The organism is Nonomuraea sp. NPDC048826 (genome assembly GCF_043198225.1).
Classification (GTDB): Bacteria; Actinomycetota; Actinomycetes; order Streptosporangiales; family Streptosporangiaceae; genus Nonomuraea.
Genome location: NZ_JBICUQ010000006.1, coordinates 225,379 through 280,356 on the forward strand (window position 1 = coordinate 225,379; position 54,978 = coordinate 280,356).

The 54,978-nt window shown below is 72.6% G+C and carries 53 protein-coding genes (1 of these 53 only partly in view); 27 read left to right on the top strand and 26 right to left on the bottom strand.

All coding sequences use genetic code 11. The features are described 5' to 3' along the window. A protein-coding gene (locus ACGFI7_RS22815; RefSeq protein WP_393407623.1) for a BTAD domain-containing putative transcriptional regulator crosses the window boundary here: on the top strand, positions 1–857 show its final stretch. Its footprint begins 2,149 nt before the window's first position; 857 of the gene's 3,006 nt are visible here — the last part of the coding sequence; its start codon lies off the left edge, out of view; its stop codon occupies positions 855–857. Here the strand turns inward: ACGFI7_RS22815 and ACGFI7_RS22820 are convergent. The 3 genes from ACGFI7_RS22820 to ACGFI7_RS22830 form a co-directional block, all read right to left on the bottom strand. Further along, positions 817–2,061 (bottom strand): hypothetical protein, encoded by a 1,245-nt coding sequence (locus tag ACGFI7_RS22820; RefSeq protein ID WP_393407626.1) that lies wholly within the window; start codon positions 2,059–2,061, stop codon positions 817–819. The two genes, ACGFI7_RS22815 and ACGFI7_RS22820, sit on opposite strands and share 41 nt — an antisense overlap. Continuing rightward, complete coding sequence (locus ACGFI7_RS22825) at positions 2,058–3,146, bottom strand: TOMM precursor leader peptide-binding protein (RefSeq protein ID WP_393407629.1); 1,089 nt, start codon at positions 3,144–3,146, stop codon at positions 2,058–2,060. The genes ACGFI7_RS22820 and ACGFI7_RS22825 overlap by 4 nt, the downstream gene beginning before the upstream one ends. 292 nt (positions 3,147–3,438) lie before the next feature. Further along, positions 3,439–4,653 (bottom strand): FAD-dependent oxidoreductase, encoded by a 1,215-nt coding sequence (locus tag ACGFI7_RS22830; protein WP_393407632.1) that lies wholly within the window; start codon positions 4,651–4,653, stop codon positions 3,439–3,441. 88 nt (positions 4,654–4,741) lie between these two features. Between ACGFI7_RS22830 and ACGFI7_RS22835 the strand changes: the two genes are divergently transcribed. Then, entirely contained in the window at positions 4,742–7,306 is a 2,565-nt protein-coding gene (locus ACGFI7_RS22835) for a LuxR C-terminal-related transcriptional regulator (RefSeq protein WP_393407635.1), read from the top strand. Here ACGFI7_RS22835 and vanY-N read toward each other — a convergent pair. After that, positions 7,284–7,853 carry a D,D-peptidase/D,D-carboxypeptidase VanY-N gene (vanY-N, locus tag ACGFI7_RS22840; protein ID WP_393407637.1) on the bottom strand — a complete coding sequence of 190 codons (570 nt, stop codon included), beginning with the start codon at positions 7,851–7,853 and terminating at the stop codon, positions 7,284–7,286. The genes ACGFI7_RS22835 and vanY-N overlap by 23 nt on opposite strands. A gap of 186 nt (positions 7,854–8,039) precedes the next feature. Here vanY-N and ACGFI7_RS22845 point away from each other — a divergent pair, with 186 nt between their 5' ends. The 3 genes from ACGFI7_RS22845 to ACGFI7_RS22855 are packed head-to-tail and all read left to right on the top strand — an operon-like array spanning position 8,040 to position 10,637. After that, positions 8,040–8,714 (top strand): response regulator, encoded by a 675-nt coding sequence (locus tag ACGFI7_RS22845; RefSeq protein ID WP_393407640.1) that lies wholly within the window; start codon positions 8,040–8,042, stop codon positions 8,712–8,714. 7 nt (positions 8,715–8,721) lie between these two features. After that, positions 8,722–10,152: an ATP-binding protein gene (locus ACGFI7_RS22850; protein WP_393407642.1), complete on the top strand. Its 1,431-nt coding sequence runs from the start codon at positions 8,722–8,724 to the stop codon at positions 10,150–10,152. Next, the gene (locus ACGFI7_RS22855) at positions 10,149–10,637 is read left to right on the top strand and encodes a GerMN domain-containing protein (protein WP_393407645.1); all 489 of its coding nucleotides are present in this window, start codon (positions 10,149–10,151) and stop codon (positions 10,635–10,637) included. Before ACGFI7_RS22850 ends, ACGFI7_RS22855 begins: the two co-directional genes overlap by 4 nt. 7 nt (positions 10,638–10,644) lie before the next feature. Here the strand turns inward: ACGFI7_RS22855 and ACGFI7_RS22860 are convergent, their stop codons facing one another. Together ACGFI7_RS22860 and ACGFI7_RS22865 are read right to left on the bottom strand one after the other, a co-directional pair. Further along, on the bottom strand, positions 10,645–10,983 hold the full coding sequence (locus tag ACGFI7_RS22860) for a hypothetical protein (protein WP_393407647.1): 339 nt from the start codon (positions 10,981–10,983) through the stop codon (positions 10,645–10,647). Between the two features lie 74 nt (positions 10,984–11,057). Beyond that, positions 11,058–11,513 carry a flavodoxin family protein gene (locus tag ACGFI7_RS22865; RefSeq protein ID WP_393407650.1) on the bottom strand — a complete coding sequence of 152 codons (456 nt, stop codon included), beginning with the start codon at positions 11,511–11,513 and terminating at the stop codon, positions 11,058–11,060. 112 nt (positions 11,514–11,625) lie between these two features. Here ACGFI7_RS22865 and ACGFI7_RS22870 point away from each other — a divergent pair, with 112 nt between their 5' ends. Beyond that, positions 11,626–12,276, top strand: coding sequence for an HNH endonuclease family protein (locus ACGFI7_RS22870; RefSeq protein ID WP_393407652.1), 651 nt, complete (start codon positions 11,626–11,628; stop codon positions 12,274–12,276). A gap of 59 nt (positions 12,277–12,335) precedes the next feature. On the opposite strand, the gene ACGFI7_RS22875 is transcribed toward ACGFI7_RS22870, so the two are convergent. Both ACGFI7_RS22875 and ACGFI7_RS22880 read right to left on the bottom strand, forming a co-directional pair. Then, positions 12,336–12,470 carry a hypothetical protein gene (locus ACGFI7_RS22875; RefSeq protein WP_393407654.1) on the bottom strand — a complete coding sequence of 45 codons (135 nt, stop codon included), beginning with the start codon at positions 12,468–12,470 and terminating at the stop codon, positions 12,336–12,338. 139 nt (positions 12,471–12,609) lie between these two features. Continuing rightward, entirely contained in the window at positions 12,610–14,646 is a 2,037-nt protein-coding gene (locus tag ACGFI7_RS22880; protein ID WP_393407656.1) for a cellulose binding domain-containing protein, read from the bottom strand. Between the two features lie 235 nt (positions 14,647–14,881). Between ACGFI7_RS22880 and ACGFI7_RS22885 the strand changes: the two genes are divergently transcribed. Genes ACGFI7_RS22885 through ACGFI7_RS22900 form a run of 4 tightly spaced genes read left to right on the top strand, consistent with a single transcriptional unit; the run spans position 14,882 to position 18,290 of the window. After that, on the top strand, positions 14,882–15,787 hold the full coding sequence (locus tag ACGFI7_RS22885) for an ABC transporter ATP-binding protein (protein WP_393407659.1): 906 nt from the start codon (positions 14,882–14,884) through the stop codon (positions 15,785–15,787). 12 nt (positions 15,788–15,799) lie between these two features. Then, the gene (locus tag ACGFI7_RS22890) at positions 15,800–16,495 is read left to right on the top strand and encodes an ABC transporter permease (protein WP_393407661.1); all 696 of its coding nucleotides are present in this window, start codon (positions 15,800–15,802) and stop codon (positions 16,493–16,495) included. Between the two features lie 3 nt (positions 16,496–16,498). Continuing rightward, entirely contained in the window at positions 16,499–17,668 is a 1,170-nt protein-coding gene (locus ACGFI7_RS22895; RefSeq protein ID WP_393407664.1) for a sensor histidine kinase, read from the top strand. Then, complete coding sequence (locus ACGFI7_RS22900) at positions 17,661–18,290, top strand: response regulator (RefSeq protein ID WP_393407667.1); 630 nt, start codon at positions 17,661–17,663, stop codon at positions 18,288–18,290. Before ACGFI7_RS22895 ends, ACGFI7_RS22900 begins: the two co-directional genes overlap by 8 nt. 7 nt (positions 18,291–18,297) lie before the next feature. On the opposite strand, the gene ACGFI7_RS22905 is transcribed toward ACGFI7_RS22900, so the two are convergent. From ACGFI7_RS22905 to ACGFI7_RS22920, 4 genes are read right to left on the bottom strand one after another with little or no spacing between them, the layout of a single operon-like run. Beyond that, positions 18,298–18,435 (bottom strand): LuxR C-terminal-related transcriptional regulator, encoded by a 138-nt coding sequence (locus tag ACGFI7_RS22905; RefSeq protein WP_393408596.1) that lies wholly within the window; start codon positions 18,433–18,435, stop codon positions 18,298–18,300. 19 nt (positions 18,436–18,454) lie between these two features. Continuing rightward, on the bottom strand, positions 18,455–19,432 hold the full coding sequence (locus ACGFI7_RS22910; protein ID WP_393407669.1) for an acyltransferase domain-containing protein: 978 nt from the start codon (positions 19,430–19,432) through the stop codon (positions 18,455–18,457). Between the two features lie 12 nt (positions 19,433–19,444). Continuing rightward, entirely contained in the window at positions 19,445–21,154 is a 1,710-nt protein-coding gene (locus tag ACGFI7_RS22915) for a glycoside hydrolase family 2 protein (RefSeq protein WP_393407671.1), read from the bottom strand. After that, positions 21,151–22,440, bottom strand: coding sequence for an MFS transporter (locus tag ACGFI7_RS22920; RefSeq protein WP_393407674.1), 1,290 nt, complete (start codon positions 22,438–22,440; stop codon positions 21,151–21,153). The genes ACGFI7_RS22915 and ACGFI7_RS22920 overlap by 4 nt, the downstream gene beginning before the upstream one ends. Positions 22,441–22,531: 91 nt before the next feature. Here ACGFI7_RS22920 and ACGFI7_RS22925 point away from each other — a divergent pair, with 91 nt between their 5' ends. Continuing rightward, entirely contained in the window at positions 22,532–23,989 is a 1,458-nt protein-coding gene (locus ACGFI7_RS22925) for a GMC family oxidoreductase (RefSeq protein ID WP_393407676.1), read from the top strand. Between the two features lie 24 nt (positions 23,990–24,013). On the opposite strand, the gene ACGFI7_RS22930 is transcribed toward ACGFI7_RS22925, so the two are convergent. Then, entirely contained in the window at positions 24,014–24,913 is a 900-nt protein-coding gene (locus ACGFI7_RS22930; RefSeq protein WP_393407679.1) for a sugar phosphate isomerase/epimerase family protein, read from the bottom strand. 10 nt (positions 24,914–24,923) lie between these two features. Continuing rightward, on the bottom strand, positions 24,924–27,020 hold the full coding sequence (locus tag ACGFI7_RS22935) for a PQQ-dependent sugar dehydrogenase (RefSeq protein ID WP_393407682.1): 2,097 nt from the start codon (positions 27,018–27,020) through the stop codon (positions 24,924–24,926). A gap of 235 nt (positions 27,021–27,255) precedes the next feature. Here ACGFI7_RS22935 and ACGFI7_RS22940 point away from each other — a divergent pair, with 235 nt between their 5' ends. Further along, the gene (locus ACGFI7_RS22940) at positions 27,256–28,299 is read left to right on the top strand and encodes a trypsin-like serine peptidase (protein ID WP_393407685.1); all 1,044 of its coding nucleotides are present in this window, start codon (positions 27,256–27,258) and stop codon (positions 28,297–28,299) included. 93 nt (positions 28,300–28,392) lie between these two features. Then, the gene (locus tag ACGFI7_RS22945; protein WP_393407687.1) at positions 28,393–29,202 is read left to right on the top strand and encodes an SAM-dependent methyltransferase; all 810 of its coding nucleotides are present in this window, start codon (positions 28,393–28,395) and stop codon (positions 29,200–29,202) included. A 2-nt stretch (positions 29,203–29,204) separates the two neighbouring features. Here the strand turns inward: ACGFI7_RS22945 and ACGFI7_RS22950 are convergent, their stop codons facing one another. Next, positions 29,205–30,032 carry a helix-turn-helix domain-containing protein gene (locus ACGFI7_RS22950; protein WP_393407690.1) on the bottom strand — a complete coding sequence of 276 codons (828 nt, stop codon included), beginning with the start codon at positions 30,030–30,032 and terminating at the stop codon, positions 29,205–29,207. A gap of 330 nt (positions 30,033–30,362) precedes the next feature. Between ACGFI7_RS22950 and ACGFI7_RS22955 the strand changes: the two genes are divergently transcribed. Further along, positions 30,363–30,578 carry a hypothetical protein gene (locus tag ACGFI7_RS22955; protein ID WP_393407693.1) on the top strand — a complete coding sequence of 72 codons (216 nt, stop codon included), beginning with the start codon at positions 30,363–30,365 and terminating at the stop codon, positions 30,576–30,578. Between the two features lie 34 nt (positions 30,579–30,612). Here the strand turns inward: ACGFI7_RS22955 and ACGFI7_RS22960 are convergent, their stop codons facing one another. From ACGFI7_RS22960 to ACGFI7_RS22970, 3 genes are all read right to left on the bottom strand, one after another. Further along, positions 30,613–31,242 (bottom strand): response regulator, encoded by a 630-nt coding sequence (locus ACGFI7_RS22960; RefSeq protein ID WP_393407695.1) that lies wholly within the window; start codon positions 31,240–31,242, stop codon positions 30,613–30,615. Between the two features lie 622 nt (positions 31,243–31,864). Beyond that, on the bottom strand, positions 31,865–33,928 hold the full coding sequence (locus tag ACGFI7_RS22965) for an ATP-binding protein (RefSeq protein WP_393407698.1): 2,064 nt from the start codon (positions 33,926–33,928) through the stop codon (positions 31,865–31,867). Further along, positions 33,916–34,152 (bottom strand): hypothetical protein, encoded by a 237-nt coding sequence (locus tag ACGFI7_RS22970; RefSeq protein WP_393407700.1) that lies wholly within the window; start codon positions 34,150–34,152, stop codon positions 33,916–33,918. The genes ACGFI7_RS22965 and ACGFI7_RS22970 overlap by 13 nt, the downstream gene beginning before the upstream one ends. 106 nt (positions 34,153–34,258) lie before the next feature. On the opposite strand from ACGFI7_RS22970, the gene ACGFI7_RS22975 reads away from it, so the two are divergent. The 4 genes from ACGFI7_RS22975 to ACGFI7_RS22990 all read left to right on the top strand — a co-directional run bounded on the left by ACGFI7_RS22975 (position 34,259) and on the right by ACGFI7_RS22990 (position 37,145). Further along, complete coding sequence (locus ACGFI7_RS22975; RefSeq protein ID WP_393408599.1) at positions 34,259–35,236, top strand: endonuclease/exonuclease/phosphatase family protein; 978 nt, start codon at positions 34,259–34,261, stop codon at positions 35,234–35,236. Positions 35,237–35,366: 130 nt separating this feature from the next. Further along, the gene (locus tag ACGFI7_RS22980; RefSeq protein ID WP_393407702.1) at positions 35,367–35,594 is read left to right on the top strand and encodes a hypothetical protein; all 228 of its coding nucleotides are present in this window, start codon (positions 35,367–35,369) and stop codon (positions 35,592–35,594) included. 26 nt (positions 35,595–35,620) lie between these two features. Continuing rightward, on the top strand, positions 35,621–36,688 hold the full coding sequence (locus tag ACGFI7_RS22985; protein ID WP_393407704.1) for a hypothetical protein: 1,068 nt from the start codon (positions 35,621–35,623) through the stop codon (positions 36,686–36,688). A gap of 28 nt (positions 36,689–36,716) precedes the next feature. Next, positions 36,717–37,145: a hypothetical protein gene (locus ACGFI7_RS22990; RefSeq protein ID WP_393407706.1), complete on the top strand. Its 429-nt coding sequence runs from the start codon at positions 36,717–36,719 to the stop codon at positions 37,143–37,145. 124 nt (positions 37,146–37,269) lie between these two features. Here ACGFI7_RS22990 and ACGFI7_RS22995 read toward each other — a convergent pair whose 3' ends face one another. Continuing rightward, the gene (locus tag ACGFI7_RS22995) at positions 37,270–38,454 is read right to left on the bottom strand and encodes an NAD(P)/FAD-dependent oxidoreductase (RefSeq protein WP_393407708.1); all 1,185 of its coding nucleotides are present in this window, start codon (positions 38,452–38,454) and stop codon (positions 37,270–37,272) included. Between the two features lie 3 nt (positions 38,455–38,457). Further along, a complete protein-coding gene (locus ACGFI7_RS23000; protein ID WP_393408602.1) occupies positions 38,458–39,144 on the bottom strand; it encodes a helix-turn-helix transcriptional regulator in 687 nt (228 codons plus the stop codon). A gap of 109 nt (positions 39,145–39,253) precedes the next feature. On the opposite strand from ACGFI7_RS23000, the gene folE reads away from it, so the two are divergent. Together folE and ACGFI7_RS23010 are read left to right on the top strand one after the other, a co-directional pair. Continuing rightward, a complete protein-coding gene (gene folE / locus ACGFI7_RS23005) occupies positions 39,254–39,805 on the top strand; it encodes a GTP cyclohydrolase I FolE (protein ID WP_393408604.1) in 552 nt (183 codons plus the stop codon). Continuing rightward, a complete protein-coding gene (locus tag ACGFI7_RS23010) occupies positions 39,802–40,158 on the top strand; it encodes an ArsC/Spx/MgsR family protein (RefSeq protein WP_393407711.1) in 357 nt (118 codons plus the stop codon). Before folE ends, ACGFI7_RS23010 begins: the two co-directional genes overlap by 4 nt. Here the strand turns inward: ACGFI7_RS23010 and ACGFI7_RS23015 are convergent. Next, a complete protein-coding gene (locus ACGFI7_RS23015) occupies positions 40,147–41,046 on the bottom strand; it encodes a lytic murein transglycosylase (RefSeq protein WP_393407713.1) in 900 nt (299 codons plus the stop codon). The two genes, ACGFI7_RS23010 and ACGFI7_RS23015, sit on opposite strands and share 12 nt — an antisense overlap. A gap of 82 nt (positions 41,047–41,128) precedes the next feature. On the opposite strand from ACGFI7_RS23015, the gene ACGFI7_RS23020 reads away from it, so the two are divergent. The 3 genes from ACGFI7_RS23020 (at position 41,129) to ACGFI7_RS23030 (ending at position 44,068) form a co-directional block, all read left to right on the top strand. Continuing rightward, positions 41,129–41,431: a 4a-hydroxytetrahydrobiopterin dehydratase gene (locus ACGFI7_RS23020; RefSeq protein ID WP_393407715.1), complete on the top strand. Its 303-nt coding sequence runs from the start codon at positions 41,129–41,131 to the stop codon at positions 41,429–41,431. An 82-nt stretch (positions 41,432–41,513) separates the two neighbouring features. Further along, positions 41,514–42,875 (top strand): AAA family ATPase, encoded by a 1,362-nt coding sequence (locus ACGFI7_RS23025; RefSeq protein ID WP_393407717.1) that lies wholly within the window; start codon positions 41,514–41,516, stop codon positions 42,873–42,875. Continuing rightward, positions 42,869–44,068 (top strand): tetratricopeptide repeat protein, encoded by a 1,200-nt coding sequence (locus ACGFI7_RS23030; protein WP_393407720.1) that lies wholly within the window; start codon positions 42,869–42,871, stop codon positions 44,066–44,068. Before ACGFI7_RS23025 ends, ACGFI7_RS23030 begins: the two co-directional genes overlap by 7 nt. Positions 44,069–44,072: 4 nt before the next feature. Here ACGFI7_RS23030 and ACGFI7_RS23035 read toward each other — a convergent pair whose 3' ends face one another. Further along, positions 44,073–46,208, bottom strand: a complete 2,136-nt coding sequence (locus tag ACGFI7_RS23035; RefSeq protein WP_393407723.1) for an MMPL family transporter — start codon at positions 46,206–46,208, stop codon at positions 44,073–44,075. A gap of 144 nt (positions 46,209–46,352) precedes the next feature. On the opposite strand from ACGFI7_RS23035, the gene ACGFI7_RS23040 reads away from it, so the two are divergent. Further along, complete coding sequence (locus ACGFI7_RS23040; RefSeq protein ID WP_393407725.1) at positions 46,353–46,820, top strand: MarR family winged helix-turn-helix transcriptional regulator; 468 nt, start codon at positions 46,353–46,355, stop codon at positions 46,818–46,820. A 19-nt stretch (positions 46,821–46,839) separates the two neighbouring features. Here ACGFI7_RS23040 and ACGFI7_RS23045 read toward each other — a convergent pair whose 3' ends face one another. After that, on the bottom strand, positions 46,840–47,313 hold the full coding sequence (locus tag ACGFI7_RS23045; RefSeq protein ID WP_393407728.1) for a hypothetical protein: 474 nt from the start codon (positions 47,311–47,313) through the stop codon (positions 46,840–46,842). A gap of 335 nt (positions 47,314–47,648) precedes the next feature. On the opposite strand from ACGFI7_RS23045, the gene ACGFI7_RS23050 reads away from it, so the two are divergent. Then, positions 47,649–47,903 (top strand): hypothetical protein, encoded by a 255-nt coding sequence (locus ACGFI7_RS23050; RefSeq protein WP_393407730.1) that lies wholly within the window; start codon positions 47,649–47,651, stop codon positions 47,901–47,903. 86 nt (positions 47,904–47,989) lie between these two features. Here ACGFI7_RS23050 and ACGFI7_RS23055 read toward each other — a convergent pair whose 3' ends face one another. Then, positions 47,990–48,604: a hypothetical protein gene (locus ACGFI7_RS23055; RefSeq protein ID WP_393407733.1), complete on the bottom strand. Its 615-nt coding sequence runs from the start codon at positions 48,602–48,604 to the stop codon at positions 47,990–47,992. Between the two features lie 263 nt (positions 48,605–48,867). Here ACGFI7_RS23055 and ACGFI7_RS23060 point away from each other — a divergent pair, with 263 nt between their 5' ends. Next, complete coding sequence (locus ACGFI7_RS23060) at positions 48,868–49,743, top strand: phosphotransferase enzyme family protein (RefSeq protein ID WP_393407736.1); 876 nt, start codon at positions 48,868–48,870, stop codon at positions 49,741–49,743. 137 nt (positions 49,744–49,880) lie between these two features. Then, the gene (locus ACGFI7_RS23065) at positions 49,881–50,321 is read left to right on the top strand and encodes a DUF2690 domain-containing protein (protein WP_393407738.1); all 441 of its coding nucleotides are present in this window, start codon (positions 49,881–49,883) and stop codon (positions 50,319–50,321) included. Between the two features lie 63 nt (positions 50,322–50,384). Here the strand turns inward: ACGFI7_RS23065 and ACGFI7_RS23070 are convergent, their stop codons facing one another. Further along, positions 50,385–51,524 (bottom strand): acyl-CoA dehydrogenase family protein, encoded by a 1,140-nt coding sequence (locus ACGFI7_RS23070; protein ID WP_393407741.1) that lies wholly within the window; start codon positions 51,522–51,524, stop codon positions 50,385–50,387. Positions 51,525–51,554: 30 nt separating this feature from the next. Next, complete coding sequence (locus ACGFI7_RS23075) at positions 51,555–54,944, bottom strand: indolepyruvate ferredoxin oxidoreductase family protein (RefSeq protein ID WP_393407744.1); 3,390 nt, start codon at positions 54,942–54,944, stop codon at positions 51,555–51,557. Positions 54,945–54,978: the final 34 nt, after the last annotated feature.

The window sequence follows — 54,978 nt, forward strand, 5'->3', positions numbered from 1 at the left end:
CGGACATCGACCACGCCCGGTACCGCGAGGCCTTCCTGGAGTTCGAGACCCTGCTGCGCTTCTTCGAGGAGGCGGGCGACCGGCACGCGGCGACCTACGCGATGACCGGCCGGGGCGTCTGCAAGCACGTGTTCGGTGACCATCAGGCGGCGGTCGACGATCTGCGGCGGGCGGTCTCGCTCTTCCACGACCTCGGCGACGCCGGCGGGGCGTTGTACGCGCTGGTCGCCCTCTCGGCCTCCCATCTGGAGGTCGGTCGTCACGACGACGCGATAGCCGTCTGCCGGGCCGGGCTGGAGCTGACGGACGACGGGTGGAACGACGTCGACCGCTCGCGTCTGCTGCGCGGCCTGGGCATCGCCCACTACGAGAAGGGGCTGGTGGACGCGGCGATCGGATACTACGAGGAGAGCCTCAGGCTCACCCGTGACCTCGACTGCGACGGCGGTGAGCGGCAGACGCTCCGCCGCCTGGGAGAGGCCTACGGCGCGATCGGGCGGTTCGACGAGGCGGTCCGGGTGCTCGACCAGGGGCTGGAGAAGTTCGTCAGCGCCGGCGACCGGCTCGGTGAGGCGCTGACGGCCTACGCGCTCGGCGAGATCTACCATCGGCAGGGCCGGGTCCGCGACGCGCTGCGGCACTACACCCGCAGCGGCGAGCTGATCGGGGAGCACGGGGCGCCGATCTGGCGTGCTCGTGCGCTGCGGGGGATCGGGCGCGCGTACGCCGAACTCGGTGATCGTACGGCCGCCACGGCGGTCTGGACGGAGGCCCTCGGCATCTTCACCGAGCTGCACGCCGCGGAAGCCGAGCAGGTCAGGGAGCTGATCGACGGAGCCACCGGCGCCCCCGGATGAACGTCACGACGAACAGCACCTGGATGCCGCCCTCGACGAGGATGAGCAGGGCGGCGTCCACGGCCATGAGCGGTGACCCGCCGTCCAGGCCGGCTCCGATCGCGGCGAGGGCGCGCGCGAGTGCCCCGATCAGGATGGGCGCGCCGTACAGGGCGAAGGAGGTGAGGGTGACGGTGCCGCCGAGTACGAGGAACACGGTGTAGATCCGGGTGGCCCGCCGCTCGTGGGGGGCGAGTCCGGCCGTGGGGTCCTCGGCAGGGCCGCGGCGGCGGCGGAGCGCGGCGGTGGACCTGGCGAGCAGGTAGCGGGCGTAGGCGAGCCCGTCGTGGAAGAGGTTCCGGCATCGGAGCAGGTCGCGCAGCACGTAGTAGAGATCGGTGCGCATGTGGACCTGGATCTGGAAGGGCATGCTCAGCACCACGGTCAGCGCGAGCGCCTGGAGCAGCGCCGTGGCCGGGCCGGGCAGCGGGACGTGGGCGACGAGCAGCACGAGCACGGCGACGAACAGGACGTCCCAGGCCATCCCGGCGAGGTAGACGCGGTAGCGGGACCGCCGCGGCACCCCCCAGACGGCCGTGACGTCGGTCTGCACCACCAGGTTGTGCAGCCGAGTGCCGAAGCCGATCCTGGCCGGCGCGCCGAGCGACCGTGCGGCGGCCAGGTGCATCAGCTCGTGCACGCTGATGGAGACCGAGAACATCGCCGTGTTGACCAGCACCACCAGCCCGACGTAGTCACCCCAGAAGAAGTGCTCGGCGCGGGGGAACAGGCCGGGCCGGACGACGAGGGTGATCAGCGCCGCGGCGACGATCGCCAACCAGACGATCTTCATCGTACGACCGAAGATCCACCCCACGTGCCGCCGGGTGAGCCGGGAGAAGTGAGCACGCGGCGCGTCGTCGGCCGGGTCGTCCAGTTCCCGCCCGTCGACCGAGGCCACGAAGCCGAGCTCGGCGAGGGCGTCCACCAACTCGGCGACGTCGAGCTCGACCAGGTGCTCGGCGGCGATCCTGGCCTGGACGGCCGCGACCGGCAACCCCTCGTCGAGCAGCCGGATCGTCTCGCCGTACACCGACGGCAGCTCCACGAACTCGCCGAGCTCGGGCCGGCCGACGACGACGGTGTCCGGGGCGTCGTCGTCCGGGCGGACGGCCAGCCGGTGGAACCGGACCAGGCCGTCCGCGGTGACCGGGGCGGAACTCATGCCTGTCCGCAGGCGGGGCAGTCGGGGTCGCGCGGGACGTCGATGGAGTACGAGTGGTCCCACATGGCGTAGTTCCAGTGGAAGATCCGCCCGCGGGTCTGGGCGGGCAGACCGGCCACGTGGTACAGCACTTCGAGTGCGCACAGGTGACCGCTGACGTTGGCGCTGGCGGCGATCACCGCGTTCGGGCGCTCCTCGGTCAGGGAGCGGCCGTGGGCGTTGTGCTCACGCTGGTCCTCCCGCCGCTTCAGACAGCACCAGCAGCCGGTCTCGCCGGGGATGAACGACCCGACCACCGCCATCGGCCCGGTGTAGAAGCTGATGAACCACGGGGTGCCGGTCCGCTGGGCCGCCTCGTTGGTCCACAGCATGATGTCCGGCTGGGGTTCGTCCGCGCACAGGACGAAGACGTCGCGGCCTTCCATCAGCGCGACGACGTCGTCCGGCCCGGTCGCCTTGATGTCGCTGCCGGTCACGTCGACCAGGCTGTTCATGGCCCGGAGCCGGGCGACCGCGCTGTCCACCTTGAGCGCGCCGATCTCCCGCTCGCTGTAGAGGAGCTGGCGGGTGAGGTTCGACTCCTCGACGCGGTCGAAGTCGGCGATGTGGAGTGCGCCGACGCCGCTGGAGACCAGCCCGGCCGCGACCGCCGAGCCGGTGCCCCCGATGCCGAGCAGGCCGACGCGGGCCTCCTTGAACCGGGATTGGATCTCGTACGGTGAACTGCGTGGGACGGAGTCGATCCAGGCGAAGAAGTTGCGGGCCGGCTCGTACCTGATCGCCTCTCGCGGGCTCACGTTGTCCGGCAGCGGGGCGCCGGCGTCCTCGACGAAACCGCCGTCGACGAGGGTGCCGATGACCTCGCGGACGCTCTGCCCGTCCACGCCGGGGTGGGTCTCCGCGAACTCGGCGCAGATCCGGTCGACGGTCCGGGTGCCGTCCATGAGCACGAGCAGCCGCTCGATGCCGGCTTCCTCGTCGTCCTGGAGCTCCGCGGCGACGCCGTACTGCATGAGCCCGATCATGATTCGGTTGTCCGGCAGGAGCATCGGCCGGTGGACACGCTTGACACGCGGCATCCGCATGGATGGGGCCTTCCTGGTCGGCATCGGCGAGACGGGGGGGCCGGCCGGGAGACACCCGGCCGGCCCCGCTGGAGGATCCGTCGATCAGCCGCCGGTCTCGCGCCAGGTGGTGGTCTCGATCTTCTCGAGCTTCCGGATCGTCAGGTTGAGCTTCCGAGGCTGGGCCTCGGGCTTCTGAGTCTCGTTGTCAGGCTGGTTCACTTCGCCTCCCTTACAGGGTCCAGAGGACGCGTCTCTCCGGAACACTAGGGATCAGGCCCTACAGAAACGCCATATAGGCCGTGTTGCCGGGCTATCGGCCGGTCGTCGCCTTCCGGCCCCGGCCCGCCGCCCAGAGGGCCCGGAACAGGACCCGTGGGTTGATCAGCTCGGTGGTCGGGAGGGCGCGCATCGAGAACAGGTAGAGGCGGCGGCCGAGGTCGGGGTCGCGGTGCGCGGCCCTGGTGACCAGGCGCTGCACCGGGTTCGCGGGCCTGGCCATGGCGTCCTGCCGGCCGAGCCGGTCGTGGGCGACGATGAAGTCGAGCGCCTCGCGGTAGGCCGCGGCCGCGGCCGCGAGGTCGGCGCCGTCGAGCAGGGCCGGAGCCGTCGACTCCACCAGCCATTCGGCGGCCCGGAACGCCCAGCCGCAGCCGACGGCCGGGGTGGGGTCGCCGGTGATCGCCGCGTCGCCCACCAGCACCAGGCCGGGCCTCGGCGTCGGATCGCGTCGTACGCACGGATAGTCGTTCGTGCCGATCACCTTGGAGACCCGCTCCGCCGAGGACAGGTCCGGCCCGTCGGGCAGGGACGCGATGAAGCGCTCCAGGGCGGCGCCCCGGTCAGGCTGGAAGTCGGCGAGCCGGGCCTTGGCCGGGAACGCCACCAGCATGTGCAGGTCGTGGTCGGTCCGGATGAGGATGCCCACGTCCGGGTCGAGGGCCCAGATCTGGTTGGAGTCGGGGCCGCGCGGGACGACCCCGCGATAGTACGCCCACAGGCCGAACCGTTCGTTGGGCGCGGTGTCCTCGGCGACCCCGGCGAGCTGGGCCACCGGCGACCGGTGCCCGTCGGCGGCGACGACGAGCCGCGCCGGGATCTCCTCGTCGCCCACGCGCACCCCGGTGACCCGCTCGCCCGACTCCATCAGGCCGGTCACCTTGCGGCCGAGCGCGAGCTCGACGCCGGGCGTGCCGGCCGCGAGCGTACGGAGCAGCGGGTCGAGTTTCTCCCTCCGCAGGCTGATGCACTCGGGCAGGCCGGGGCCCGGCACGAACCAGCCGTCGGTCTCGGTCCAGCGGGCGATGTCGCCCACGGCCGCGCCCGCGTCGACCATGGCCTCCCACAGGCCGGTGCGCCGCAGCATCGGCTGTGTCCCGCCCAGCACGAAGTGCCCGCACAGGGCCTTGTGCGTCGCGATGTCGCGATGCTTGTCGATCAGCAGGACCCGCAGGCCGGCTCTGCCGTACAGGATCGCCGCGGTGCAACCCGCGACGCCGGCTCCCACGATGGCCACGTCGTATGTCATGGGTTCACTGTGCGGCGGGGCGACGGCCGGCACATCAGTAGTGGATTACTGCATTCTCGGCCGATCGCCCGCGCAGTACCCTGCGGGCATGAGCTCCTGGCCGCTGGTGGGGCGCGAGCGCGAACTCGACCGCCTGGTGGCGGCGCTGGCCGGGCGCGCGGGCCCCGGTCTGGTGGTCACCGGCCCGGCCGGCATCGGCAAGAGCAGGCTGCTCGCCGAGGCCCGGTCGCGGGCCGAGGCCGGCGGGGCCGGGGTGAACTGGGCGTTCGCCACGCCGGGCGGGATCCCGCTGCTGCCCTTCGCGCATCTGCTGCCGCCGCGGGTGGCCGGCGGGGAGCTCACGCGGACGCTCGCGGCGGCGGCCGCGCACCTCGCCGGCTCGGGCGCGCTGGTGATCGACGACGCCCACCTGCTCGACCCCGCGTCGGCCGCCCTGGCCAGGCATCTCGTCGAGGGCACCGCCGTACCCGTGGTGCTGGCCGTGCGCGGCGAGGGGACCGGCGGATGGTGGCGCGACCTCGATCACCTGGTCCTGACGGGGCTGACCGAGGGCGACACGGCCGAGCTGCTCACGACCGCGCTCGGCGGCCAGGTGGAGTCGACGCTGCCCGCCCGGCTGCTGCGGCTGAGCGGCGGGAACCCGCTGCTGCTCCGCGAGCTCGTGGCCGCCGCCGCCTTCACCGAGACGGACGGGGTCTGGCGGCTCACCCGGCCCGTCTTCGAGACCGCCGACCTGCCCGAGACCATCGCCGCCCGCCTGGACCGGCTCGCGCCCGCCGTCCGGGCCGCGGCCGAGCTCGTGGCCCTGGCCGAACCGGTCGGCGCCGAGACCCTGGAACGGCTCATCACCCCCGAGGTGATCGCCGCACTGGAGGCCGAGCGGCTGCTGGCCGCCCTGCCCGACCGGCGCCGGCACCTCGTCGCGCTCGTCCATCCTCTCTACGGTGAGGTGCTGCGGGCGACGCTTCCGCCGTTACGGGGCCGCGACCACCGCAGGAAGCTGGCCGACGCGGTCGAGGCCACGGGAGCGCGCCGCAGACGCGACCGGGTCAGGATCGCGGTGTGGCGGGTCGAGGCGGGCGTGGCGGCCGATCCCGCGCTGCTGCGCGAGGCGGCGGGGGAAGCCTCGGAGGCGCTGGACCACCAGCTCGCCGGGCGCCTGCTCCAGGCCGCGGTCGAGGCCGACGGCTCCTTCGAGTCGCGGCTGGCGCTGGTGGCCGAGCTGCCCTATCTCGGCGACTCCGCCCGCGCACTCGACCTGGCCAGGACGCTGGAGTCGGACGCGCCGGACGACGCCGCGCGGGCCCGGGCGCTGCAGGCGCGGGCACGCGTCCATCTGATCCGCGGCCAGGTCGCCGAGGCGCGTGACACGCTGGCGTCCGCCGCGCGGACCACCGCCGACCCGCGGGTCCGGCTGCGGCTGGACATCAGCCGGGCCTCCCAGGCGCTCGCGGTCGGGCACGTCGCCGAGTCGCTGCGGCTCGGCGCGGGGATCCTCGCGCGGCACCCCGGCGACCGCGAGGTGCTCGGCGCGCTCGCGGTCTCCCAGGTACGCGCGCTCGCCTGCGCGGGCCGGACCGGGGACGCCGTCGAGCTCGCCCACGCGGCGCTGGACGGCATGGCCGGCCCGCGCGCCGAGCTCACCCGGATGGCCCTGCTGCAGGCCCTGGCGCTGGACGGCCGGATCGCGCAGGCGATCGAACTCGGCCGGTCCGCCCTGGAGGCCGAGGCGACGGGGACCGCGGCGACCTGGCGGGCCTACTGGGCGCACGATCTCGGGCAGGTGCTCCTGCTCTCCGGACGGCCGGAGAGCGCCCGGCGCTGGCTGCGCGAGGCGCTCGCCCTGATGCCGATCCACGGCATCCCGGCCAATCCGCAGATGTGGGGCCTGGACGCGCTGAGCGAGGCCGAGACGCTCCTCGGCGACGCGGAGCGGGCGGGCCAGGCGATGGCGCGGCTGCGGGCGGCGCTCCCCGGCGGGTTCGCGGCCCCGCGCCGCAGCGGCTCGGTCTGGATCAGGTACGCCGAGCGGGGCGTCACGGCCGCGGCATACTTGGCCGTCAGGCAGGGCCGGGAACTGGAGGAGGTGGGGGCGCCGCTGATGGCCTCCTGGGTGCTGCACGAGGCCGCGCGGCTGGGCGCGGCCGCCGTGGTCACCGACGATCTTCAGCGGCTCGCCTCGGCGGGCCAGAGCGCTCTGCAGGCGCTCATGGCCAGGAACGCCGCCGCGCTGTCCCGGCGGGACGCGGTCGCGCTGGACGCGGTGTGCCGCGAGGCGGCGGAGACCGGGTGCGTGCTGTGGGCCGCGGAGGCGGCGGCGACCGCGAGCGTGATCCACCGGGCCGAGGGCCGCCCCGGGTCCGCGCTGGCGTCGTCGACCCGGCTCAAGGACCTGGCCGCGATGTGTGAGGGCGCCTCCACCCCCGGACTGGCCCCGCCGCCCGCGGCCCTCACCCGCAGGGAGCACGAGGTGGCCGGCCTCGCCGCGCGCGGGCTCTCCGACCGGGAGATCGCCGAGCGGCTGCAGCTCTCGGTGCGGACCGTCCAGAGCCATCTGTACAGGATCTATCGCAAGCTGAACATCGAGGACCGCGGCCGGCTGCCCGACCTGCTCGCGCTGCGGCCGGGCTTCACCGGTCACCGTTCCCGATGACGTGGCCCACGCCGGGGTGCGGCCGGCGGCGGGGCGGGATGCCGCCGCGGTCCGGCCAGTACTCGAAGTGCCACCATTCGTTGTCGTACATGCGGTACAGGCCGTGACGGGCGCCGTGCTCCTCGAGCCAGCGGGCGCCCTCGTGCGGACGGACGTCCAGCGCGCGGCCCTGGACATGGCTGGACTCGGCCGGCGGCAGCACGAGCATCCGGGCCGAGGCCACCGAGCCGGACCGGCGGACCTCCTCGTCGAACATCCGTTGCTGGACCTGGGGCTCGCGGTATCCCGAGGTGAGGCCGATGAGCTGGCCGTGCTGCCAGAGCGCCTCGGTGCGGGCCGCGGTGAACGCCGCCAGGGTGCCCCCGGTGAGACCGGTCAGGTCCTCGGCGGGGAAGCGCAGGCTCAGCGCCCACGTACCGGCCAGTTCGCGGGCGTGGCCGGGACGGCGGAGGAACGCCACGGGCAGCAGGAGCACGGCGAGCACCAGCGTGAGCACGGCGAACAGCCGGTCGCGGGGCCGGAGCGGGATGGTGCGTGATTCGTCCATGACGGTTTACGATTGGCGCCGAATGCGCGCGCGTCGTCCGCCGTATGTCACCGTTCATCGACGGCGGCCGTCGCCGCCGCGACCGTGACACGACCATGACACGGCGGCGACGAGGCGGCGACACCGCCGACCGACAGTGGGAGCGTTGACCGGCGAGCTACGGAGCATGCGGTGAAACTCGGCGGCGTGTCGCGAGTGTTGTTGATCGAGGACGACCCGGCCGTACGGGAGGGCCTGGAGCTGGCCCTGTCCCGCTACGGGCACCGGGTGCGCGCGGTGGAGTCCGGCGAGCAGGGGCTCGACCGGGTGCGCGCCGACCTGCCCGATGTCGTCGTGCTCGACCTGATGCTGCCCGGCATGGACGGGTTCGAGGTCTGCCGCCGCATCCGGGCCATCGGCGAGGTGCCGATCATCATGCTGACCGCGCGCGGCGACGACATCGACGTGGTGGCCGGGCTGGAGGCGGGCGCCGACGACTACGTGGTCAAGCCGGCGCAGCCCCGGGTGCTGGAGGCGCGGATCCGCGCGGTGCTGCGGCGGATCGGCCGTGACCAGGCGGAGCTGGAGCGGCACGGTGACCTGACCATCGACCGGGCCGGGCTGGTGGTCTCCCGGCGCGGCGAGCCGGTCAGCCTCGCCCCGACCGAGCTGCGCCTGCTGCTCGAACTCTCCGGCACGCCGGGCCGGGTGCACAGCCGCCAGCAGTTGCTGGAGTCGGTGTGGGAGCACGGCTATTTCGGCGACTCGCGTCTCGTGGACGCGTGCGTGCAGCGGTTGCGCGCGAAGATCGAGGACGACTCGGCGGCGCCCGTCTACGTGCAGACGGTGCGTGGGTTCGGGTACCGGTTCGGGCCGGTGTGAGCGGCCGGTGGCATCCCGGCCGGCTCTGGGGCTGCGTGCCCGGCTGTTGTCCGCGTTCGCGCTGCTGTGCGTGGTGACCGCGTCGGCGGTGGCCGGCGGGATGTACGTCCAGGCTCGCAACGACATCCTGCAGCGGGCCCAGGACGCCGCGGTCCAGGCGCTGAAGAGGCGGATGGAGGAGCTCTTCCCGTTGCGGGACCCGGCTCCCGGCCCGCCTCAGCTCGCCGAGATCGTCCGTACCGTGACCGACAGGAACAGCGCCGGGGTCGCGCTCTACGGTGACGCGCGCTCGCGGGGCGGCCTGAATCTCGACGCGGTCTCCCCGCAACTGCGGGAGACGGTGTCCGGCGGCGTCGTCGCGTGGCAGCGGGTGCTGTGGCAGGGCAGGCCCGTCCTGATCATCGGTGCGCCGGTGCTGATCGCCGAGCGGGGCCGGACGCCGCGGCCGTCCGGCATCGAGGTCTACGTCGCGCGCAGCCTGCAGCCCGAGGGGCGCAGCATCGACGAGCTCGCCATGCGCGCCTGGCTCACCGGCGGCCTGGCCCTGGTGTTCGCGGTCGTCCTGGCGCTGCTGGCGACCCGGGGCGTGCTGCGCCCGGTGCGCGAGCTCGGCCGGGCGGCCCGCCTGCTCGGCGAGGGCGAGCTGCGCACCAGGATCGCGGTGCGCGGCTCCGACGAGCTGGCGGACGTGGCGCGCACGTTCAACGACACCGCCGCGGAACTGGAGCGGCACGTCAAGCAGTTGCGCGCGATGGAAGCCGACGCCCGCCGGTTCGTGGCCGACGTGTCCCACGAGCTGCGCACCCCGCTGGCCGCGCTCGCCGCGGTCGCCGACGTGCTCGACGAGGAGGCGGTGGAGCTGCCCCCGCACGCCGCCAGGGCCGCCAGGCTGGTCAGCCAGGAGACGCTCAACCTCACCGGGCTGGTGAACGACCTCATCGAGATCAGCAGGTTCGACTCCGGCGTCGCGGCTCTCGCGCTGAACCAGGTCGACATGGCCGAGCTGGTACGCGCGACCCTGCGTACCCGGGGCTGGTCGGAGTCGGTGGACACCGGCCTGCCGGCCGGGGTGACGGCGCGGCTGGACCCGCGGCGGGTGGACGTCGTCCTCGCGAACCTGGTCGGCAACGCGCTGCGGCACGGCGCGCCGCCGGTGTCGGTGCGGCTCTCCGCCGACCCCCGGTGGATCACTGTCGAGGTGCGCGACCACGGGCCGGGGCTGGACGAGGCGGTGCTGCCGCACGTGTTCGACCGGTTCTACAAGGCCAGCGCGGCCCGGGCCAGGTCCGAGGGCAGCGGCCTCGGCCTGGCCATCGCGCGGGAGAACGCGCGCCTGCACCGGGGCGACCTGACCGTCGCCAACGCCCCGGACGGCGGCGCGGTGTTCACGCTGCGCCTGCCGTGCCGGGCACCCGACCCGGAAGGAGAAGGCGCATGAGGGCCGGACGCGCCCGGCACGCGCTCGCCGCCATCCTGGTGGCGCTGGCCGCCGTGGCGGGCTGCGGGGTGCGGCCCAGCGGCGTCATCCCCGCGGGCAGCCCACCGAGCGGAGCCGTCGCGCCGGCCGTGGGAAGCGTCCTCTACCTGGTGAAGGACGGCCGGGTCGGCATGGTGCGGCGGACCGGGAGCGGTCGTCCCCTGTTCGAGGCGGACCTGCTGGCGCTGCTGGCGGCCGGGCCCACCCAGAGGGAACGGGCACGCGGGTTCACCACCGAGGTCCCGGCCGAGGCCGTCCCGTTCTCGTTGACCACCGAGCCGGAGGGCCGGCTGGTGGTGGCCCTGTCGGCCCCGGTCGACGAGCTGTCGGCCCTGGCCGTCGACCAGATCGTGTGCACGGCCGCGGCCATGGCCCCGGGAGGCGAGGTGCAGGTCGCCGTCGTCGGTGGCGGACAGCAGATCGGCCCCCGGAGCTGTCCGGTGTGACGGCGGCTCAGTCGTACTCGAGGAAGCCGTCGCCGCAGGCGTCGAAGTCCAGCAGGCACTTGGGCGTGCGCGGGGGCGAGGTGAAGATCGTGTCCGTGGTCTGCAGCGGCGCCGGCTCGTCCTTGACCGGGTTCATGTCACGGTCGATCGCCGCGGGCAGGAGGACCAGGAACACGAGCGCGCTGCAGAAGATCCCCGCGATCCGGGTGAAGACCAGCACCCAGGCGGCGGGCTCGTGAGCTTCGGGGTTCCGGTAGCCGGAGGCCTGGATCCGATGGACGACCTGGGGGGCCAGCGCCATCACCAGGCACCAGCCGCCCAGCAGGACGACGAGAAGGGTGAACATGTGAGAAGTGCCCCCGGGTGTGGATACCTGCGGGCCAGCAGCGTAGGGACGAACGGTATGCCGGGGGTATGCCGTCAGGCGGGGCTGACGGTGGCGGCGACGGTGGCGCCGAGCTCCCAGCAGGACTCCAGGTCGGCCTTGCCGGGCGCGCCCGTCACCGTGACCGGCTGCCGGACCCGCTCCCAGCCGAGGCCGGTGGCGATGGACTCCACCGCGCGGACGGCTCCGGTGGTGTCGTTGTTGCCGTGCACGTAGAGGGCGTACGGCAGGCGCCGCGTCTCCTCCAGGCAGGGATAGTAGACCGTGTCGAAGAAGTGCTTGAGCGCGCCGCTCATGTAGCCGATGTTGGCCGGGGTGCCCAGAATGATCGCGTCGGCCGCGAACACGTCGACGGCGGTGGCGGCCAGGGCCGGGCGGGTGACCACCTCCACGCCCTCGATCTCGTCGGTGGCCGCGCCCCGCCGGACCTCTTCGAAGAGCTCGTGCAGCGTGGGCGAGGTGGTGTGGTGCACGATCAGCAGGCGTGACACGCCTTCGATCATCTCACGAACCCGCGACGTATCCGTCAGGTCACCTATCGCGACGGACAGAGGCTGTTGCCCGGCCGGTTATCGCCGGGTGTGGCCGGGGATGCCGCTGTGCATGGGCGAAACCATGATCTTCCTCCGGCGGGCGGCGGACGTCGCCGTGGCCACCCTCGTGGCCATCCCGATCACCGTTGCCTTCACCACCCCGCCGGCGGCGGCCGAACCCCACAAGCAAGCAGCGGCGGCCAGGCGCATGCTGGCCCAGCTCAAGGTCGCCAGACCCCTGTCCATCCGCGGATACAGCCGCCAGAAGTTCCAGCCGCGCTGGGCCGTCCGCAAAGGCCGGTGCAGCACGCGGCAGCTGGCGCTGGCGCGTGACGGGCGGGGGGTGCGCAGGAACTCCGCCTGCCAGCCGGTCAAGGGCCGCTGGTACAGCCCGTACGACGGGAAATGGCTCAAGAGTGAGAAACAGGTGGACGTCGATCATGTGGTACCGCTCGCGTACGCCTGGCGTTCGGGGGCCAAGCGGTGGAGCACGGCCAAGCGGCGGGCGTTCGCCAACGACCTGCGCCGGCCCGAGCTGCTGACCGTCAGCCACTCCGCCAACATCGCCAAGGGGGGCCAGGGCCCGCAGAGCTGGCGGCCGAGGCGCCGCGCCTACTGGTGCGAGTACGCGACGTCGTGGATCACCGTGAAGCGCCACTACCGGCTCTTCGTGACCCACAACGAGAAGAAGGCGCTGCTCAACATGCTGCGCACCTGCTGAATCGCCAGACAGCGGATCGCGGCGACCCTTGGTCGTCGCGATCCGTCATTGCGGAGGTCTTACCACCAGTAGCCGGAGTAGCTCCAGTGGTCCCAGTCGTAGTAGTCGTCGTGGTAGAAGCCCCACCACCTACGACGGCAGTGACGACGGCGGTACCCGCGACGACGGCATCCTCCTCCGTGTCCGCCTGCCATGGCGTCCCTCCTCATCTGATTGATTCCTCAATTAGGACGCTAGCACCCAAATAGGGATCAATCACGGCATCTCGCCCGGCTTAGGGAAAGCTTGACGGGCGGATGACAGGCGCCCCGGGAGTCCCGGGGCGCCTCTCTGTCACCCGGTGCCACAGACCCTTCCGTTGAGGGTGAAGACCGACGGCAGCACGTTCGGGCCGGAGTAGTTGCCGACGAAGCCGATCGTGGTCGTCGCCCCGGTGGCCAGCGCCCCGTTGCCCGGCTCGCTGACGGCCTTGACGTCCCGCCCGTCCTCGGTCCAGACCGCGCTCCACCCGCTGCCGAGGCTCTGCCAGGCCCTCGGCCAGGAGAAGGCCAGGGTCCAGCCGTCGACGGGCGCGCCGGTGTTGGTGAGCTCGATGCTGCCGACGTAGCCGCTGGCCCAGTCCGACTGGACGGTCAGCTTCGCCGTGCAGGAGCTCGTCGCGGGAGCCGTGGTGGTGAACGTGACCGGCGGCGAGGACCAGGAGAGGCCGCCGCCGGTGTCGCGGGCGATCACGTTGAGCGTGTAGCGGGTGCCGGGCCGCAGGTTGCGGACCGTGAACGAGGTGCCGGCGGTCTCGCCGAGCTGCTCGGTGACGGCGCCGTGCTGGCGGTGGATCTCGTACTTGGCGACAGGGCGGGCGCCGGGCGCGGCCCGCGGCCAGGTGATGGTGGCGGCGGTGTCCGTCACCCCGCCGGCGACCGGCTGGCCTGGCGCACCGGGGCCGGGCCTGGGGGCGTCCGGGCGCAGGATGACCGTGGTGAGCGAGAGCGGCGGCAGCAGGCGGCTGCCGGCGGTGCCGCCGGTCTCCGTGCTGATGGCGGTGGCGCCGTTGGTGTGGGTGAGCACGGTGGGGGCGCCGGAGGCGGGGGTGAAGCCGGCGTAGTCGAGCGTGGCGGCGTACGAGGTGTCGCGCGAGCTGTTGATCAGCATGACCGCCAGGTTGCCGTCGGGACGGCGGGCGGCGTGCGCGGAGACCGCGGGCTGGTCGGTCGCCGCCCGGACGAACTGGTCACCGGGCCGGGCGAACCTGCCGACCATCTGCAGCGCGTAGTAGGGCGCGAACGGGGTGTTGAGCGCGGGCTCGCACACCGAGCCGTCGGACGTGCAGACCCCGCTCGACAGCAGGCCGAAGTCGCCGTAGTCGGTGTGCCCCTCCACCTCGGTCACGGCGCCGATGCCGTTGTGCACGTTCCACCAGTCGACCGAGAACACGCCGTTGGCCAGCAACGTCGCGTAGGCGTCGGCGGCGGCCAGGGCGCCCGGCTGGGTGTTGGTGCCGTTGCTGCTCGATCCGGTGTTGAACTCGGTCATCGCGATGCCGATCCGCTCGGAGCCGGCGCCGACGTGCCGGGCGATCTGCTCGCGGGTGAGCTGGACCATGTCGGGGACGTGGCCCGTACGGTCGAGGGCGCCCGGATACCAGTGCAGGATGACAAAGTCGATCTTGTGGCCGGCGGCCGACAGGACGACCTCGTTCCAGCTTCCCTCGTCGCCCTCGGCCACGATCGCGTCGGGCCAGTTGGCGGGCGTCGTCAGCACCGCGCCGATCTTGATCGACGGGTCGGCCGCCTTCATCGCGTCGGCGTAGGCGACGACGTGGCGGGCGTACTCGGCCGGGCTCTTGTCGGGGTGGTCGTCGGCCTCCCAGGCCGCGCCGTAATGGCCGTTGCCGTAGTTCTCGTTGCCGATCTCCCAGTACTTGACGCCGTAGCCCTTGGTGACGTTGGCGTACCTGACCCAGGCGGCGGCCTCCTCGGCCGTGCCGGTGCCGTAGTTGGCGGTCACCATCGCGCGGGCCCCGGTGCGGCGCACGCCGGCCATGAAGGTGTCGAAGTCGGTGTTCGGGGCGACGTAACCGCCGGGGGCGGTGTGGTCGGCCCAGTGGTAGATGTCGGAGTACGAGCCGCCGGGGTAGCGCAGCAGCCGCACGCCCGCCGCCTTGAGCAGGTCCGCGGTCGCGTTCGTCCCCAGGTTGGTGTCCCAGATGGCGTGGTTGGTGCCGATACCGGTCTCGGGTACGGCAGCGAGCGCGGCTCGGGTGTTGACGGTCACGTCGACCGGGGAGGCCTCCTGGGCATGGGCGGCAGGGATGTTCAGCGCGGCCAGCGTCAGCACGATCGCGGACGCGGCGCGGAGCAGGGTTCTCGGCATCGGTGCACCTCGCCGTGGGCAGTGGTCCTCACTCGACGCCTCCTCCTGACCAGGAGACAGGCATGATCATGTGTGCCGGACGGCCCGTTCGTCAAACACCGGTGAAACTTTCACCCCGGGGTTCGGACGGCCGGGCGCATCAACCGATCGGTGGATTTCCGGGTCATCCGGATCCGCGGCGGATCATGGCCGGCGGGTCGATTCGCCGGAGGCGCCGGACGACGAGGCTTGAGCCATGGCAGTCATCGAAGTCACCGGCCTCCGCAAGTCGTACGGAGAGCTGCAGGTTCTGGACGGGGTGTCGTTCTCCGTGGAGGAGGGCGAGATCTTCGGCATCCTCGGCCCCAACGGCGCCGGCAAGACCACGGCCGTGGAGTGCGTGGAGGGCCTGCGGCGGCCCGACGGCGGGACGATCAGCGTGCTGGGCCTCGACCCCGTGAAGGACGAGCGGCGGCTGCGCGAGGTCGTCGGCGTGCAGCTCCAGCACACGCAGCTGCCGGAGAACATCAAGGTGTGGGAGGCCCTGGACCTCTACGCCTCCTTCTACGCCCGGCCGCGCGACTGGCGCGAGCTGATGACCGAGTGGGGGCTCGACGACAAGCGCGACGCCCGGTTCGGGAAGCTGTCGGGCGGCCAGAAGCAGCGCCTGTTCATCGCCCTGGCCCTGGTCGGCAACCCGCGGGTGGCCTTCCTCGACGAGCTGACCACCGGCCTGGACCCGCAGGCCCGCCGCGCCACCTGGGAGCTGATCAAGAAGGTCCGCGCGGGCGGCGTGACGGTGGTGCTGGTCAGCCACTTCATGGACGAGGTCGAGGAGCTGTGCGACCGGGTGGCCGTCTTCGACCGCGGCCGCGTGGTCGCCATCGACACCCCTGCGGGGTTGATCAACGGGGTCGACGCCGAGCACCGGATGAGCTTCACGCTGATGGGCGGCGAGGCGGCCGGGCTGGAGACCCTGCCCGGCGTGACCGGGGTGAGCAGGACCGGCGACCGGGTGGTCGTCACCGGCCGGGCCGACTTCGCCACCGCGGTCACCGCCCACCTCGCCCGTCACCACGTCCTCGTCAGCGACCTGCGCATCGACAAGCGCACCCTCGACGACGCGTTCATCGCCCTGACCGGCCGTTCCATCGGCATCTGAGGAGTACCTTCCATGACCAAGCTCGCCTTCGTCGAACTGAAGCTGCTGGCCCGGGAGCCCGGGGCGGTGTTCTCGCTGCTCATCCCGCTGTTCATCCTGGTGGTCTTCGGCAGCTCGATCGAGCCGGGTGACACCGTCCTGGTGCCGATGGCGCTGGCCATCGCGGTGGGGCTGGTCGGCCTGTACATGCTGCCGACCACCATGGCCACCTACCGCGAGCGGGGCATCCTGCGGCGGCTGTCGGCCACGCCGGTGCGCCCGGTGAGCATGCTGGTGGTGCAGCTGATCCTGCAGCTCGTGCTCGCGGTGGCCGCCTGCGGCCTGTTGCTGGCCGTGGCCGGTGGCCTGCTGGGCGCCCAGCTGCCGTCCCGGTGGCCGGCGGTCGCGCTGACCTTCCTGCTCGGCACCGGGTCGATGTTCGCCGTCGGGCTGCTCATCGCGGCCCTGGCCAAGAACGGGCGGACCGCCAACGGCATCGGTGTGCTGCTGTACTTCCCGATGGCCTTCCTCGCCGGGCTGATGCAGCCCATCGACCAGATGCCCGATATCTTGGCCGTTGTTGGCGAATACACCCCCCTGGGCGCTTTCCGGCAGAGCCTGCAGCAGGTCTGGGCCGGCGGCGCCGCCGATCCGCTGCCGCTGGCGGTGATGGCCGTGTACACGCTGGCCATCAGTATCGTCGCGGCCAGGTTCTTCCGCTGGGAGTGAGACATGACGGCGCAGCTCGACAGGTGGGAGAGCCTGCTGGAGCGCCAGCTCGCGGCCGCGCCGTACGTCCTGCTGGCGGTCTCCACGGTGCTCGCGCTGATCGCGGAGAACGGGAGCGACCGGCCGTGGCTGACCGTGGCGCTGGCCGCGCTGGCCGCCGCCTGGATCCGGCTGGTGCCGCGGGGCGTCGCCCACGTGATCGGGCTGATCGTGATGATCGGAGTGCTCTGCACGCAGGCGGTGTGGTTCGCCAGCTTCTTCGCCTTCATCGGCTACCTGCACGCCTGGCGTGACCTGAAGGGCCCGTGGCGGATCGCCGGGGTGACCGCCACGGCCGCCATCAGCGTCACGGCCTTCTTCGGCGGGCCGCCCGATGTCGCGTCCGAGATCCTCGCCTACCTGTTCCTCACCGCCGGCATCGTGGCCGGGGTCGCCCTGTTCAGCTTCGTCGGCGAGATCACCGCCGCGCGCAGCGCCGAGCGCAAGCAGATGATCGCCCGGCTGGAGGAGGCCGCGCAGGAGAACGCGGGCCTGCACGCCCAGCTGCTGGTCCAGGCGCGGGAGGCGGGCATGCTGGACGAGCGGCAGCGGATGGCCGCGGAGATCCACGACACCCTCGCCCAAGGCCTGACCGGCATCATCACCCAACTCCAGGCGGCGCACCAGGCCGACGACTGGCGGCGCAACGTGGACAACGCGATCCGGCTGGCGCGCGAGAGCCTCGCCGAGGCCCGGCGCTCCGTGCACGCCGTCGGCCCCGGCCAGCTCGACGCGGCCCCGCTGCCCGAGGCGCTGACCGAGGTCGTGGACCGGTGGAGCGAGCTCAACGGGGTGCGCGCCGGCTTCACCACCACCGGCACGGCCCGCCCCCTGCACCCCGAGGTGGAGGAGACCCTGCTCCGCACCGCCCAGGAGGCCCTGGCCAACGTGGCCAAGCACGCGGGCGCGTCCCGGGTGGGGCTGACGCTCTCGTACATGGAGGACCTGGTGACACTTGATGTGCGCGACGACGGCGCGGGCTTCGATCCCGAGCGCGTACGGGACGGCGGCGGTTTCGGGCTGACCTCGATGCGCAAGCGCGTCAGCCGCCTGGCGGGAACCCTGGAGATCGAGAGCGAGCCCGGCGGCGGCACCGCGATCTCCGCGAGCGTGCCGGCGGTGGCCCGTGACTGAGCGCCCGATCCGGCTGCTGATCGCCGACGACCATCCCATCGTGCGCGACGGCATCCGCGGCATGTTCGCCGGCGACCCGGGCTTCGAGGTGCTCGCCGAGGCCGGGGACGGCGCCCGCGCCGTGGAGCTGGCCCGGGCGCTGGAGCCCGACGTGATCCTCATGGACCTGCGGATGCCGGGGACGGACGGCGTCACCGCCATCAAGGAGCTGGCCAGGCTCGGGATCACGTCGCGCGTGCTCGTCCTGACCACGTACGACACCGACAAGGACGTGCTGCCCGCCATCGAGGCGGGCGCCACCGGCTATCTGCTCAAGGACACCCAGCGCGACGACCTGGTCAGGGCGGTGCGCACGGCCGCCCGTGGCGAGTCGGTGCTCTCCCCCTCGGTCGCCACCCGCCTGCTCGGGCAGGTGCGCACGCCGGCCGACCCGCTGAGCGCCCGCGAGCTGGAGGTCCTGGACCTGATCGCGCAGGGCACGACCAACCGCGAGGTGGCCGCCCGCCTGTTCGTCAGCGAGGCCACGGTCAAGACCCACCTGCTGCACATCTACGCCAAGCTCGGCGTCAACGACCGCGCGGCGGCCGTCGCCGTCGCCTTCCGGCGCGGCCTGATCGGCTGACGGGCGGTCAGAGCCCCGCTTCGCGGGCGCGCAGGATGGCCTGGGCGCGGTCGGCCACCTGGAGTTTGGCGAAGACGGCCGGGACGTGGTTGCGCACCGTCTTCTGGCTCAGCCCGAGCCGGTCGTCGAGTGGCGCGGCAGGCAGCCGGTGCCCGCCTGAGCCGTCAGAGCGGGAACCATCCGTTGCCGCCGTACCAGTGGCCGCCGTCGCGCAGGTGGCGGACGATGACGTGCTCCAGCGTGGTGCGCGGGGACAGCGCGTCCACCGGCAGGGCGGGGTCGCCGAAGACGAACTCGATCGGCCCCTCGTCGTACGGCTCCTGTTGGGGGTAGCCGGGGCGGAAGCGGCGCTGGAAAGCGACGATGTTGGAGCTCGCCGGCAGGTGGTCGGCGAGCTGGGGGTCGAGCAGCCAGGAGAAGCAGGTGGCGACGGTGTAGTGCTCGTCGGGGAAGTGGCGTGGGAAGAAGGCGTGGGCGCGGGCCAGCGAGTCGTCGACGGCGGCGGGCGTCAACGGGCCGGAGAAGTCGGGGATGTGCAGGTTCAGCGAGGGGGAGCCCGGCCCGGCGGGCAGGACGCCCGCGACGGCCGTCCCCATGCGGGTGCCCAGGGTGGCGCGCTGGAACTGCAGCCGGCCCAGCTGGTAGAGCTCGCCGCGGAAGTGCAGCTTGATCCAGAAGGGCTGGATCACCCCGCCCACGCCGTGCCGCCTGCGGTGGACGGCGACATTGCGGCCGAGGTCGGCCAGGGTGTGCCGGGAGACGTCGGCAGGGACGCCGCGCTCGCGGTGGTAGGCGCGCACGTACGGCAGCGTCGCGACGAAGGCGAACAGGTGCAGATAGCGGCCGGCCGCGCCCAGCCCGGCGGGCAGGTACGGCAGGTCGAAGGGATCCTCGATGGCCCCCACGCCGCGCACCAGCAGCCGGGCGCAGCGTTCCAGCAGCCACCACAGCTCCGGGTCGGCCCGGAACGTCCCGGCCAGCGCGAGGATCTCGTTGACCTCCTCGTGCGGCACGCCCAGGTCGAGCAGGGTGAGGGCGTCCGGCAGGACGATCTCGACGTCCGGCGAGTCGTCGGCCGCCAGGCCGGCGACCCAGGCGGCGGTCCGGTCGTCGGCGCGGAGCAGGTCAAGGGCACTTCCCACAGCGGCTCTCCTTCACGGGAGTGTCAGTCGCAGGTTGACCGCGCGGACCAGGTCTTCCGACAGCTTCATGACCTCCCGGTCGTAGGTGAGCAGGCCGTTCAGCTCGTCCTCGACGTCGGACAGCTGGGTGTAGACGGTGGCGCTCAGGCCGCGCGGGATGGCCGGGACGATCTGGTCGGCGTGCAGCCGGGCGAAGGCGGCGCCCAGCCGGTCGGAGGTGTCGTAGCGCCGGTAGCCGAAGGTGCGGTCGTTGAAGGTGTGGCCGTCGACGCGCAGACTGTAGCCCCCGTACTCCGACAGCACGAGCACCCGGCGGTCGCGGCGGCGCGGCACGCGGAAGCGGCGGAAGTAGACGTGCAGGCTCCGCAGGTCGCCCGCGCCCTGGTCGTGCCAGCCGCTGGCGTGGTCGACGGTCCTGGTGGGGTCGAGCGCGGCCACCTCCGCCGCGACCCGGGCCGCGTCGAACTGGCCCCAGCCCTCGTTGAACGGCACCCAGACGGCGATGCTCACCACGTTGCGCAGGAGTTCCACCGTCTCGCGCAGCTCGGCGCGGAACCGCTCCCGGTGCGCCCGGCCGAACCAGCGGTCGGGCAGGTGGAACGGGACGACCGCCGGAGCGGTGACGACCAGCGGGTGATAGCGGCCGCCGGCGTTGACCATGTCCTGCCAGACGAGCATGCCGAGCCGGTCGCAGTGGTGGTACCAGCGCAGCGGCTCGATCTTGATGTGCTTGCGCAGCATGGTGAAGCCGAGCCGCTTCATGGTGACGATGTCGTGCACCATCGCCTCGTCGGAGGGCGGCGTGTAGAGGCCGTCGGGCCAGTAGCCCTGGTCGAGCACCCCGGCGTGGAAGTACGGCCGGCCGTTGAGCAGCAGCCGGGGCACCCCGTCCGGGTCCGTCCCCACCCCGAACGAGCGCATGCCCACGTAACTCCGCACCCGGTCGGCGCCCAGTTCCACCGTGACGTCGTACAGGAAGGGGTCCTCCGGGCTCCATGGCCGCACGTCCGGGATCGGCACCCGGACCGGCCGCCCGGCCGGGACGGTGGCGCGGGCGACGACGGACCCGGCGGCGAGGATCTCGACGCCCGCCTCCCCCGCGGCGGCGTGCACGGTCACCTCGACGCAGGAGTCGGCCAGGTGCGGGGTGAGGGTGAGCCGCTCGACGTGCACGTCGGGCACGCGTTCGGCCCACACGGTCTGCCAGATGCCGGACTGCGGGGTGTACCAGATGCCGCCGCGCCGCAGCTTCTGCTTGCCGCGCGCGTGGTGGCCGGTGTCGGTGTCGTCGCGCACCGCGACGGTCAGCACGTTCCCGCCGTCGCGCAGGGCGTCGGTGACGTCGCAGCTGAACGGGAGGTAGCCGCCGGTGTGGCGGCCGACCTCGACGCCGTTGAGCAGCACCCGGCAGGTCTGGTCGACCGCGCCGAAGTGCAGCAGGACCCGGCCGCCGGTGCCGTCTGGCGGGGTGAGGTCGCGCCGGTACCAGAGGGTCTGGCCTGGCATGAGCTGCCGGCCGACGCCGGACAGCGGCGCCTCGGGCGAGAACGGCACCACGATCCGCCCGTCGTACGTCCCGGGCTCCCGCTCGTCGCCGGTGATGGCGTAGTCCCACCGGCCGTTGAGGTTGAGGTAGCTGTCACGGACGAGCTGGGGCCTGGGGTACTCGGGCAGGACCGCGTCGGGGTCGAGCGCCTTGCCCCAGCGGGTGAACGTGCTCATACGATCTCTCTCTTGCGCAGCGCCCTGACGGGGACGGCGACCAGCAGCAGCACCGCCGCGGCGGCCAGGAAGACGGCGGGCGTGGGCACCTGCTTCAGCACGCCCAGGTCCTCGTAGTAGGCGTCCGCGCCCCGGATGACGAGCGCCCCGATGAAGGGCCCGGCCAGCATCGGGACGAGGATCGCGAACACCATCCGCAACCCCTGGACGTGTCCGGCGCGCTCGGGCGGTGTGTGGTCGCGGACCAGCGCGCCGATGGTCGCGGCGACCAGCATGAAGCCGGACATCAGCACCAGCCCGGCCGCGATGACCGGGACCAGGCCGCGCGCCGGCCACATCGCCAGCAGCCCGACGGCGTAGACGCCGAGTGCGGGCAGCAGGAAACGGCCCTTGCCGACGCGGTCGATCAGCCGGCCGCACCCCACGGTGACCGCGGACGCGCCGGTCAGCACCACGCCGAGGACGACCGCGTACGCCTCGATCTGCAGATAGCGCTGGATGTAGATGATCAGGTACGGGAGGAACACCTGCGTGGAGACGCCCCACACCGCCCACGCCGCCAGCAGCAGGTAGAGGGCGGGATTGGCGCGCATCGCGCCGGGGCGCAGGCCGTGGAAGACCGCGTCCAGGGCGCCGCCGCGCGCCCGGGGCAGGGCGGGCCGGTCGCGGACGAGGAACCACGCCACCACCCCGACCACGGTGATGACCGACCCGACCAGCAGGAAGAACTCCCGCCACTGCCCGGCCCGGGTGAGCGGGTCGAGGGCGCCGAAGACGGCCAGCATCGACACCAGCGGCATGATCGCCAGGACGGACTCCACCCGGCCCCGGTTGGCCGGCCGGGTCACGTCGGTGACCCACGCCTGGAAGGCGGCGTCGTTCGCGCCCGAGCCGAGGAACGACATGACGCAGTCGAGCACGATCACGGTGATCATGGCGAGCAGCGCGGCGTTCGCGGCCGGCGCGAGGTTCGCCACGGTGTCCACCGAGACCAGCCCGAACGCCGCCGTGGACAGCCCCCACAGGACGTAACCGGCGGCGACGAACACCCGGCGCCGGCCGGTGCGGTCGGACAGCGCGCCGACCAGCAGCGTCGCGAGCGTGGCGGTGAACGCGCTGGCGGCGACCATCGTGGCGATGGCGGTGGGGTCGTCGGTGATCGTGTCGTACAGGAACACGTTGAGGTACATGTTCTCGACGGTCCAGGCGACCTGCCCGACGAAGCCGAGCACGATCATCGCCGTCCAGTGGCGGGGGCCCAGCCTGGTGGGGACTGCTGTGGTCACGCGCGACAGCGTATAGCTATCAACCAGGACAAAACGCCGCCGGTCAGATTCGTCCAAGAAAGATCGCCGCGGGTCCCGTACGGTCGGCTCCGTGGACGTCGACCATCTGATCGTCGGGGCGGGGACGGCGGGATGCGTGCTGGCCGCGCGGCTGTCCGAGGACCCCGGCCGGCGGGTGCTGCTGCTGGAGGCGGGGCCCGACCGGACCGGGGACGGCGCGTACGACTGCGGGCTGCGCGCCGAGGTCACCGGCGGGCGGGTGGAAGGGCTCGCCAGGGGCAAGGTGGTCGGCGGGTCGGCCGAGGTCAACGGCATGGGGGCGGTGCGGGCGCCGGTGCGCGACTTCGCCGCCTGGGCCGGGCTCGGGCTGCCCGCGTGGGCGTGGGACCGGGTGCTGGAGTCGTACCGCAGGGTCGAGACGGACCTGCAGTTCGGCGACCGGCCCTACCACGGCGCCGACGGGCCCGTGCCGATCACGCGTGATCCGGTCGAGCGGTGGATCGAGCCGGTGCGCGGGCTGGTGGAGGCGGTGATGGCCGCAGGTCACCCGTACCAGGACGACATGAACGCGCCCGGCGCGTCCGGCATCGGGCCGTACCCGCACAACAGGCGCGGGACCGCGCGCATGTCGACGGCGGTCACGCACCTCGCGCCCGCCCGCGCCCGCGAGAACCTGACGGTGCGCACGGACCTCACCGTCGAGCGGGTCGTGGTCCGCGACGGGCGGGCGCGCGGGGTGCTGGCGGGCGGGGAGACGATCGCGGCGCGCGAGGTCATCCTGGCGGCGGGGACGCCGCTGACGCCCGCGCTGCTGCTCCGCTCGGGCATCGGTCCCGCCGGCGAGCTGCGGGCGGCGGGCGTGGACGTGCTCGCCGACCTGCCCGGGGTCGGGCGGCGGCTGTACGACCAGCCGGGCGCGGTGATCCCCTGCCTGCCGGCGCCGGGCACGGTGCCGGCGGACGCGCCGATGACCCAGGTCATCGCGCGGCTGGCGGCGATCCCCGGGCACGCCGAGGACGAGGGCTTCTACCTGTGCCCGTTCGCGGGGCCGCCGCCGGACGGCGGGCCGGTGCTGGTCGCCATCATGATCGGCGACCTCGCTCCGGCCTCGCGCGGCAGCGTCACGCTCGCCGGGTCCGGGATACGCGTCGACCTGGGCTTCTACTCGGCCCCCGGCGATCTCGCCAGGATGCGCGACGCCTACCGGCACGCCTGGTCGATCGCCGGGCACGACGCGTTCGCCAGGACCGTGACCGGGTTCGCGGGCGTGGACGCGGCGGTGGTCGCCGACGACGAGCGGCTCGACGGGCTGCTGCGCGAAATGACGTTCAGCCGCCTGGCGGTCCTCGGGGGCGCGGCCATGGGGCCGGACGACGACCCCGAGGCCGTGGTCGGGCAGGACTGCCGGGTGCGCGGCGTCGACGGGCTGCGGATCGCCGACCTGTCGATCGTGCCCGTGCCGCTGCGGGCCCCGACGGCGCTGGACGCCATGATGATCGGCGAGCACGCGGCGGCGCTGATCGCCGCCGGCGCCGGGCGGACCCCCTGAGAGGTCCGCCCGGCACGCCCCGCGTCAGTAACGGAGCTTGCGCAGGTAGCGGTAGCCGACTTCGGAGGTCTGGCGCGGCGTCACGTCAGGGGTGTCGTTCTCCACGATGTACTCCTTGACGGTGTGCGCGTCGAACACCCGCCGGAAGTTGATCGTCCCGGTGCCCAGGTCGGCCATGTCGCCGTCGAGGTGCCGGTCCTTGACGTGATACTGCAGCACCCGCTGCGGCGCCCGCCGGATGACGTCGATCGCGAACCGCTCCGGGTCGCGGACGCCGCGGTCGACGCCGCCGGTCACCGCCCAGTAGATGTCGATCTCCAGGTGGACCAGGCGCGGGTCGAGCTCGGAGGTGAGCACGTCCCACGGGGTCCGGCCGCCGCCGAGGTCGATGGTGAACTCGTGGGCGTGGTTGTGGTACCCGTACCGCAGCCCCGCCTTGCGGGCGGCCAGCGCCTCGACGTTCATCCGCTCGGCCCAGGCCTTCCACTGGTCCAGGCTGTCGGAGTTCAGGTACGGGACGACCATGTAGGACTGGCCGAGGGTCAGCGCGTTCTCGATCTTGGTTTCCAGGGCGGCGTCGTCGGGGCTGATGCCGTCGTGGCTGGAGGTCGCGTGGATGCCGAGCCCGTCGAGGAACTCGCGGAGCTGCTTCGCCGTCCGCCCGAAGTAGCCGAGGGCGACCTCGATCCGCGGGTAGCCGATCTCGGCGAGATAGGCGAGGGTGGCGTCGTAGTTCTGCGCGAGATCGTCGCGTACGGTCCAGAGCTGCATGCTGATCTGGCCCGGCGGGATGCGGTGGCGTCCCTTGCCCGGGTGGTGCGGGTTCGCGCCGGCGGCGGGAGAGGTGGCGGCGAACGCCGCCGCGCCGAGGCCGAGCCCGGCCGCGAGCAGCGACCGTCGGCTGGGGCCGTAGCCGTAGCACATGGTGGATCTCCTAACGGGTGGGCTGCAGGACGACCTGGTCGGTCCCGGTCAGCTCGGGGAGGTCGCCGGTGCCGGGGTCGGTGTAGCTCGCCACGAACACCCCGGTGAGGTCGTCGTTCTCCGGGTCGTGGCCGCCCGGCTCGGTGGTCTGGATGGAGCCGACGCAGCCGCGGGCCGTGGTCTGCGGGTGGCCGTGGTCGTCGTGGCCGAGGATGTAGTCGACCGTCACGTTCGCGCAGTCGACCGGCTGGTCGTCGGTGACCCGCACCTCGAACTCGACCACGTCGCCGAAGCTGAACGGATCGCCCTCGGCCGGGCGGAGGATCTCCACGACCGGGGTGTCGTTGCCCACCACGATCCGCACCGACGTCGAGGCCGACCTGCCGCTCGGGTCGCTGACCCGGAGGGTGGCGTTGTAGAGGCCGTTCTCGGTGAAGGTGTACGACGCCTCGGGGCTGCGGGAGTCCACCCTGCCGTCGGCGTCGAAGTCCCACGCGTACCGGAGCCTGTCACCGTCGGCGTCGGTGGTGCCGGCGCTGGTGAACTGGACGGTGAGCGGCGCGAGGCCCGCGGTCACCGACGCGGCGGCGGCCGGGACGGGGGTGTGGTTGCCGGTGTTGCCGATGTAGTCGATGCGGGCGAGCTGGGCGTCGGGGTTCTCCGAGAAGAAGCCGTCGCCGTACTCCAGCACGTAGAGCGCGCCGTCGGGGCCGAACTCCATGTCCATCGGGTTGTCGAAGACGACGGAGGGGAGCACGTCCTCGATCCGCCCGTCCCGGTGGAACGCCTTGACGTAGTCGCGGGTCCACTCGTAGAACAGCGGGACGCCGTCGTAGTAGCGCGGCCAGCCCACGGCGTCGCGGCCGCGCGTGTCACGCGGGTCGAAGTCGTAGGCGGGGCCGGCCATCGGCCCGATGCCGCCGGTGCCCAGCTCGGGGAACTCCGGCGACAGCCCGTAGGAGTACCAGACGTCCGGCTGGACGACGGGCGGCAGCTCGCGCCGGCCGGTGTTGTGCGGCGACTCGTTGACGGGCGCGGCGCAGTCGAACACCGCGCCGGACGCCCCGGTCGCGAAGTCGTAGTCGGTGTACGGGAGCCGCGCCGTCGCGCAGTAGGGCCAGCCGTAGTTGCCCGCCCTGCGGATGATCGTCCACTTGCCGGTTCCGGCCGGGCCGCGCGCGGGGTCGGCCACCCGCTGGTCGGGCGAGTAGTCGGCGACGTAGAGGTCGCCGTTGCGCCGGTTCAGCTCGATGCGGAACGGGTTGCGCAGGCCCATCGCGTAGATCTCGGGCCGGGTCTTCGGGGTGCCGCGGCGGAAGAGGTTGCCGCTGGGGATCGAGTAGGACCCGTTGTCGTTCACCTTGATGCGCAGGATCTTGCCGCGCAGGTCGTTGGTGTTGCCGGAGCTGCGCTGGGCGTCGAACGCCGGGTTCCGGTCCGGCCGCTCGTCGATCGGGGTGAAGCCGTCGGAGAAGAACGGGTTGGTGTCGTCGCCGGTCGACAGGTAGAGGTTGCCTTTGGCGTCGAAGACGATGTCGCCGCCGACGTGGCAGCAGATGCCGCGGTCCACCGGCACGTCGAGGATGCGCTGCTCGCTGCGCAGGTCGATCCTGGCGCCGGCGAAGCGGAAGCGTGACAGCCGGATCAGGCCCTTGAACGGCGCGAAGTCGGCGGGGGTGCCGGTGAAGGGGGCGTCGCCCTCGTTCACGTCCGGCGTCGCGGGGTCGTCGACCGGGGTGTCGAGCGGCGGGGAGTAGTAGAGGTAGACCCAGTCGTCCTTCTTGGATCCGTGCCCGAAGCCCGGGCTGAGGGCGATGCTCTGCAGGCCCTCCTCGTCATGCTGGTACACGTCGAGTTCGGCGGCCAGTGTGTTGAGCCCGGTCTTCGGGTCGTGTAACCAGACCTCGCCTTTCCTGGTCGTGTGGAGCACCCTGGAATCGGGCAGCACCGCCAGGTCCATGGGCTCGCCGGGATGGTCGTTGAGCGTGACCTTCTGGAACCGGTCGTCGGGGGGCGGGGCGCTGGCGGTCTCCGTGGCCTGGGCGGCCGCGGCCGGCATGAGGATCGCCGCAGCAGTCATGGCCGCGATCGCGGTTCTCGCTCTCATGCCTCTCCCTTCGGTCAACGTGAGGGATAAATGGGAGCAAATCAACGTGAATGTAACCCGGGTTACGCCGACCGAGGAGGGCCTAATCGCGGAAGCATGACCGACTTTCGCGTCTGATTGGACAAAGTGGGTGATCGACGACCTCCTGCCATACCCGTACGCGATCGCCTTGAGCGGGATGGCGGGGCCCGTGCGTACCTCATGACGGCAGATTCCGGTCTTCGGGAGGTACGTCATGCACCGCAGAGTCGCCCTGATCTCCGCCGCCGCGCTCGCCGTCGCGGGCGCGCTCGTCCCCGCCGCCCAGGCCCAGGCGACCGGTACGGCCGATCACCGGCCCGTCCGGTGGGCCGGCGCGGACTCGTGGTCGGAGCGCAGGACCGTCTCGCAGTACTGGACCACGCAGCGGATGCTGGCCGCGCAGCCGATGGACACCATGGCGGCCCCCCGCCGCGCAGCCCGGTCGAGCGGCCCCACCAGAGGCGAGCCGTGGTCGGCCAGGGGCACGTCGGGGCAGCGGAGCGGGTGGCGGTCCCAGGGCACGCCCGACTCGGCCCGCGACGGCGTCACCCGCCAGGCGGCTATCCCGAACAGCCGCGGCCTGCGCTGGACCGACGGCGGGGCCGTCGTGCGCACCAGCGGGCGGCTGTTCTTCACCACCGCCGACGGCGCCAACGCCTCCTGCTCCGGGACCGCCGTGACCAGCGCGAACGAGAGCGTCGTGATGACCGCCGGGCACTGCGTGAAGCTGAACGGGGCCGCGCACCGCAACGTGGCGTTCGTGCCGGGCTTCGACAACGGCCGGCGGCCGTTCGGCACCTGGGTGGCGACCAGGCTGCTCACCACCCAGCAGTGGAACGCCCGCGAGGACATCAACTTCGACATCGCCGCGGCCGTGGTCGCGCCGCTGCAGGGCCGCACGCTCACCGACGTCGTGGGCGGGCAGGGGGTGGCGTTCAACCAGGCGAGGCAGCAGCAGATGTTCGCGTTCGGCTACCCGGCGGCCGCGCCGTTCGACGGGTCGGACCTGATCTACTGCAGCGGCCGGGCGTTCAACGACCCGGTGGCGACCCGGGGCCAGGGGGTGCGCTGCAACATGACCGGCGGGTCCAGCGGCGGCGCCTGGTTCCTCGGGTTCAACGCGGCGACCGGGGTCGGCATGCTGAACTCGGTCAACAGCTTCACGTACGACTTCGCGCCCGGCTTCATGTTCGGCCCGTTCTTCGGTGACGAGGCGATGGAGGTGTACCAGGCCGCGCAGCGCACCGAAGCGCTCTGAGAGCGGCTGGTGGAAAAGGGAGGGGCGCGGCGCTACGTTGAATCGGCGTATCCACATGGATTCCGGCGACCCGACGTATGAGGAGAAATGCGGATGACCGGCGAACCCCCTCCCTCCGGCCCCCGAATCGACACCACCGTCCCGCACGCCGCGCGGATGTGGAATTACTGGCTCGGCGGCAAGGACTACTACGACGTCGATCGTGAGGCAGGAGACCAGTTCAGTCAGGCATTTCCGGACATTGTGCAGATCGCCCGACTATCTCGTCACTTGATCGCCCGTATCGTGCGTTATCTGGTCAATGAGGCAGGTGTCCGTCAATTTCTTGATGTCGGGACAGGACTGCCCACCGTGGACAACACCCACGAAGTCGCCCAGCGGGCCGATCCCACCTGCCGCGTGGTGTACGTCGACAACGACCCGCTGGTGCTGACCCACGCCCGCGCCCTCCTGGTGGGCACGCCGGAAGGCGCCACCGACTACGTCGAGGCCGACCTGCGCGACCCCGAGGCGATCATCACCGCCGCGGCCAAGACGCTGGACCTCACGCAGCCCGTGGCGCTGATGCTCATGGGCGTCGTGGGCTTCGTGGGCGACGACGAGGGCGCGCACGCGCTCGTCGCCAGGCTGATGGACGCGCTGCCGCCCGGCAGCTACCTGGCCCTGTGGGACGGCGTGAACGTCGTCACCGGCGAGGCTCTCGACCAGGCCCAGGAGGAGCACAACGAGGGCGAGGGCGTCCCGTACACCCTCCGTACGCGCGAGCGCTTCACCGCGTTCTTCGACGGCTTGGAGCCGGTCGAGCCGGGGTTCGTGTCGATCCCGTTCTGGCGGCCCGACCCGGATCCGCTGGCCGAGCACAAGGAGGTCGACGCGCTGGTCGGCGTCGCGCGCAAGCCGTAGCCCTACAGCTCGTCCATGATCTCGCGCAGGATCCGGGGGGTGTCCTTGGGCGGCGGCGCGTGCACGCTCAGCTCGTCCAGCAGCCGGCGGTACGGGCGCACCTCCGTGTCCTTCGTGAGGTACTGCGCCCCGGCGAGCTGTTCGAGGTAGACGATGTCGTCCAGCTCGGCCTGGGGGAAGCGCAGCAGGGTGACCGGGCCGATGCCGCCGACCGCGACCTCCACGCTGAACGGCAGCACCTGTAGCGCGACGTGCTTCAGCCCGGCCATCTCGATCAGGTGGCCGAGCTGGGCGCGCATCACGTCACGCCCGCCGGCCATGCGGCGCAGCGCCCCCTCGTCCACGATGGCCCAGAGCCTGCGGCCGGACGCGCCCAGGAACTCCTGCCGGCGCATCCGCAGCTCGACCCGCTGCTCGATCCGCTCACGGCTCTCGCCGCAGTGGCCTCGCGCGATGACCGCGCGGGCGTACTCCTCGGTCTGGAGCAGGCCGGGGACGTACTGGATCTCGTGCGTACGGATCAGCTCCGCGTCGTGCTCCAGCCCGAGGAACTCCTCGAACCAGTCGGGGACCAGGTCGCGGTAGTCCTGCCACCAGCCGGGCTGGTTGGCCTGCTCGGCCAGGAGAAGCAGCGGCGCGCGCTCGGCCCGGCCGACGACGCCGTAGAGAGTGAGCAGATCCTCCACGTCACGCATCTTGAAGCTGCAGCGCCCGCCCTCCATCCGGCTGATCTTGGAGTGCGACCCGCGGATGGCGTACGCGGCCTGCTCACGGGTGACCTTCTTGGCCTCACGCAGGCTGCGCAGATGTGTGCCTACCAGAATTCGCAATGCGGTCGGTCCGGCCCGCTGGATATCCCCGCCCGAAATTCCGGTCAGACCTCTCACTTCACGAGAAGTCGACATATTGTCTCCCCACACCCTCGCCGGCCCACCCCTGACCCGGCTTGCTTGCCAATCCTGCCACGTTGATTGTCGTAATCACCACAAATGACGACGACCCGTGAACTCACCGTCATCACACTGGTACGGAAAAAGCGGTATCAGAACCCGGGAACGGACAGGTCAGCTGACCCATGCGCCCGGGAACGGGGGCGGACGAAGCTTCAGGTGTTCCGAAAAGCCGGTGACCACCACCGGGCGTTCCAGAAAGGGACCACCATGAAGCACCTGCTCGCCGCCGCCGGATTCGTCATCACGATGGCCGCCGCACCCCTCGCCGCCTCGGCCGCCGCCGACCACCTGCCGATCCACCGGGGCAAGTTCCTCTTCCACAGCGACTGCATCACCGCAGGCCAGCAGGGCATCGACCGCGGCCACTGGTCGCGCTACCAGTGCGCCGAAGGCTGGCTGTGGAACCTGTGGACCGACCGGTGACCTGCCGGCTGGGCTCGGGATGGCGTCCCCCCGGTCATCCCGAGCCCAGCCCGGCGTCCCGCGCCCGGGCGATCGCCGCCGCCCTGTCGTGCACCCGGAGCTTGGCGAAGATCGAACCCACGTGGTTGCGCACGGTCTTGTCCGTGACGAACAGCCGCTGCGCGATCTGCCGGTAGCCGAGCCCCCGGGCCAGCAGGTCGAGCACCTCCCGCTCGCGCCCGGTGAGCGTCGGGAACGCCTCCCTGGCCGGGGCCGCCGAATGGGCGGCGAACAACCCGGCCAGCCGCCCGGCCATGTGCGGGCTGAACACCGCGCCCCCCAGCCCGACCGTACGCAGGGCCAGCAGGATCTCCTCCCGCCCGGCGCCCTTGAGCAGGTAACCCCGGGCGCCCGCGCGCATGGCGGCCAGCAGGCTGTCATCGTCCTCCGACATCGTCATCACCAGCACCCGCGCCTCCGGCCGCGCCCGGAGCAACTGCCGAGTGGTCTCGATGCCGGACAAGCCCGGCAGCCCCAGATCCATCACCACCAGATCCGGGGCTGTCCGGGCGGCCTCCTCCAGCGCCTCCTCCCCCGTCGCGGCCTGCCCCACCACCGTGAACTCCCCGTCCAGCCCCAGCACCGCCACCAGCCCTTCCCTGAACAACGGATGATCATCAACCACCAACACCCGCCACCCCACCGACGCCCTCCCCACCGGCGAAGAAGAACCCGGCACACCGACGGAAGCCCCCGAAGCCATCGGGGCGGTCGGGGCGGTCGGGACCGTGAGGGCCGTCGGGGCCGTGAGGGCCGTCGGGGCCGTCGGGGCCGTCGGCACACCCTCCACAAACCCCGCCGTAGGTGTCAGCGGCTCCCCCGCCACCCCCGCCGTACCCACCAGCGTCGGGGGTGGGACGGGGATACCCACGGAAGCTCCCGCAGCCGTCGGCGAACCCCCAACCTCCACCGCCGACCCCGCCGTACCTGCTGATGAGGAGGAAAAGACGGCGACGCCCACAGAACCCGCCGCACCCGACGGCGGCGCAGGTGGGACGGAGGCGCCCACAGAACCCGCCGCACCCGACGGCGGCGCGGGTGGGACGGAGGCGCCCACGGGACCGGCCGCACCCGAGGGCAAGTCCTCCGCCGTAACTGTCGGGGACTGCTCCGCGAAGAGGGAACAAGGGACGGGGACACCCAAAGGACCCGACGGTGGCTCCCCCAGTGGTCCTGTCGTGGAAGTCGGCGGCTCCCCCGGCGGAGCTGTCAGGGGCTCTCCCACCGACCCCGCCGTAACGGTGGGCTCAGGTGAACAGGTTGGGTGGGGTTCGGTCATGGGTGGGCTCCTGGGAGATGGGGAGGGTGGCGGTCACGGTGGTGCCGCCGGGGTCGGTGTGGATGGTGGCGCGGCCGCCGACCTCCTCGGCGCGTTCGGCGACCGAGTGCAGGCCGGTGCCCGGCACCGCGGAGGCGTCGATGCCGCCGCCGTCGTCGGCGACCGTGACGGTGAGGGTGCCGGGTGCGGTGGTGAACGCCACCTCGACGTGCCGGGCGCGGGCGTGCCGCACGGCGTTGGTCACGGCCTCGGCGGCGATGCGGTACGCGGCGGTCTCCACCGCGGGAGCCAACGGGGGCAAGGTCTGCGCCGTGACGCTGACCCGTACGGCCGAGGTGGTGAGCCGGTGCGCCAGGATCCGGGTGGCGTCCAGCAGACCGCGCTCGACCAGCGTGGCCGGGGCCAGGCCGGCGGTGATGCGGCGGATCTCCGACACCGCCTCGACGAGCCCTTCGGCCGCCGTGCGCAGGTGGGCCCGCGCCTCGGGTGACGGGGACCCACAGGCCTGCGCGACCTCCAGCCGGAGTTGGACGGCGGCGAGCTGCGGCCCGAGCCCGTCGTGGATCTCGCGGCGCAACCGGCGGCGTTCCTCCTCGCGGGCCAGGACGAGACGCTCGCGGGCCGCCTGCGCCTCCTGGCCGAGCCGCAGCGCGGCGAGTGCGGGCCCGGCCTGGTCGGCGAGGAGCGCCAGCAGTTCGCTGTCGCGCTCGGCCGGGGTGCTCGCGCCGTCGCGGGCCACTTCGAGACTGCCCACCACCTGCCCGTGATGGCGCAGCGGGAAGACCTGGGCCGGGCCGTCCACCGGGGCTCCGGCGGCGGCCAGCAGGCGGGGCCCGGCGCGGGTCTCGACCGCGATCCGGGCGCCGGACAGGCCGAGATCCTCCACGACGCCGCGGCAGATCTGTTCGGGCACGTCGCCGGGGTGCGGGGCCTGCTGCAGCCGGACGGCCAGCGCCCGGACCGCCTCGTGCGGCCGGGCCCGCGGCCCGTAGAAGGCGCGTTCGACGGCCAGCACGGCGTGCCGGACTAGCGGGCGGGCGGCCCAGCCCGCGACCAGCGCGCAGCCGGCGACGGCGGCCGTCACGGAGGTGCGCCCGGTGGGCAGGGCCGCCCAGGCCGCCATCGCCGCGCAGGTGACGGAGATGACCAGCACCGCCGGCACGAACGCGCGGGCCATCCGATGACTGGTGACCCGCTCCAGCCGCCACAGCCCGCCGCGCGAGGCGGCCAGCCCGATCATCGCCACCCACAGCACGACCCCGGCCGACCGGGCGGCCATCGTCCAGCGCTCCCCCCACAGGTCGGAGAGCAGGAGGCAGACGTAGAGGGGGCAGGCGGCGGCGATCACCCACCGGGTCGCGCTCCCCCGTCCCGCCTTGGACGCCGCGCGGACCAGTTCGGCGGTCACCGCCACCGTCACGACGGGCGCCAGCCAGTCGAGCACGTCCTGGCTGTCGTGCAACAGGCCCGCGGCCCAGGTCGCGGGTGCCGTGTCGGCCCACGGGCTGGCGAACCGGGCCGAACCGGGGGTGCCCAGCCCCCAGACGACCGCGTACTGGACGCTCGCGGCGGCGGCGGTCACGATCACGGCCGTCCTCGGCCACGCGCCGGAGCGGCGGGGCAGCAGGCAGAGCGGGAAGAGCAGCACCGTCAGCGGCTGGCAGGCGGCGCCGACCGCGGCCAGCACGATCACGGCGGCGGCGACCGGCGGACCGGGCCCGTCCACGGCCGCGAGCACGTCGGACATCGCGGGCGGGACGATCCACACCACCCCCGCGGCCAGCACGAGCGCGCCCCTGCGCCGGGCGTAGCGGTCGGCCAGCAGCAAAACGCCGACCACGCACACCGGCAGGCCCACGACCAGCCGGGTCACCTCTGCCGTGACCAGCGCCGTGCCGCCGGCCGACCGTCCCCACGCCGGCATCGTCACCGCGGCCCTGGTCACCAGCACCGCCAGCAGCAGCGCGGCGGCCATCCCCGCGAGATGCGGGCCGCGGGCCTGCCACCGGACGGCGGGCGTCAGTCCACCCAAAGGTCCCAGGTGCCCAGGGCGTAGAAGGACCTGATGCAGTCGGGCCTGGTCCACTTGCCCTTGCGGACGCCCTCGTCGCCCGCCTTACGGCAGCCGGCCTCGGAGTGGAAGGAGGCGATGTAGCGCTTGGCGTCGAGGTCGGCGGCGGCGGGCGCGGCCACGGCGACCGGGACGGCGCAGAGGGCCGTCAGGAGAACGGCGAGCGAGCGAGGGGACGTACGCATGCGAACTCCCGATGATGACAGAAAGAAACGAGTCAACCACTCATTGTAGTAGATCGACTACGCTCATGGGCCTTTAAGAATGGGCACCTACATTCGTGCCGTGCTCATGGAAGAGGTTGCAGGCCAGCCGGTGCGGGTGCGGTCGCGGCGGGCCCGAGCGGCGCGGCTGTCCGTCGTGGTGGCGGTGGTGTTCGCGGCCGGGACGGCGATGCGGCTGGGCGGGCTGGAGGCCGGGGTCCTGCTGGTGCCGCTGGTGTCGTTCACCCCGTACTACGGGCTGGCGGCCTTGCCGGCGCTGGCGTTCGCGGTCCGGTCCGGGAGCCGGGCGGCCGTGGCGGTCCTCCTGGCGGTGTGCGTCTGCCTGGCCTGGCTCGTGGTGCCGCGCGCGGTCGCCGGTGAGGCGCCGGACGGGGGCCGGCCGCTGCGCCTGCTGACCGCGAACCTCAACGGCGGCCGGGGTGACGCCCAGGTCGTCGTGGACCTCGTACGGAAGCTCGACGTGGACGTGTTCAGCGTGCAGGAGCTGACCTGGGCGGCCCGCGACCGGCTGACGGCGGCCGGGCTGCGGGAGCTGCTGCCGTACGAGGTCAGCCAGCCGATGTCGCGCGGCCCCGAGGGCAGCGGCATCTTCGCGCGCCACCCGCTGCGGGAGCGGTCGGGCCTGTTCCGGCCGGTGGGGCACCACATGCCGGTGGCGCGGGTGGCGCTGCCCGGCGGGGCCCCCGTGGAGGTGGTGGTCGTGCACCCGGTGGCGCCGGTCCCGCCGACGGTCGACGAGTGGGAGGCCGGCATCGCCACCCTGCCGCCCGCCCCGGCCGACGGGCCGCCGCGCGTCCTGGCCGGCGACTTCAACGCGACGCTGGACCACGCGGTGTTCAGGCGGCTGCTGGACACCGGCTACACCGACGCGGCGGCGGCCACCGGGCGCGGGCTGACGCCGACGTGGCCGATGCGCCTGCTCCCGCCGCTGGTGTCGATCGACCACGTGCTGACCGACGCCCGCGCCTGGGCGGTGGCGACGCAAATCCATGACATCCCCGGCTCCGACCACCGCGCGCTCTTCGCCGACCTGCGGGTCCAGTAGGCGCGGACGGCGGCCCAGGGTTCCTCCGGGGCGGCGAAGCTAGGGTTTTCCCCGGGCCGGACCCTGACTTCCCGGCCCCGGCTCGCGTTTAGCGTGCAGGACAGCGGCAGATCTCACCTGAGGCGGACGCATGGACGTGCACGAGGCCAGAAGGCGGCACGAGGACGCACTCCTCTCCCTCCCCGCCGTGACAGGCGTCTCCACCGGGCACGACGAGTCGGGCCAGGACGTCCTCGTCGTCTACGTCACCCATGAGATCTCGCCCCGTGACGGCGCGGAGCCCGCCATTCCGCAGACGCTGGAGGGCTTCCCCGTCAAGGTCGTCGAAATCGGTTTTCCGACGGCACAGCAGACGTAACGCGAATCCGGTCGGAGGTGGTTGGCGTGAGCCAGCCCGAGATGATGCGTGGATCGCAGGGGTACCGGCTGTCCGACGCAGCCAGGGAAGAGGCGATCCAGAAGCTGATGGCTCCGGAGCGGAGGCCGAACAACGTCATCGGCTTCGGCCAGGGCGTCAAGTGGACGAACGGCGAGCCCACCGGCGAGCCGGCCCTCCTGGTCTTCGTCACGGAGAAGATGCCCGCGAGCATGCTGCGGGAGCAGGACGTCGTCCCGCGCAGGATGGACGACGGCACCACAACCGACGTGGTCCGGGTCGGCCACGTCGTGGCCCAGCAGCTGCTGGCCGACGCGCCGGTCGCGGCCCCGATGGCCGAGGTCGGCGTCCAGCAGCTCACCAGGCGGATGCGGCCCTGCCCGTCCGGCTTCTCCATCGGCAACGTGGCGATCACGGCGGGGACGATGGGCGGGGTCGTGTACGACTTCCTGCCCGGCGCCACCGTCGACCCGCCCGCCCCGGGGATCGGCATCCCGCCACGGTTCTACGTACTCAGCAACAACCACGTGCTGGCCGACTCCAACCGGGCCCCGGTCGGCAGCGCGATCGTGCAGCCCGGCCCGTTCGACGGCGGCGTGGACCCTCAGGACCGGATCGCCACCCTGACCCGGTTCGTCCCGATCGACCTGACGCCCGCGGTCCCCCTGCAGAACCACAACAACCTGGTGGACGCGGCCATCGGCCTCACCCAGTTCCAGGACGCGACCAGGGAGACCTACTTCAGCGGGGCGCCGCGCGGCTGGCGGCGCAAGGCCAACCTGGCGGTCGGCGACCTGGTCAAGAAGAGCGGCCGCACCACCAACCTGACCATCGGCCGGGTGATCGCGGTCGACGCCACCATCGACGTCAACTACGGCATCGGCATCGGCAGGTTCCGCGACCAGATCCTGACCACCGCCATGTCGGCGGGCGGCGACTCGGGCTCGCTGGTCACCACCCTCGACGACGTCGCCGTGGGTCTGCTCTACGCGGGATCCGTGCAGGTCACCGTGCTGAACCACTGGGAGAACGTACGCAGCCTGCTCCGCGTCGAGATCGCCGAGACGCTCCTGTAATTCCGTCCGAGACAGAAGAGATCACGTCATGCCTCAATCCACGAAAGCGGCCGACCGTGGGCTCTACGACGCCAGCGGGGGCAGCGTCAGCTCGTTCGCCGAGTCCCTGGCCACCCCGAAGGCGGCCACCACCAACGCCTACGTCGAGCTGCACAACGGGGCCGTCACGTTCATGATCGACCTTGAGCTCGACACCAACACCTACCCGTTCCAGGTACGCAGCGGCACCATCAAATCGGGCATCTGCGGCGCGCCGTGGGCCGTGACCAGCGGCCACCTGGGCGAGCAGATCCGGCTCGACGCCACCCGCAAGGGCCAGGGCAACTGCGCGAACACGATCATCATCGTGGGCGAGCGCCAGGACCCGATGAGCTGGCGCGGGACGTACGGCTTCAACGGCGGGGCGTCGTCGTTCAGGCACACGACGATCTTCCACGCCTGGTCGCTGAGCCCATGAGCTGAGCCCATGAGCTGAGCCTGAGCTGAGCCTGTGACGGCCGGGCCCCGCACGGGGCCCGGCCGTCGTGTCGTGCGAGCATGTCGGCGCAGGCAAGTTCGTCAGCTCAGGCGAGCACGCCGGCTCAGGCGAGCACCTCGGTGAGAGGGACCGCCGGGTCGGCGAGCCTGGCCCGGTCGGCGGGCGTCGCGGCCCGGATCAGCGTCTTGATGTCGTCGGTGACGTCCCAGACGTTGACGTTCATGCCGGCCACGACCTTGTCGTCCTCCAGCCAGAACGCGATGTACTCGCGGCCGGCCAGGTCGCCGCGGATCACCACGTCGTCGGCGTGGCCGGGACGGACGTATCCCGTGTACTCCATGCCCAGGTCGTACTGGTCGGTGTAGAAGTAGGGCAGCCGGTCGTAGGACACGTCGCGGCCCAGCATGGCGCCGGCGGCCACGGCCGGCTGGTTGAGCGCGTTGGCCCAGTGTTCGACCCGGATGTGGGCGCCGAGCAGCGGATGGTGGGCGCGGGCCACGTCGCCGGCGGCGAAGATGTCGGGGTCGGAGGTGCGCAGCGAGGCGTCCACCAGCACGCCGTCGTCGACCTCCAGCCCGGCCGCGGCGGCGAGCCGGGTGTCGGGCCGGACCCCGATGCCGGCGATGACCGCGTCGGCCTGCACGTGGGTGCCGTCGGCCAGCCGGACGCCGCCCCCGATCGCCTCGACCTTGACGCCGAGCCGCAGGTCGACGCCGTGTTCGCGGTGGAGGTCGGCGAAGGAGGAGCCCAGCCGGGAGCCGAGGACGCGCAGCAGCGGCTGGCTGTCGGCCTCCAGCACGGTCACCTCCACGCCGGCGAGGCGGGCGGCCGCGGCCACCTCCAGGCCGATCCAGCCCGCGCCGATGATCGCCACCCGGGAGGCCCCGGCCAGCACGTCGCGGATGCGCTCGCTGTCGTCGACCGAGCGCAGGTAGAGGGCGTCGCCCGGGAGCCGGCGCGGGGTGGCGCCGGTGGCCAGGAGCAGCTTGGCGTAGCCGAGCCGCTCGCCGGTGGACAAGACGACCTCGTGGGCGGCGCGGTCGATCTCCGTCACCTCGACGCCGAGCCGCAGGTCGACGTGGTGCTCGTCGTACCAGCCGGCGTCGTGGACGAAGATCTTGTCGCGTTCGGACTTGCCCTGAAGGTAGGACTTCGACAGCGGCGGCCGTTCGTAGGGAAGGTGCGGCTCGGCGCCCACCAGCACCAGCGGGCCGTCGTAGCCCTGCTCGCGCAGCGCGGCCGCGGCCTTGGCGGCGGCCAGTCCGCCGCCGGCGATCACGTAGGTCATCGGTCAGGCTCCTCTCAGTTGGACGCAGCAGGCGCCGGGCCGCGGGGCCAGGTCGGCCTCGGCGGCCGGCGCGTCCAGCCCGTCGAGGAAACCGGCGAGGAACGCGTGGTTGATCGCGCACACCAGGTCGGGATCCTTGGCGGCCAGCGGGTGGAACGGGCAGTTGCGCAGCCGCAGCAGGGTCGGGGTGACCCGGACGGGCTCGAACCCGTGGCGTTCGAGCACCCGTGCGGCGCAGGTCAGCGCGCGCTCGGCGCCCAGCCGGCCCGGCCTGGCCCGGTCGCGCTCGGCCGCGCCCAGCTCGCGGCCGCGCGCGGTGGCGGCGCGCAGCGCGGCCTCCCGGCTCGGCTCTCCCGGCTCCTGGGCGCGTACGCCGTCCAGGAGGATGCCGGCGAGCAGCTCGTGCTCGCGCGGCGGGATGCTGACCCGGACGTCGAGGCCGGTGGGCCGGTAGACCTTGGGCGCCCGGCCGACCGGGCGCGGCTCGCCGGGCCGGCCGTAGCCGGCCGACAGCAGCCCGACCGCGACGAGCTTGTCGAGGTGGAAGGCGGCGAGCTTGCGTGAGATGCCGACGCTCTCGGCGGCCTCGTCGCGGGTGACGGGCCCGGGGGCGCGCCGGATGAAGTCGTACATGCGCCGCCGCAGGTCGTCGCTGAGCACCGCGACGGCCGCCCGGGCCTGCTCCGACATCGTCACCCTGTCAGGTTAACACCCAAACCCACTGGCGAAAAAGGCACCATTGACGATATATCCGGTTATAGCTAACACTTGTTGGTGAAAATAGGAGGCGGTCAACGTGATGGACCTGGCCGAGGCCGAACACGCGGCCGAGCGGTTCCTGGCGGCGCTCGGCATCGACACCGACGAGGAGAGCCTGCGCGAGACACCGCGCAGGATGGCCAAGGCCTACGCGGAGATGCTCAGCCCGCGCCCGTTCGAGCTGACCACCTTCCCCAACGACGAGGGGTACGACGAGCTCGTCCTGGTACGGGCCATCCCCCTGCGGTCGATCTGCGAGCACCACCTGCTGCCCTTCACCGGGGTCGCGCACGTCGGCTACCTGCCCGGCAAGCGCATCGTGGGGCTGTCGAAGCTGGCCAGGATCGTCGAGCACTTCGCCTGCCGCCCCCAGGTCCAGGAACGGCTGACCCGGCAGGTCGCCGGGTGGCTGCAGGACCAGCTCGACCCCGAGGGCGTCGGCGTCGTGGTGGAGGCCGACCACACGTGCATGACGCTGCGCGGGGTGCAGGCGCCGGGATCGCGCACCATCACCTCGGCGCTCCTCGGTACGCTGCGGGACGACGCCCGGGCCAGGGCGGAGTTCTTCTCTCTCACGGGACTGCCGAGATGATCGAGATCTGGATCAACCCCGACTGCTCCAAGTGCCGCGCCGCCCTGTCGATCTTGGACGCCGAGCGGGCTGGCTACACCGTCCGCCGCTATCTCGACGACCCGCCGACCGAGCGGGAGCTCCGCGACGTGCTGGCCCGGCTCGGCCTGGAGCCGTGGGACATCACCCGCCACGGCGAGCCGGTCGCCGCCGAGCTGGGCCTGGAGTCGTGGCCGCGCACCCCGGAGAGCCGCGACCGCTGGATCGGCGCGCTGGCCGGCCACCCCGTCCTGATCCAGCGGCCGATCATCACCGCCGCCGACGGCACCGCCGTGGTCGGCCGGAGCGAGCAGGCAGTCCGGTCAGCGCTCTGACGGTCCGGTGACGCGGCGCTCGCCCTTGACGGTGATCACGTACACCTGCCAGTTGTAGTAGACGTAGTAGTTGACCGGATCCCGCTTGATCTGGCGGGCGTGCAACTGGATCGCGTTCACGTACGCCTGCGAGGGGTTGTAGGCGTGCAGCGCGCGCCGGTAGTCGCGGGGGGCGCCGGTGGCGCGCAGGTAGTTGGCGGCGGCCATGATCGCGTCGCGGTGGTCCTGGATGTCACCGCCCATCCCGTACGCCTTCCAGGTGGCGGGCATGAACTGCATCGGCCCCTGCGCGCCGACGTGGCTGGCCGACCTGACCCGGCCGAACTTCGTCTCGGCGAACATGACCGCCGCCAGCACCTCCCACTCCACGCCGAACCGGCGCTCGGCCTGCTTGAAGTAGCGGAGCAGCTCGGCGGCGGGCCGGGCGTCGCGGGTCCTGATGACCGACGCGCTCTTGACGGGGTGGGCCAGGGCCAGCAGCTCGCGGATGGCCCGGGTGTTGTCCTGCGCCTCGGCGGCCAGCCGGCGGGGCAGGCGGGCGAACGCCTTGGCGGCGATCGCCGGGTTGCGCGCGGCGAACCGGTAGATGCGCTGGTGGTAGAGGGCGAGGAGCTGCACGTCCCGGGGCGGCGCCTTCTTCTTGTCCCAGCCGTCGATGGCGTCGGCGAGCGCGCCGGTGGTCTTCTTCAGGGCCGCGGCCAGCTTCGCGGGGTCCTTGGGGATGCGTTCGTCCGGATCGGGGAGATCGGGCTCGGGGCTCGGTGCGGACGTGGCCGACGGGTTCGACGCGGGCGCGGCGCCACTGTTCCGGGTGGCGCTTCCCTGGGCGGCGCAGCCCGCCATGGCGGCGACCACCGCCGCGGCCGTCACGACGCGGAGACTTCGCATAGGCGGTCAATCTACCGGGTGTGTGAAGACCCGTTCCGGTGGTAGCCGACGGGGTGAGGACCACCGACATCAGGGGGACACCATGACCGAGCTCCTCAACCGCGACGAGATCGACACCGCGCTGGCCGCGCTGGAAGGGTGGCACAGCGAGGAGAACGCCCTGGTCAGGGACGTCCCGATCACACCGGACAACTTCAAGTGGCTGAGCGAGGCGGTGCAGCACGAGGCCGACGAGCTGAACCACCACCCGGACATCGACAAGACCGACAACGGGATCCGGTTCCGCCTCTCGACGCACAGCGCGGGCGGGGTCACGCCCAAGGACGTGGAGCTGGCGGCCCGCATCGATCAGGTGTTGAGCGGGGGAACCCGAGACAAGGGTTGACGTCTCCACCACGGCCCGCGTCCGGTTTCGGTACTTTACGTAGTTCGAAGCACCCGAGATCGCGACAGAAGGGACCGGGCACGTGGTCGACGACCCCGGTTTGAAGGCGCTCGGCGAAGCCGCGCGCCTCTCCCCGGACAACCTGCCCCTGCGCCGCCATCTGGCCGAGCAGTTGCTGAGCAAGGGGTATCTCGCCGACGCCGAGGCCGAGTTCCGTGCCGCGCTCGTGCTCGCGCCGCAGGACCCGGACATCGTGGCGGGACTGGCCGAGGCGTTCGTCCGGCAGAGCTCGTACGGTGCGGCGCTCGCGGCGCTGGAGCCGATGCTCGCCGGGGGCGGTCACCCGCCGCGCGTGGGGATCCTGGCGGCCCGCGCCCTGCTGGGCGAGGGGGACGTGCACCAGGCGGCGTACCGCTACCACGAGGCGGTCTCGCGCGACCCGTCCGTCGCGGACCCGGAGCTGGCGGCCCGGCTGACAGCCCCGCCGCCGGTCGTCACCGAGCCATCCGGGCCCGCGGCGGAAGACGCCTATCCGGCGCCCGCCACGGCCACCCACGAGCGGGCCACCGCCGAGGTCGAGCGGTCCGCCTTCAGCTTCGCCGACGTCGCCGGGATGGACGAGGTCAAGGAGGCGCTCCGGGTCAAGCTGCTGCTGCCGATCCAGCAGCCCGAGCTGTTCGCCGCCTTCGGCAAGCGGGCCGGCGGCGGCGTGCTGCTGTACGGGCCGCCGGGCGCCGGCAAGACCCACCTGGCCAGGGCCGCCGCCGGGGAGCTCGGCGCGGCGTTCGTGAACGTCGGCCTGGCCGACATCCTCGACATGTACGTCGGCTCCAGCGAGCGCAACTTGCGGGCCACGTTCGACCTGGCCCGGCGTCACCGGCCGTGCGTGCTGTTCTTCGACGAGGTGGACGCGCTGGCCGCGCGCCGCTCCGACATGCGGCAGGCGCACACCCGGCAGGTCGTCAACCAGTTCCTCGCGGAGCTGGACGGCGTCGACCAGAGCGCCAACGAGGGCGTGCTGGTGCTGGCCGCGACGAACGCGCCCTGGTACATCGACGTGGCGTTCCGCCGTCCGGGCCGGTTCGACCAGCTCGTCTTCGTACCGCCGCCGGACGCGCACGCGCGGGCGGCGATCCTGCGCATCCTGTGCCGCGACAAGCCGCTGGCGGAGGTCGACTTCGACGCGGTGGCCAAGGTCACCGACCAGTTCGTCGGCGCCGACCTCAAGGGTCTGGTGGACCGCGCGGTCGAGGCCAAGCTCCATGAGTCGATCCGCGCCGGCCGGCCGGTCCCCCTCTCGACGCGCGACCTGCTGGCGGCGGCCAAGACGGCCAGGCCCACGGCGGTGCGCGAGTGGATGGCGACCGCGCGCAACTACGTGATGCACGCCAACGAGTCCGGCGTCTGGGACGAGCTGATGCCCTGGATCCAGCGCAAATGGTGAACGCGAGCGACGCGCTGGAGCGGGGGCGCCTGTTACTCCAGCTGGGCCGTCCGGCGGACGCCGAACGTGAGCTGCGCGGCCTCCTCACCGAGCAGCCCCAGCACGTCGGCGGCCACGCGCTGCTGGGCCTGGCCCTCGTCCAGCAGGGCCGTACGGAGGAGGCGCTGGAGGAGTCGCGCGAGGCGGTCCGGCTCGCGCCCGACCACTGGATGCCGCACTACATGTCCGGCCAGGTGCACCACCGGGCGGGCCGGATCGACGAGGCGGCCCGGGCGACCGTCGCCTGCCTGGCCCTCTCGCCGGAGCACGCCCCCGCCTGGGACCTGCTCGCCCGCGTGCACATGAAACGGCGCGACTGGGTCCAGACGGCCGAGGCCGCGAGCCGCGGCCTGGCGCTGGACCCGCAGGACTCCGACCTGGCCAGCCTGCTGGCGATCGCGCAGGTCCTGCTCGGCCGGGGCGACCAGGCCAGGGCAACCGCAGCCCAGGCGGTGCGCAACAACCCGGAGAGCGCGCTGGCGCACTGGGCCCAGGGCAACGCCGCGCTGGCGAAGGGCGACCCGAGATCCGCCGCCGACTCCTTCCGCGAGGTGCTCCGGCTGGACCCGGGCTTCGACGCGGCCAGGGACTCCCTGGTGGACGCGCTCAAGCAGCGCAATCCGCTCCACCGCACGCTGTCACGGCTCAGGGAGCGGTTCGTGGGCGGATGGTGGCTGGTGTTCCTGCTGCCCGCGATGCCTCCGCTGATCGCCGTCTTCGTGATCATCGCGCTGCTGCACTGGGCGGCCTGGATCGCCGAGTCCTGGACGACGCTCCGCCTGGCCAGGGGCAAGGCCACCCGGCTGCTGTTCGAGGGCCCGGCCGCCCGGGTGTCGCTGCTGTGCTGCGGGCTGGTGGCGGCGGGCGCGGCCCTGCTCGGTCTCGGCATCGGCCTCGGCCTGGCGGGCCTCGGGTCCGCCGGTGCGGCGACCATGGCGCTGGTCACCCCCGTCCAGGAGGCCGCCCACACCGGCTCGCCGGCCGGGCGGCGCATCCTGTACGGCTGGGCGGTCCTCCTCGCGGCGGCCGCCCTGGCCGCGGTGGTCACCGCGGCCTTCCCCCCGGCTCTCCTGGCGACCTACGCGGCGCTGGCCACGATCTGGATCGCGGCAGGCGTACGGAAGATCTTCCGTCCTCGCGAGGCCGCCGTCTGAACGGTCAGCGAGACAACCGGCTCGGCCACCACATCCGGCGCCCGATGTCCAGCGACAGCGCGGGCACCAGCAGCGACCGCACGATCAGGGCGTCCAGGAGGACGCCGAAGGCCACCAGGAAGGCCAGCTGGATCAGGAACAGCAGCGGCAGCACGGCGAGCGCCGCGAACGTCGCCGCCAGCACCACGCCGGCCGAGGTGATGACGCCGCCGGTGAGCGTGAGCGCGCGCAGCGTGCCTTCGCGCTCGCCGTGCCGGATCGTCTCCTCCCGGGCCCGGGTCATCAGGAAGATGTTGTAGTCGATGCCCAGCGCCACCAGGAAGACGAACGCGAACAGCGGCACCGCCGGATCGGCGCCCGGCAGGTCGAGCACGTGGTTGAAGACCAGCGCGCCGACGCCCAGCGCGGTCGCGAAGGACAGCACCGTGGTCGCGATGAGCACCAGCGGCGCCACCAGCGAACGCAGCAGGATGACCAGCACGATCAGCACGACCAGCAACACCAGCGGGATCACCACGCGCAGGTCGCGTTCTGAGGTGTCGAGCGTGTCCAGAGTGACCGCCGACGTGCCGCCGACCAGCGCGTTGGCCCCCGGCACGGGGTGCACGGCGGCGCGCAGGTCGCGGACGATGTCCACGGCCTCCGTGGACTCCGCGGGCGCGTCGAGCGTGGCGTGCAGCAGCGCCCGCCCGTCGACGATCTTGGCCTGACCGTCCGCGCCGACCGGGGTGACCTCGGTGACGCCGTCCACCGTCTCGGCGGCGGCCTTGACCTCGTCCAGCTTGCCGGAGGCGGTGAGGATGGTGGCGGGCGTGGCCGAACTGCCGGCGCCGAAGCCGCGCTCCAGCGTCCGCTGGCCGGCCACGGACTCCACCTCGGTGCGGAACACGTCGAGCTGCGAGGTGCCCTCAGCCTTGAACTGCGGCACGAACGCCGCGGCGGCGGCCAGCGCCACGATGGTGAGCATCCAGTACGCGCGCGGCCGGCGTTCCACGGACTTGGCGACGCGGCCCCACACCCGGTGGCGGCGCACGATGGCCAGGGTCGAGTCGGAGTCCCCCTCGTCTGCGCCGGCGCGCGGCACCAGCGGCCAGAACGCGGCCCGGCCGAGCAGCAGCAGCACCGCGGGGAGGAACGTGAGCGCCGAGATCAGGGCGGCGCCGATGCCGAGCGCGGCGACCGGACCCAGGCCGCGGTTGGAGGCCAGGTCGCTGGCCAGCAGGCAGAGCACGCCGAGGATCACGGTGCCGCCGGAGGCGACGATGGGCTCGACGGTGCCGCGCACCGCCACCTTGATGGCCTCGATCGGCCGCGCCCGCTCGTACAGCGCCTCCCGGTAGCGGGCGACCATGAGCAGGGCGTAGTCCGTGCACGCGCCCACGACGAGGATGAACAGGATGCCCTGGCTCTGCCCGTTCAGCTCGATCCACCCGGCGTCGGCCATCAGGTAGACGACGAAGGCGGCGAGCACGAGGGCGAGCATCGCGGCGATGATGACCACGAGCGGCAGCACCGGCGACCGGTAGACCGCGATCAGAATGATCAGCACCGCGCCCAGGGCGACCAGCAGGAGCGTGCCGTCGATGCCGCCGAAGGCGGCGCCCAGGTCGGCGCCGAGCGCGGCGGGCCCGGCGACCTGCACGGTCGTGCCCTCGGCCGCGCTGTCCTGCAGCAGGGCCCGCAGCTCGTCGACGGCGACGTCCGCCTCGACCTGGTCGCTGATCGGCACGATGAGCTGCGCGACGCTCTTGTCCTCGGTGCCGGGGACGGGCCCGGCGACCTTACCCTGGATCCAGGACTCGCCGGAGATCCGCTGCGCGTCCTGGGCGATCCCGGCCAGGGTCTCCTGGCCGAGCGGCTGGTCGGCCGAGTAGACGACGAAGGCGGGCACCGCGTCGTCGTCCTCGAACGCCCGCTTGGCCTCCTGGACCTCGGTGGACTCGGCCCCGATGGGCAGGAAGGCGGACTGGTCGTTGGTCTGGACCTCGGTCAGCTTGCCCATGAAACTACCGAGCGGCCCCGCGCCGAACAGCCAGACCAGCGCGATGAGCACGGCCGCTCCGTACCATGCGCGGTGGTGCCGCGGCCGGGCTCGCCGGTGCTGCGAACCAGTCCGCGGACGGGTGTCGTGGACGGACATCCTTCGGCTCTCCTGATAGCTAGAAAAACAAGCTTCTCGAAAATCAAGATATACGATGAAGAGGATGACCGTGCACCGGCCCCCGTCCAAGACGGAGCTGCCCCTAGAATTGCGACCGACACCGCGCTGGTCGTAGGGAGAAAGATGGACACCTCGCGCGCCGGATCCCGCGAGCGCCTCTATCTGGACATCCAGGAAGACGGCCAGCGGCTCGCGGCAGGGCTCGTCCGGCTGCTCCACACCATGTCGCTGGGTCTCGACCTCAACCCGACCGACTTCCAGGCGTACGCGCTGCTCCGCATCCAGGGCCCCATGACACCCGGCGAGATCGCCCAATGGCTGCGCCTGGCCACCGGTTCGGTGACCGTGCTGATCGACCGGCTCGAGGCCCGCCGCCTCGTCGTCCGCGACCGCCACCCCGACGACCGGCGCAAGGTGATCGTCCGCCCCGCCGTCGAGCCCGAGCCCGGCCCCGCCACCGGCGACCAGCTCGGCATCGCCCAGGCCATGGTGAAACTGCACGAACGCTACTCGGAGCGCGAGCTGGAGGTCATCGCCGACTGGCTGCACCGTACGACGGAGACCCTCAACGACCTGGCCTCCCGCCGCTGAAGCCGGCGCCGGCACTCCGTCAGGCGGCGGCGAGCTCCCGCTCGGCGTCGGCAGGCCGCGCCGCCTCGCCCGCCAGCCGCCGCGACACGTACTGGGCGAACCGGCCATGGGCGACCACGACCGCCCCGAACCCGACGACCAGCATCGCGATGTACGTCATGCGGCTGTCAGGGGCCAGGATGATGGCCGCGCCGTCGGCGAACCCGGTGCTCGCCACGCCGAACCCGGTGACACACGCGGTCACCCACCGTCCCGCCAGCCGCACCATCGCCGGAGCGGCCGCGGTCAGCGCCGCGGGCACGGCGAGCACGGAGAACACGAGCACCACGCCCAGGGTGCCGACGAACGTGAAGGTGCTCTCCTCGGCGGCCGCGATCACGATCAGGCTCATGAGCAGCCGCGCCGCACCCCCGACCACGACCCCCGCCGCCACCGCTCCCCCGACGGCCGCCGCCAGCACCCGCACCACACGCCGACCAGTGATCCCCGACATCCCACGCCTCCACTCGCTTCAAAGTGGGTTGTAGCGGCCCGGATCCCCCGGACACAATGCCGGAAATGCAATGCAATGAGGCTGTTATTGATGACTTGTCGGGAAAAGCCTGACTCGCCTAGTCGAAGGCGCCCGGCTTGACATGATCGCGGCGAGGGCGATAGACGCGTCGCTGTGTCGTCGCGACCCTCCATTCCCGCCTTAGGCGTTCTGGCGATCCTGCTGCCACTCGCCCCCGCCGTCCTCGCGCCCGGCCCCGTCACCCTCGGCGCCGGCCTGGGCGTCGCCGCCCTGGTGGCTGCCGTGGTGCTGCTGCGTCGCAGGCCGTGGGCGCCATGGACGGGGCCGCACTGCTCGTCCTGCTCGGCCTCGCCCTCGGCCTGCCCCTTGTCATGCCGGCCGGTGCGCCGGACCCGGCCGAGCTCGATCGGATCCCCGCCGGCCTGCCGGAGGACTTCGAGGCCGCGGTCCGCGGCGGGGCGGTGCGGATCATGCCCACGGACGGCAACGACCTGCTGCTGCTCTCCGTCGCCTGCCTGGGTACGGCGGTCCTGCTCATGGCCCTCGGCTTCGTCAGGAGGCGGCACTGAGGGGTAGCGCCGGCTCCCCGGCCTGCTGACGCTCCTGACCGAGGAACTGGAGACGGGCAGAGCACGAAGCGGGCCCCCGCAGTGAACTACCGCAGGCCCGATGCCACCTCGATGTGCCGGACCACCAGCAGCCGGTCCCACGAGTCCAGGTGTCGCTCCAGCTCCCTCACCCGGGCGCCCAAGGCGTCACGGCGCTCTTCCGTGAGAACGGCGTCTTCTGTGGAAACGGCGTCTTTCGTGAGAACGGCGTCCAGGCACTCGTCCACGCATCTGCCGAGCTCCAGGAGAGCCGGGTCCGCGGAAGGCAGCAGCTGCGGCAAGCGCCGGCTGCGCCAGAACCGTAACGCGTGCAACGCGGCTTCCCGGGGAGCGCCGTACCAGTACCACCGCGCTTGAAAGTTCGGATTCGCCTCATCCGCGCGGGGAGTCCGCCGGCCCTGGGCCTTGGCCTCCCTGCGCTTCGTCGCGTACGCCTGGAGTTCGGTACGCAGGGCGGCGCGACTCGCCTCGATGAGGTCGAGAGCGCGAAGCAGCGCCGCCTCGTCGCGTCGGAATCTCCCGGCCTCGGACTCGAGGAAACTCAACGTCGCCTCGAACCCGAGCGGCCGATACAACTGCACGCAGGAACGCAGCGCGGACACCCGCCACGGGTGAGGCAGAGCGGGATCACGCACCCGGCGGGCATAGTTGCCGAAGCTCACCCGCGAAGGCTAGCCAGTTCCCCGGGCTGGTCCCTGCCATCCGCGTTCGTTCGGCCGCGTCCCAGCCCGACGGAGGCGTGCACCGGGCCGTGGCCGCTTCTCCACACCTTCGAGTACGGCGTGCCGGCGGCCGTCCTGCAGCTGACCTGCGTCTGGGCCATGTACCGGATGGGGGTGGCCCGAGCCGTTCACCTTACCCACGAGTGGTCTACCCTCGGAATAAGCGGGTGAGGATGGCCAGGACGGCCTGGTCTACTGAGGTCGTGTTGCGTCCCGACTGGGTCCTGGAGGACTTCGGCCTCGCCGTCGAGCAGGCCGTCGCCGTCGATGGAGGCGCCGACGCGAACGCCCTGCTGTGGCGCGTCGTGGCGGGCGACGGACAGGCCTATGCCGTCAAGTTCTCCCGGACCGGTGCCGTCGCCGGTCTGGAGCTCACCGCGCGCCTGGACCTTCCGGGGGTGCCGCGCCCGTTGCCCGCCCGCGACGGCAGGCCGTGGAGCGTGCGCGAGGGGTGGCGGCTGTCGGTGGTGCCGTGGGTGTCCGACCGTCCCGCCTTCCGTTCGGGGCTGATGACGGCCGAGCGGTGGCGGGCCTACGGCCGCCTGCTGGCGTCCGTCCACGCCGCGCGGGCGCCTGTGGGGCTTCCGCGGATCGGTGACCTCCAGGCGGTGGTGACGGGCCTGGCGGCGCGGGTGCGGCCGGTGGACGGCCCGCTGCTCGCGCTGTGGACGCGCCGCGACGCCGACGCGAAGGTCGCCAGGCTGCTCGACGAGGCGGCCGGGCTGGCCGCGAGCCTGCCGCCCGCTCCTCTGGTGGTCTCCCACGGCGACCCGCACCTGGGCAACGTCCTCCTGGATGATGACGACGGGGGCGTGTGGCTGATCGACTGGGACGACGCCATGCTGGCCCCGCGCGAGTGGGATCTGATGCTGGTGCTCGGCCTCGACTTCTTCGGCGTCACCGAGCGGGAGCGCGCCTGGTTCCTCGACGGCTACGCCCCGGAGGGCGAGTTCGACCGGGACCGCTTCGCCTACTACCGCAAGGCGCGCTATCTGGAGGACATCCTGCTCTTCGCCCAGCAGGTGCGGGACGGCCACGACGTCGACCAGGCGATGGCGATCCTGCGCGAGATCCTCTGACCGGTCCGGGTCGGGCATCCGCGCTGGTGGCTGGGCCTTACGGGCGTCAGGGCGGGGAGAACCTGTGGCGACTCTATGGCGTCCGTATGGGCGGGTCTTCGTAGCCTCCTGGCTGTCACTCGAATCGGGAGGAATGTATGCGGAAGATCTCGCGTGCGGCGATGGCGGCGGGCGCGGCGGTGAGCGCCCTGGCGTTGCTGGCCTCGCCCGCGTATGCGCACGCCTACGACCACAAGGATCCCTACGCGACGAACTGCGACGAGGGAGCCACCGTGTCGAAGAAGGCCTCCATCAAGAACTCGGGCGGCGACGTGCTCGGGACGATCTACCTGTACTGGTCGTCGAAGTGCAAGACCAACTGGACGCAGATCAAGGTCTCTTCCCGCGCGAAGGGCACGATCCGCCTCTACACCGACGGCGCGGACGACTCCTTCAGCTACAGCGCCGGCAACAACGGCTGGCACTGGGGCAACATGATCTACGCGCCCGGCATCTGCGCCTGGGGCAACGCCACGGTCAACCAGGGTTCGGGCACCGCCAACCAGGGCTCGGGCACCACCGCGAAGGCCTGCGGCTGACATAGCGCGCGCCCCGAAGGCCTCGAACCCCGCCTCCCACCACCGGGAAGCGGGGTTCTCGGGTTACTTGGCCAGGTGGCGGCTGATGACGAGCCGCTGGATCTGGTTGGTGCCCTCGAAGATCTGCATGATCTTGGCCTCGCGCATGTACCGCTCCACGCGGAACTCCCGGGTGTATCCGTACCCGCCGAACACCTGCACCGCGTCCGTCGTCACCTTCATGGCGGCGTCCGTGGCCACCAGTTTGGCCACCGACGCCTGCCGGGAGTACGGCATCCCGGCGTCGCGGCGGCGTGCGGCGTCCAGGTAGGTGGCGCGGGCCGCGTCGACCGCGGCGGCCATGTCCGCCAGGAGGAAGCCGAGGCCCTGGTGGTCGATGATGCGCTTGCCGAAGGTCTGGCGTTCCTTGGCGTAGGCGACCGCTTCGTCCAGGGCGGCCTGGGCCAGGCCGACGGCGCAGGCGGCGATGCCGAGGCGGCCGGAGTCGAGTGCGCTGAAGGCGATCTGCAGGCCCTGGCCTTCCGACCCCACCAGGCGGGACGATTCCAGCAGGACGTCGTCGTAGTGGGCCGTGGTCGTGGGGACGGCGTGCAGGCCCATCTTCTCCTCGGGACGGCCGAAGGTCAGGCCGTCGGCGGCGCCGGGGGCGAGGAAGCAGGAGATGCCGCGGCTGCCTTCGCCGGTGCGGGCGAACAGGGCGTAGAAGTCGGCGATGCCGCCGTGGGTGATCCACGCCTTGGTGCCGGTGATCCGGTAGCCGCCGTCGGCGGGGGTGGCGCGGCAGGCGAGGGCGGAGGCGTCGGAGCCGGCCTGGGGTTCGGAAAGGCTGTAGCCGCCGATGATCCGGCCGGCCAGCATGTCGGGCAGCCATCGGGACTTCTGCTCGTCGCTGCCGTAGGTGTGGACCGGGAAGCAGGCGAGGGTGTGGACGCTCACCGCGACGGCGACCGAGGCCCAGCGGGCCGCCAGTTCCTCGATGACCTGCAGGTAGACCTCGTACGGCTGACCGCCGCCGCCGTACTCCTCCGGGTAGGCGAGGCCGAGCAGCCCCGCCTCGCCCAGCAGCGGGAACAGGCCTGACGGGTAGGTCTCGGCGCGTTCGTGCTCGTCGGCCCGGCGGGCGAGCTCCTTGTCGGCGATCTCGCGGGTCAGGTCGATGAGGTCGCGGGCGTCCTGGCCGGGCAGCAGGCGGTCAACGGTCACGGTCTCTCCTGACGAGCGGTCCGAGGGTTCTCATGATGCCGGTTGGCGTTGCTGGGCGAGGGCGGCGAGGGCCGTGGCGGCGCGTTCCCGGTACGCGGCGACGCGGGCCAGCTTGATGTCCTCGTACCCGCGGATGCTCTCGGGCAGCGCGGCCAGCTCGGCCACCGCGTCGGCGGTGGCGGGGGTGAGGCGGGCGAGGGCGTCGTTCATGAGCTCACGGTATTCGCCGATGAGCCGCCGCTCGACCCGGCGCACCTCCGCGCGCCCGAACAGGTCGAGCGGCGTGCCGCGGAGCACGCGGGCGGCGCGCAGGCCGCGGAACAGCGGCCCGGCCGAGCGGCGCAGCTTGATCTTGCGCTTCATGCCCAGGGCGCGCAGCGCGGGCGGGTGCAGCAGCACCGCCACCTTGGCGTCGGCGCCGAACTCGCGGTCCCGCCGGGCCCGCTCCGCGGGGTCGAGGTGCAGCCGGGCGACCTCGTACTCGTCCTTGTAGGCCATGAGGTGGTGCAGGCTCCTGGCGTACGCGAGCGCGATGCGGGCCCCCGGCTCCTGGCCGGCGCGTTCGGCCGCGAGCGCGTGGACGCGCCGCACGTCGTCCTCGTACGTGCGCGCGTACGAGGCGTTCTGGTAGCCGGTGAGGTCGGCGGCGCGGATGGCGACCGCCTCCTCCAGGCCGGTGGGCTCGAAGGCGACGGCGAGTCCGGCGGCCTTGAGCACGGCGTCGCGGTCGGCGGCCAGGGCGCGGCCCCAGCGGAAGGCGGCCACGTTCTTGTCGACGGCGGCCCCGTTGAGCCGGATGGCGCGTTCGATCGCGTCGGCGGAGACGGGCAGGCAGCCGTGCTGGTAGGCGGCGCCGACCAGCAGCATGTTGGCCGGCATGTGGTCGTCGAAGAGCGCCTCGGCCAGCCCGTGCGCGTCCACGTAGAGGTTGGCGGCGGAGCAGGTGGCGGTCTCGACGCGGGCCAGCGCGTCGGCGGGTGAGCCGGGCACGGTGGCGCGGCCGGTCACCATGGCGGCGGTGGGCACGACCGAGGTGTCGATGACGGCGACGGTCCGGCCGGGGTCGGCGACCGCCAGGTTGCCGTCGGCGGCGGCGCCGAGCAGGTCGAACCCGATGAGCACGTCCACGGTCCCGCGCCCGGCCCGCACGGATCCGGTGAGCGGCCGCGGCGAGATGCGCACGTCGCTGACGACCGGGCCGCCCTTCTGCGCCAGCCCGGTCTGTTCCAGCCCGGCGGCGTGCAGGCCGTCGAGGTGGGCGGCCATCTGCAGGATCTGGGAGACGGTGACGACGCCGGTGCCGCCGATGCCGGGCATCCGGACGAGCACGGTGTCGCCGACCTTCCGGTCCGGCTCGCCGGGCTCGACGGGCAGGTCGGGCACCTGGTGCGCGCGCCTGGTGCCCGGCTCGACCAGCAGGAACGACGGGCAGTCGCCCTTGAGGCAGCTCAGGTCGGTGTTGCAGGACGGCTGGTGGATGCGGGTCTTGCGGCCGAACTCGGTTTCCACCGGCTGCACCGACAGGCAGGTGGAGACGTCGCCGCAGTCGCCGCAGCCCTCGCAGACGCGCTCGTTCACCACGACCTTGGCGGCCGGGACGGCCAGCTTGCCGCGCTTGCGCAGTCGCCGCTCCTCGGCGGCGCACCGGTCGTCGTGGATGAGCACGGTGACGCCGTCGATCGCGGCGAGCTCGCGCTCGACCTGCTGGAGCTCGTCGCGGTGGCGGACGCGGGCGATGCCGGGCAGCCGGACTCCCCGGTACGACTCCGGCTCGGGGGTGGTGACGACGATCTCCCGTACGCCTTCGAGGGCCAGTTCGTGGGCGAGGGCGGGCACGTCGAGGCGGCCCTCGGCGCGCTGGCCGCCGGTCATGGCGACGGCGTCGTTGTAGAGGAGCTTGTAGGTCATCGTCACCCCGGCGGCGACGGCGGCGCGGAGGGCGAGGGAGCCGGAGTGGTGGAAGGTGCCGTCGCCGAGGTTCTGCACGAAGTGGCGGTCGTCGGTGAACGGCGCGAGCCCGATCCACTGGGCGCCCTCGCCGCCCATCTGGGTGAGCCCGACCTGGGTGCCGCGCCCGTCGCCGTCGAGCGCGATCATGGCGTGGCAGCCGATGCCGACGCCGACGAGGATGTCGTCGGCGGTGCGGGTGGAGGTGTTGTGCGGGCAGCCCGAGCAGAAGTACGGGGTGCGGGCGGCGACCAGCGGCAGGGTGCGCCGGGGCCTGGGCCGGACCGGCTTCCTGGGCAGGTTCTCGGGGCCGGCGCAGCGGGCGACGGCCTCGGCCACCTCGTCGGCGCCGAGCGTGCCGCGGGCGGTGAGCAGGTCCCGGCCGTGCACGACCGGGGTGTGTTCGCCCCCGTACAGGGCCTGCTTGAGGTGGCCTTCGAGGAACGGCACCTTGTCCTCGACGACGAGCACCCGCTCCAGGCCGGCGGTCTGGGCGGCCAGCGCGGCGTGGTCGAGCGGGAACGGCATGCCGATCTTGATCAGCCGGATCCCGAGGTCCGCCATGGCGCGCTCGTCCAGGCCGAGGTCGGCCAGCGCTCGCCGGACCACGGCGAAGCCGGTGCCTGAGGCGAGGATGCCGAGCCTGGCGTGCGGCGCGTCGAAGACGACGCGGTTCAGCCCGTGCGCGGTCGCGTAGGCGCGGGCCACGTCGAGGCGGCGGGTGAGCATGTCGTGCTCGGCATCGAGCGAGGCCGGGCCGACCAGCACCGGCGGCTTGCGCGGGCCGGTGGGCCGCGCGGGCTCGGGGACGCCGTGGTCGCCGCCGACCTCGACGGTGGCGGCGGCGTCGGCCACGTCAGCGACGATCTTCAGGCCGGTCCACAGGCCGCTCGCGCGGGACAGCGCCACCGCGTGCAGCCCGTACTCGATGATTTCGGCGACGGAGCCGGGCGCGAGCAGCGGCATCGACAGGCTCTGGCACATGGGCTCGCACGTGCTGGGCACGGTCGAGGACTTGCTGCCGGGGTCGTCGCCGATCCAGGCCACCGCCCCGCCGAGCGGCGCGGTGCCGGCCACGTTGCCGTGGCGGATGGCGTCGGCGGCCCGGTCCAGTCCGGGGTTCTTGCCGTACCAGAAGCCGGTCACCCCCTCGTGGCGGCGGCCCGGCAGCGCGTCGAGGAGCTGGGTGCCGGCCACGGCGGTGGCGGCCAGCTCCTCGTTCAGGCCGGGCTTGAAGACGACGCCGGCGGGCTCCAGGAAGCGCGCGGCCCGGCCCATCTCCAGGTCGACGCCGCCCAGCGGGGAGCCCTGGTAGCCGGAGACGAAGACCCGGGTGTCCAGGCCGCGCTCGCGGTCGAGCCTGCGCTGCTCCAGTGTCAGGCGGATCAGGGCCTGGATGCCGGAGATCAGCACCCGGCCGCTCTCGGCCGCGTACTTGTCGTCGATCGACACCTCGACGGGGGTCACGCTCACGCGAGCCTCCTTCGTGAACCGGGGGAACCCCCAG

Bases quoted from the DNA above. Each gene is read 5' to 3' on its own strand.
- ACGFI7_RS22820 (WP_393407626.1), bottom strand. From the start codon at position 2,061: ATGAGTTCCGCCCCGGTCACCGCGGACGGCCTGGTCCGGTTCCACCGG.
- ACGFI7_RS22825 (WP_393407629.1), bottom strand. From the start codon at position 3,146: ATGCGGATGCCGCGTGTCAAGCGTGTCCACCGGCCGATGCTCCTGCCG.
- ACGFI7_RS22830 (WP_393407632.1), bottom strand. From the start codon at position 4,653: ATGACATACGACGTGGCCATCGTGGGAGCCGGCGTCGCGGGTTGCACC.
- ACGFI7_RS22835 (WP_393407635.1), top strand. From the start codon at position 4,742: ATGAGCTCCTGGCCGCTGGTGGGGCGCGAGCGCGAACTCGACCGCCTG.
- vanY-N (WP_393407637.1), bottom strand. From the start codon at position 7,853: ATGGACGAATCACGCACCATCCCGCTCCGGCCCCGCGACCGGCTGTTC.
- ACGFI7_RS22855 (WP_393407645.1), top strand. From the start codon at position 10,149: ATGAGGGCCGGACGCGCCCGGCACGCGCTCGCCGCCATCCTGGTGGCG.
- ACGFI7_RS22860 (WP_393407647.1), bottom strand. From the start codon at position 10,983: ATGTTCACCCTTCTCGTCGTCCTGCTGGGCGGCTGGTGCCTGGTGATG.
- ACGFI7_RS22870 (WP_393407652.1), top strand. From the start codon at position 11,626: ATGGGCGAAACCATGATCTTCCTCCGGCGGGCGGCGGACGTCGCCGTG.
- ACGFI7_RS22875 (WP_393407654.1), bottom strand. From the start codon at position 12,470: ATGGCAGGCGGACACGGAGGAGGATGCCGTCGTCGCGGGTACCGCCGT.
- ACGFI7_RS22880 (WP_393407656.1), bottom strand. From the start codon at position 14,646: ATGCCGAGAACCCTGCTCCGCGCCGCGTCCGCGATCGTGCTGACGCTG.
- ACGFI7_RS22885 (WP_393407659.1), top strand. From the start codon at position 14,882: ATGGCAGTCATCGAAGTCACCGGCCTCCGCAAGTCGTACGGAGAGCTG.
- ACGFI7_RS22890 (WP_393407661.1), top strand. From the start codon at position 15,800: ATGACCAAGCTCGCCTTCGTCGAACTGAAGCTGCTGGCCCGGGAGCCC.
- ACGFI7_RS22895 (WP_393407664.1), top strand. From the start codon at position 16,499: ATGACGGCGCAGCTCGACAGGTGGGAGAGCCTGCTGGAGCGCCAGCTC.
- ACGFI7_RS22915 (WP_393407671.1), bottom strand. From the start codon at position 21,154: ATGAGCACGTTCACCCGCTGGGGCAAGGCGCTCGACCCCGACGCGGTC.
- ACGFI7_RS22930 (WP_393407679.1), bottom strand. From the start codon at position 24,913: ATGTGCTACGGCTACGGCCCCAGCCGACGGTCGCTGCTCGCGGCCGGG.
- ACGFI7_RS22935 (WP_393407682.1), bottom strand. From the start codon at position 27,020: ATGAGAGCGAGAACCGCGATCGCGGCCATGACTGCTGCGGCGATCCTC.
- ACGFI7_RS22940 (WP_393407685.1), top strand. From the start codon at position 27,256: ATGCACCGCAGAGTCGCCCTGATCTCCGCCGCCGCGCTCGCCGTCGCG.
- ACGFI7_RS22945 (WP_393407687.1), top strand. From the start codon at position 28,393: ATGACCGGCGAACCCCCTCCCTCCGGCCCCCGAATCGACACCACCGTC.
- ACGFI7_RS22955 (WP_393407693.1), top strand. From the start codon at position 30,363: ATGAAGCACCTGCTCGCCGCCGCCGGATTCGTCATCACGATGGCCGCC.
- ACGFI7_RS22970 (WP_393407700.1), bottom strand. From the start codon at position 34,152: ATGCGTACGTCCCCTCGCTCGCTCGCCGTTCTCCTGACGGCCCTCTGC.
- ACGFI7_RS22975 (WP_393408599.1), top strand. From the start codon at position 34,259: ATGGAAGAGGTTGCAGGCCAGCCGGTGCGGGTGCGGTCGCGGCGGGCC.
- ACGFI7_RS22980 (WP_393407702.1), top strand. From the start codon at position 35,367: ATGGACGTGCACGAGGCCAGAAGGCGGCACGAGGACGCACTCCTCTCC.
- ACGFI7_RS22990 (WP_393407706.1), top strand. From the start codon at position 36,717: ATGCCTCAATCCACGAAAGCGGCCGACCGTGGGCTCTACGACGCCAGC.
- ACGFI7_RS22995 (WP_393407708.1), bottom strand. From the start codon at position 38,454: ATGACCTACGTGATCGCCGGCGGCGGACTGGCCGCCGCCAAGGCCGCG.
- ACGFI7_RS23000 (WP_393408602.1), bottom strand. From the start codon at position 39,144: ATGTCGGAGCAGGCCCGGGCGGCCGTCGCGGTGCTCAGCGACGACCTG.
- folE (WP_393408604.1), top strand. From the start codon at position 39,254: ATGGACCTGGCCGAGGCCGAACACGCGGCCGAGCGGTTCCTGGCGGCG.
- ACGFI7_RS23010 (WP_393407711.1), top strand. From the start codon at position 39,802: ATGATCGAGATCTGGATCAACCCCGACTGCTCCAAGTGCCGCGCCGCC.
- ACGFI7_RS23015 (WP_393407713.1), bottom strand. From the start codon at position 41,046: ATGCGAAGTCTCCGCGTCGTGACGGCCGCGGCGGTGGTCGCCGCCATG.
- ACGFI7_RS23020 (WP_393407715.1), top strand. From the start codon at position 41,129: ATGACCGAGCTCCTCAACCGCGACGAGATCGACACCGCGCTGGCCGCG.
- ACGFI7_RS23030 (WP_393407720.1), top strand. From the start codon at position 42,869: ATGGTGAACGCGAGCGACGCGCTGGAGCGGGGGCGCCTGTTACTCCAG.
- ACGFI7_RS23035 (WP_393407723.1), bottom strand. From the start codon at position 46,208: ATGTCCGTCCACGACACCCGTCCGCGGACTGGTTCGCAGCACCGGCGA.
- ACGFI7_RS23040 (WP_393407725.1), top strand. From the start codon at position 46,353: ATGGACACCTCGCGCGCCGGATCCCGCGAGCGCCTCTATCTGGACATC.
- ACGFI7_RS23045 (WP_393407728.1), bottom strand. From the start codon at position 47,313: ATGTCGGGGATCACTGGTCGGCGTGTGGTGCGGGTGCTGGCGGCGGCC.
- ACGFI7_RS23050 (WP_393407730.1), top strand. From the start codon at position 47,649: ATGGACGGGGCCGCACTGCTCGTCCTGCTCGGCCTCGCCCTCGGCCTG.
- ACGFI7_RS23065 (WP_393407738.1), top strand. From the start codon at position 49,881: ATGCGGAAGATCTCGCGTGCGGCGATGGCGGCGGGCGCGGCGGTGAGC.